At 67.2% G+C, this 57671-nt stretch carries 24 protein-coding genes and 1 riboswitch (2 of these 25 cut by a window edge); of the genes, 11 read left to right on the forward strand and 13 right to left on the reverse strand.

Annotation, left to right across the window (positions count from 1 at the left end; translation table 11 throughout):
* The 5 genes from K7711_RS04785 to K7711_RS04805 all read right to left on the reverse strand — a co-directional run.
* Window positions 1-49, reverse strand: partial view of a LysR family transcriptional regulator gene (locus K7711_RS04785; RefSeq protein ID WP_222965157.1) — the start only. The gene continues 812 nt to the left of window position 1, outside the view; only the first 49 of its 861 coding nucleotides appear in the window; its start codon is at window positions 47-49; the stop codon falls past the left edge of the window.
* Between the two features lie 786 nt (window positions 50-835).
* On the reverse strand, window positions 836-1393 hold the full coding sequence (gene hpt, locus K7711_RS04790) for a hypoxanthine phosphoribosyltransferase (RefSeq protein WP_222965159.1): 558 nt from the start codon (window positions 1391-1393) through the stop codon (window positions 836-838).
* A 50-nt stretch (window positions 1394-1443) separates the two neighbouring features.
* Complete coding sequence (gene tilS / locus K7711_RS04795; protein ID WP_222966696.1) at window positions 1444-2418, reverse strand: tRNA lysidine(34) synthetase TilS; 975 nt, start codon at window positions 2416-2418, stop codon at window positions 1444-1446.
* A gap of 8 nt (window positions 2419-2426) precedes the next feature.
* Complete coding sequence (locus K7711_RS04800; RefSeq protein ID WP_222965161.1) at window positions 2427-3527, reverse strand: Rv3626c family coenzyme F420 biosynthesis-associated protein; 1101 nt, start codon at window positions 3525-3527, stop codon at window positions 2427-2429.
* Window positions 3528-3542: 15 nt separating this feature from the next.
* A complete protein-coding gene (locus K7711_RS04805) occupies window positions 3543-5027 on the reverse strand; it encodes a D-alanyl-D-alanine carboxypeptidase/D-alanyl-D-alanine-endopeptidase (RefSeq protein ID WP_308014469.1) in 1485 nt (494 codons plus the stop codon).
* A gap of 202 nt (window positions 5028-5229) precedes the next feature.
* On the opposite strand from K7711_RS04805, the gene ppa reads away from it, so the two are divergent.
* Complete coding sequence (ppa, locus tag K7711_RS04810; RefSeq protein ID WP_040828355.1) at window positions 5230-5721, forward strand: inorganic diphosphatase; 492 nt, start codon at window positions 5230-5232, stop codon at window positions 5719-5721.
* A gap of 277 nt (window positions 5722-5998) precedes the next feature.
* Here ppa and K7711_RS04815 read toward each other — a convergent pair whose 3' ends face one another.
* Both K7711_RS04815 and K7711_RS04820 read right to left on the reverse strand, forming a co-directional pair.
* Window positions 5999-8947 (reverse strand): AfsR/SARP family transcriptional regulator, encoded by a 2949-nt coding sequence (locus K7711_RS04815; RefSeq protein WP_222965163.1) that lies wholly within the window; start codon window positions 8945-8947, stop codon window positions 5999-6001.
* Window positions 8948-8977: 30 nt separating this feature from the next.
* Window positions 8978-9799 carry a crotonase/enoyl-CoA hydratase family protein gene (locus K7711_RS04820; RefSeq protein WP_222965165.1) on the reverse strand — a complete coding sequence of 274 codons (822 nt, stop codon included), beginning with the start codon at window positions 9797-9799 and terminating at the stop codon, window positions 8978-8980.
* Window positions 9800-9975: 176 nt separating this feature from the next.
* Here K7711_RS04820 and K7711_RS04825 point away from each other — a divergent pair, with 176 nt between their 5' ends.
* The 3 genes from K7711_RS04825 to K7711_RS04835 all read left to right on the forward strand — a co-directional run bounded on the left by K7711_RS04825 (window position 9976) and on the right by K7711_RS04835 (window position 11505).
* Window positions 9976-10308 (forward strand): 2-oxo-4-hydroxy-4-carboxy-5-ureidoimidazoline decarboxylase, encoded by a 333-nt coding sequence (locus K7711_RS04825; RefSeq protein WP_308014470.1) that lies wholly within the window; start codon window positions 9976-9978, stop codon window positions 10306-10308.
* A 40-nt stretch (window positions 10309-10348) separates the two neighbouring features.
* Window positions 10349-10822 carry a YbaK/EbsC family protein gene (locus tag K7711_RS04830; protein ID WP_222965167.1) on the forward strand — a complete coding sequence of 158 codons (474 nt, stop codon included), beginning with the start codon at window positions 10349-10351 and terminating at the stop codon, window positions 10820-10822.
* Window positions 10823-10950: 128 nt separating this feature from the next.
* Entirely contained in the window at window positions 10951-11505 is a 555-nt protein-coding gene (locus K7711_RS04835) for a flavin reductase family protein (protein ID WP_222966702.1), read from the forward strand.
* A 36-nt stretch (window positions 11506-11541) separates the two neighbouring features.
* Here K7711_RS04835 and K7711_RS04840 read toward each other — a convergent pair whose 3' ends face one another.
* Window positions 11542-12189 carry a LysE family translocator gene (locus K7711_RS04840; protein ID WP_222965169.1) on the reverse strand — a complete coding sequence of 216 codons (648 nt, stop codon included), beginning with the start codon at window positions 12187-12189 and terminating at the stop codon, window positions 11542-11544.
* 90 nt (window positions 12190-12279) lie between these two features.
* A riboswitch (SAM riboswitch) is annotated at window positions 12280-12393 on the forward strand.
* A gap of 45 nt (window positions 12394-12438) precedes the next feature.
* Here K7711_RS04840 and K7711_RS04845 point away from each other — a divergent pair.
* Window positions 12439-13752 (forward strand): aminotransferase class V-fold PLP-dependent enzyme, encoded by a 1314-nt coding sequence (locus K7711_RS04845; RefSeq protein WP_222965171.1) that lies wholly within the window; start codon window positions 12439-12441, stop codon window positions 13750-13752.
* Between the two features lie 10 nt (window positions 13753-13762).
* On the opposite strand, the gene K7711_RS04850 is transcribed toward K7711_RS04845, so the two are convergent.
* The 4 genes from K7711_RS04850 to K7711_RS04865 all read right to left on the reverse strand — a co-directional run bounded on the left by K7711_RS04850 (window position 13763) and on the right by K7711_RS04865 (window position 15631).
* On the reverse strand, window positions 13763-13951 hold the full coding sequence (locus K7711_RS04850) for a hypothetical protein (RefSeq protein ID WP_222965173.1): 189 nt from the start codon (window positions 13949-13951) through the stop codon (window positions 13763-13765).
* A 50-nt stretch (window positions 13952-14001) separates the two neighbouring features.
* Window positions 14002-14445, reverse strand: coding sequence for a DUF2752 domain-containing protein (locus K7711_RS04855; protein ID WP_222965175.1), 444 nt, complete (start codon window positions 14443-14445; stop codon window positions 14002-14004).
* Between the two features lie 154 nt (window positions 14446-14599).
* Entirely contained in the window at window positions 14600-14974 is a 375-nt protein-coding gene (locus K7711_RS04860; protein ID WP_222965177.1) for a glyoxalase superfamily protein, read from the reverse strand.
* A 9-nt stretch (window positions 14975-14983) separates the two neighbouring features.
* Window positions 14984-15631 carry a TetR/AcrR family transcriptional regulator gene (locus K7711_RS04865; protein WP_222965179.1) on the reverse strand — a complete coding sequence of 216 codons (648 nt, stop codon included), beginning with the start codon at window positions 15629-15631 and terminating at the stop codon, window positions 14984-14986.
* 174 nt (window positions 15632-15805) lie between these two features.
* Here K7711_RS04865 and K7711_RS04870 point away from each other — a divergent pair, with 174 nt between their 5' ends.
* The 6 genes from K7711_RS04870 to K7711_RS04895 all read left to right on the forward strand — a co-directional run bounded on the left by K7711_RS04870 (window position 15806) and on the right by K7711_RS04895 (window position 57218).
* Window positions 15806-16594 (forward strand): SDR family oxidoreductase, encoded by a 789-nt coding sequence (locus K7711_RS04870; protein ID WP_222965181.1) that lies wholly within the window; start codon window positions 15806-15808, stop codon window positions 16592-16594.
* A gap of 9 nt (window positions 16595-16603) precedes the next feature.
* Window positions 16604-17668 (forward strand): NAD(P)H-dependent amine dehydrogenase family protein, encoded by a 1065-nt coding sequence (locus K7711_RS04875; protein WP_222965183.1) that lies wholly within the window; start codon window positions 16604-16606, stop codon window positions 17666-17668.
* Between the two features lie 905 nt (window positions 17669-18573).
* Window positions 18574-51207, forward strand: a complete 32634-nt coding sequence (locus tag K7711_RS04880) for a toxin glutamine deamidase domain-containing protein (RefSeq protein WP_222965185.1) — start codon at window positions 18574-18576, stop codon at window positions 51205-51207.
* A gap of 59 nt (window positions 51208-51266) precedes the next feature.
* Window positions 51267-51797 carry an SUKH-4 family immunity protein gene (locus K7711_RS04885; protein WP_222965187.1) on the forward strand — a complete coding sequence of 177 codons (531 nt, stop codon included), beginning with the start codon at window positions 51267-51269 and terminating at the stop codon, window positions 51795-51797.
* 889 nt (window positions 51798-52686) lie between these two features.
* The gene (locus K7711_RS04890; RefSeq protein WP_222965189.1) at window positions 52687-53667 is read left to right on the forward strand and encodes a hypothetical protein; all 981 of its coding nucleotides are present in this window, start codon (window positions 52687-52689) and stop codon (window positions 53665-53667) included.
* A 317-nt stretch (window positions 53668-53984) separates the two neighbouring features.
* The gene (locus K7711_RS04895; protein ID WP_222965192.1) at window positions 53985-57218 is read left to right on the forward strand and encodes a beta strand repeat-containing protein; all 3234 of its coding nucleotides are present in this window, start codon (window positions 53985-53987) and stop codon (window positions 57216-57218) included.
* Between the two features lie 229 nt (window positions 57219-57447).
* On the opposite strand, the gene K7711_RS04900 is transcribed toward K7711_RS04895, so the two are convergent.
* Window positions 57448-57671, reverse strand: partial view of an MBL fold metallo-hydrolase gene (locus K7711_RS04900; protein ID WP_222965194.1) — the end only. 733 nt of this gene lie beyond the right edge of the window; the window shows 224 of its 957 coding nt (coding positions 734-957); the start codon falls outside the window, past its right edge — the gene reads right to left on this strand; its stop codon occupies window positions 57448-57450.

Consider the following 57671-nt stretch of genomic DNA (forward strand, 5'->3'; position numbering starts at 1 on the left):
CCTCAGCGACGGCGACGAAATACCGCAGGTCGCGCAAATGCGGGTCCATAGCACCTTGCTATCAGAATCGGGGTTGAAAATCCAGCCGTATCGAGCCCTCGAGTCCGAATAAAAGGACAGAAACAGCCGATAGGTTTGTTAAGGACAGCATATGGCGTGACGAAACCGAATGTGCACCCACCTCAGCGAACCCTCGGACAACCCACTTCGCGCCAGATCGCATGGCCGACGAAACAGACCAAACAGCAACGACTCTCGAATCCCCCACCGAAATCTCCCCATCCCCGCCGCCGAAGCATCCCGCTCCACCCCTCCAGCAACCCCGCCGGAAAACAGTCCGACAGGTACCGTTACCAAACGGTGATTTTAGTCACATTTCCGCAGGCTGGGCCCCTAGGGCCACCACACGGAGACCCCCGCCGCACCCCCGAAACGTCACACCCCGGCACAGCCTCACCAACAGCGATCCACGCAATCCCCTCGCGCCATCAGTTCAAATCAATCACCAGCACAACCGAACAGAACGCACGGTGCACTCCCTCTCAGCCCAGCACGGAGCGAGCCTTCGAGCGAGGCTCGCGGCCGATCGCCGATGAGCACTCGAAGCGCATGAGCAAGTCCCGAGTGCTGATCGGCGAGCCTTCAGGGCCGCGAACACGCCGAGCGGAGGCCGAAAACACGACGCAGCCCGAATCCGAGTGCTCATCGGCGAGCCCCGGAGGACGCGAACACGCCACAGCGAAGCCGACGGCGAAGGCACAGCGCATGGGCGCAGCCCGAGCCCGGAGCGCTGAACAGCCGTCGGGGCCGCGACCGCGCCGCAGCGGAGGCCGAACTACACCGGGCTGTAGACCTTCGGGGCGAGCGTGCCGATGTAGGGCAGGTCGCGGTAGCGCTCGGCGTAGTCGAGGCCGTAGCCGACGACGAATTCGTTGGGGATGTCGAAGCCCACATGGGCGACCTCGACGTGGGTGCGCAACGCGTCCGGTTTGCGCAGGAGGGTGACGACCTCGAGGGAGGCCGGGTTGCGGCTGGACAGGTTGCGTTTGAGCCAGGACAGGGTCAGACCGGAGTCGATGATGTCCTCGACGATGAGCACGTTGCGGCCCGCGATGTCCTTGTCCAGGTCCTTGAGGATCCGCACCACACCCGAGGAGGAGGTGGACGAACCGTAGGAGGACACGGCCATGAATTCCATCTGGGTGGGAATCTGCAGTGCCTGTGCCAGGTCGGTCATGAAGAAGATCGCACCTTTGAGCACCCCGACCAGGAGGAGATCGCCCTCCGGCGCGTCCGCGGGATACCTCTTGGCGATCAGTTCGGCGAGTTCGTCGACCTTCGCCTTGATCTGCTCCTCGGTGATCAATACCGACGCGATGTCGTCCCCATACACGTGCGCGGGTCTCCTTCGATGATGATCCTGGATGACCCCGGTCACCCGGATCAATATGGTGTAAACGCCATCGTCAGCTTCCCATGTTCGCGTCTGGCAACCAACCTCGTCCCCGGTTTCGCCCCACCGACCGCCACCCCGCCCTGACCGCGCCAGTTCGTGATCAGCGCGTCGACCGCGCGTAAATGCTTCTCCGTCAACGCTTTTGCGCCACCGGACAGTAGCCAGGCGCGAATGACACGTCGCCGGATCGCCGCCGGGGCAGTGGCGATTGTCTCGACGGAGAGTGTGTCGCCATCAGTCGCGGAGGTCAGCAACTCATCAGCAATCGCATCCAGCGCGGCGCCGTCCGCGCGCAGCTGAGCGGCCGTGCGAGCCAGCGCGGGCGCGACCGAACCGCCGAGCACCTCCTCCAGCAGCGGCAGCACCTCGGTCCGCAACCGAACCCGGGTGAACGCGGGCGAGCTGTTGTGCGGATCCTCATGCGGCGTCAGCCCGAGGTCGGCACACAACTGCCGGGTCTGCGCGCGACGCACCTCGAGCAGCGGGCGGCCCCACGGCTCGGCGAATTCGGCCATGCCCTGAATGGATCGCCCGCCGGATCCGCGCGCCAGGCCCAACAGCACCGTCTCGGCCTGATCGTCCAGGGTGTGCCCGAGCAGTACCGGCAGCCCCGCCCGCGCACCGTCCAGCGCCTCGTACCGCGCACGCCGGGCCGCGGCCTCGAGCCCGCCCTCGCCCCGCACCCGAACCGTGAGCACCCGAGCCGAGCGCACCCCCAATTCCAGGGCCGCGCGAGCGGCCTCCGCGGCCACCGCCGCCGAACCCTCCTGCAGACCGTGATCCACGATCAACGCGTCCACCACCGCGGCCTCGGCCACCGACGCCGCGGTCAGCGCCAGCGAATCCGCACCGCCGGACAAGCCGACCGCGACCACCCCGGCCGGAGCGTGTCGAGCCAGCCACCCGCGCACCGCGCGACGCAGCGCCAATGCCGCCGAAGTCTCCGGAAACCCTTGCGGCAGCAAGATATTCAGCCCAGCACCCGATCGATCCAGCGCTGCGGCACCGCGATCTCGTCGGTACGCGGCAACGTCTCGCCGTCGGTCCACACGGTGTTGAACCGCGTCATCCCGACCTTGCCGACCACCTCGTCCACGAACGCCTTACCGCGCACGTACTGCGCGACCTTCGCGTCCACGCCGAGCAGTGCGCGCATCAGCCGCTGCACCGGATTCGCCGGACGACGACGCCGCTGATCGAAGGCCCGGCGAATCTGTTCCACCGTCGGCACCACCGCGGGTCCGACCGCATCCATCACGTGATCCGCATGCCCCTCGAGCAACGTGCCCAGCATCAGCAGCCGATCCAGCGCCTCGCGCTGCGGCGGGGCCTGGGTGGCGCGCAGCAGGCCCAGCACGCCCCGATCGGCCGGATCGTCAGAGTCGGGCCGCGACCGCCGCTCACGCACCTCTTCCACCAGCCGGGAGAGCATCTCGTTGACCGGCTCGTCGCCGACGTTGCCGAGCACCTCGACGTTGTGCTTCATGTAGTCGGCCAGCCACGGCGCGGAGGAGAACTGCACCCGATGGGTCACCTCGTGCAGGCACACCCACAGCCGGAAATCGCGCGGCACCACGCCCAGCGCTCGCTCGACCATCACGATGTTCGGCGCGACCAGCAGCAATGTACCGTCCGCACCACTGAACGGGTCGTACTGACCGAGGATCGCGGTGGACAGGAACGCCAGCATCGCGCCCGCCTGCATTCCGGCAGGTTTCCCGCTGAACCGGCCCGACTCCCCCTCGCCGGTGAGCGAGGCCATCGACTCCGCCGCCGCGTGAATCCAGCCGGGGCGGTCCACGATGCGAGCCGCGGGCACCGCGCGATCGTCGAGAAGTTCACTCACCTCGCGCACCGGGCCCTCCGCCCGCGCGGAGGATTCGGCGAGTTCGGCGACGACCTGTTCGGCCGAATAGCGCGACGTGCGGGGCCCGGCCGGAACCACCGCCGCACCGGCTCGCGCGGCCAGGCGCCAGTCGACCGCGCCGGCCAGCGCCGAATGTTTCGGCGTGGCCGAAGGTTCGGATGTATCGGGGGCTTGCCCGACGATGCCGTCACCGGGTCCGGTCATAGTTCACTCCGCCCGTCAGGAGCAACCGCAGTTGCGCAACGTGGCAACGACCGCGTCCAGCGCCGGCCGGCTCGCCTCCGGCGGCCGGTCGTTCGACATCAGTGCGAATGTCAGCACCCGGCCGTCGTTGTCCAGGACATACCCTGCCAACGCACTCGAAACCGACAGAGTTCCGGTCTTGGCCCGCACCCAGCCCGCGGCCATGTGGTCCTTGGGCGTGGTGAAGCGGTAGGCCAGCGAGCCGGTGCCCGCGCCGACCGGGAGATAGTCCAGCAGCGGGGCCAGCGGGTCGTCGGCCGTGCCCGCGGCACCGCCGACCGAGGCGCTCTGCGTGCTGGTGGTCTGCGTGCTGCCGGCCTTGGCGGCGGCCGGGGCTCCGGCCGCCTCGGTGACGATCTTGTTCAACAGCCGGGCCGGGACGCGATCGTCGGTGGACAGGCCGCTGTTGTCGTGCAGCACCATGCCGGTGGTGTCGAATCCGGCGGCGTTCAATGCGGTCAGGGTGGCCTGCGCCGCACCGGCGAAGGAGGGCTGCGCACCCGCGGCCACCGCGATCTCACGGCCGATCGTCTCGGCCAGGACGTCGTCGGAGTGGGTCATCATCTGCGTCAGCCGATCGTGCAGCGGGGCCGACTGCACCTGCGCGACCGTGGCCGCCGCGGCCGGGGCACTGCCCGCGCGGACCGCGGCCGGATCCATCCCCAGCGACAGCGCGAGCCGGCGTCCGGCGTCCAGCGCCGGGGTCGGGGTGCGCGGGGAGTACTCGACCAGCGGGTTCACCCGGCCGCCGTCGAGCATGACCGATTCGATCGGCGCCCAGGAACCGCCCGCGATATCGGCCGGATCCCAGCCGGGCGCCTGCGTCGGACCGGTGTACGCGGAGTTGTCCACCAGGATGCTGCTGAAGGTGCGGCCGGTCGCGCGAATCTGCGTGACCAGATCCGAGAGCTTGGGTCCGTCCGTGTAGTAGCCCTTGCCGTCGGCCTGCGCGGTCAGCGTCGGATCACCGCCGCCCACCAGGACCAGCGTGTTCGACCCGGGGGTGGCGACGACCTTGGTGGTCACGCGGTGATCGGGGGGCAGCACCAGCAGCGCGGCGGCGCTGGTGAGGATCTTGGCGGTCGAGGCCGGGATGATCGGCTTGTCGGTGTCCTTGCTCCACAACACGTTTCCGCTCGCCGCATCGGTCACCGATCCGCTGAACGAGCCCAGATCCGGATTGCTCACCACCGCGCCGAGCGCGGTGCTCAACCCCAGTTTCGACGGCGCGGGCGCGGTCGCCGACGCGGCGGCCAGTTGTGGGGACGGCGCCTGCGGCGAGGGTGCGGCCTCGATCTTCAGCCCGCCGTGCCGGAACTCCTCGGTCCACGGCCGCACGGTGATCACCACCGCCGTCGCCACGGCGACCACCACGACCGCAGCCGCACTCACCCAGATCCAGATGTTGCGCCGCCGCCGAGCGGCCAGACCACCGATGTTCTTACTACTTCGACCTGCCACCTGACCGTAGTCTCCCTAATAACACGCGCGAGTCCGCCGTATCGCGCAGACTTTGCGTCCCTGCCGCACCAGTGCGCCCACCGACCACACTATCCTCACCTCGCCGGCGTTCCGCCGACCAAGCTGGCGAGTCGGAGCCCCACCCGGGGCCGCGATGCGAGTCGCGGCCAGTCGAATACGAGCAGCAGACGAAGGAGATGACGTGGAGTTCGACGTCACCATCGAGATCCCCAAGGGTCAGCGCAACAAGTACGAGGTCGACCACGAAACCGGCCGGGTTCGGCTGGATCGTTACCTGTACACCCCGATGGTCTACCCGGCCGATTACGGCTACGTCGAGAACAGCCTGGGCTCGGACGGCGATCCGCTGGATTGCCTGGTACTGCTGCCCGAATCGGTGTTCCCGGGCGTGCTGGTCGAGTCCCGTCCGGTCGGCGTGCTGCTGATGAGCGACGAGGCCGGCGGCGACGAGAAGGTCGTGGCGGTTCCGGCGGGCGACAAGCGCTGGGACCACATCCAGGACGTCGCGGACATCCCGGAGTTCGACCGCAAGGCCATCGAGCACTTCTTCGAGCACTACAAGGACCTCGAGCCCGGCAAGTGGGTCAAGGTCGACGGCTGGGGCGACCGGGCCAAGGCCGAGACGCTGGTCGAGGAGGCGTTCGCACGTCTGAAGGAGCAGGGCGGGCACTGAGCCGCATCCGCAATGCCCGGCGCGAGTTGTGAACTCCCGCCGGGCATTCGGATATTTCCGGTCGTGTCGCGGTCGTCACCGCCGACCCCCCGTGCGACGATGTCGGCCTCGGTACACGGCCGCAACGGAATTCATGGGCTCTCGACCGAATTCCGCTGCTTGGAACGCTAACCTGTGGCTCGCGGCCGCCGCATCTCGCGGCGCACGGGATATCCACAGGTCAGCGAGTCGATGAGCCGGAAATGATCGAAAAATGATGTGACAACCGTTCGTCCGGCTATCGTGCGGCCTCCGCGGCGCCCGCCAGACGTGCGTGCAGAATCGCCACGACGGGAGCCTCGAGTTCGGCGTCCACGCGCTCGTGGACCAGATGGGTGTCCTCGAGTTCGGACACGATCTCCGCGGTGGCGCGCAACACCCGCTGTTCGTCCTCGGTGCGGCCCAGCGCGCCCAGGACCGTCGCGTGCAGCAGCATGATCCGCGCGCGATGCAGCGGTCCGGCCGCGCGGGTGACGGTGTCCACCGCCTCGGCCGCGATCGACTCGGCCCGGTCCAGCGCACCCACCAGCAGACACACCTGAGCATGCCGGGCCAGCGCGAACCCGACGCGCAGCTGCGATCCGCTGCGGTGCGCCGATTCCACTGCCCGCGCGCACAATTCGGCGCCACGCTCGAACTCGCCGAGGAAGGCCAGCGCCGCGCCCTGTTCGTGCAGGGCCATGCCCGCCAGGGCGAGATTGCCGATCTGTTCGGCCAATTCCCATCCGGCCCTTGCTCGTTCGGCGGATTCGAGGTAGCGGCCGGCATCGGACAACGTCTTGGCGGCATGCACCAGCGCGGCGCATTCGATGGCCGGATCGCCGACCCGGCGCGCGATCCGCATCGCGCGCTCGACATGGGCGAGCGAGGCCGCGGATTCGTGTCCCTGCCGGGTCGATCCGGCCAGCAGTTGAGCGGCGAAGGCGGTCAGCCGGGCGTCGCCCGGATCGTCGCTGCCCAGCGACAGGGCGATGCGCTGGTGGTCGCGGCCGATCCGCATCCGGGCCAGCGAATAGGTGAGCACCGAGCCCAGCGCCACCCGCACCCGGCATTCCAGCCCGCGATCCCCGGCGCGCAACGCGGCCTCGAGCAGTTCCTCCAGGGCTCGGGAGAGTTCCTGTGCGTTCGGGCCGCCGTCGATCAATTCCGCCATGGCCCAGGCCAGATCGGCACACAACGCCAATTCCGCACAGACGCCGGGTGAGTCCCGGGCGGCGCTGCGCCGCGCGATCTGACCGAACAGCCGGACCAGATTCGGTCGTTCGGCGTTGAGCCATCCCTGCGCACCGACGCCGTCGCTGAACGAAAGTCCCTGCACCCGAGTACGACTGAGATGCTCGGGCAGTCTGGTTCCCGGATTCGACACGGCGACAACGTTTTTCATCGTCGCCAGATAGAATTCCAGCAGCCTGCGCAGGGCGGCGGGCTCATCGGCCGGATCCATCAGTTCCCGGGCGAACAGCCGCAGCAGATCGTGATAGGTGTAACGCCCGGGCGCGGGCGCATCGAGCAGGCTCAGATCGACCAGCGTCTCGCACAGCAGTTCGGCCTCGTCGCGGCTCATATCCAGCACCGCGGCCGCACCGGGCAGCGACAGATCCTCCACCTCGGGCACCGACAACATCCGCACGGCCTCGGCCTGTGCCGGTTCGAGCTGGTCGTAGTCGACCCGGAACACCGCGCCGACGGCCAGATCGCCGGTTCGCAGCACCGCCAGCCGTTGCTGTTCGTCCGCGAGCCGCTCGGCGATCGAGGCGATACTCCAGCGCGGCCGGGTGGCCAGCCGCGCGCCGATGATCCGCACCGCCAGCGGCAGCCGCCCGCATGAGCGCACCACCGCCTCGGCGGAATCCGGTTCCGCGGCAACACGTTCGGCCCCGACGACGCCGCCGAGCAGAGCCAGCGCCTCGGCCTCGCTCATCTCGTCCAAGCGCACGCTGGACGCACCGGCCAGTTCCGGCATCGCCGCGCGGCTGGTGATCAGCACCGCCGACCCCGCGGTACCCGGAATCAGCGGAATCACCTGATCGGCGTCGCGGGCGTTGTCCAGCAGCACCAGCACTCGCCGCCCGTCCAGCAGACTGCGGAACTGCGCGGCGCGCTGGTCCGGCGTCGCGGCGATCTTGCCCTCGGGCACGCCCAGTGCGCGCAGGAAATCGCCCAGGATGTCCCCGGGCTGCGCCGCGCCGTGCAGATCGGTGTGCAGTTGACCGTCCCGGAAGTGCTCGCGCACCCGATGCGCGACATGCACCGCGAGGGTGCTCTTGCCGACCCCGCCCATCCCCGCGATCGCGCAGACGGCCACCGCACCCGTCGCATCGGTGAGCCGTTCGGTCAGCCGTCGCACCTGTTCCTCGCGACCGGTGAAATCGGCGATATCGGCCGGTAACTGCGCAACCCGCGACACCGGTTCGGCCACCGCGACGGGTGAGCGAACCGGCGCGAGATCCGCGCGCAGGATCCGCTCGTGCAGATCGGTCAGCAGCGGACCGGGTTCGATGCCCAGCGAATCGATCAGGGTGCGGCGGGTGTCGGCGTACACCTCGAGCGCCTCGGCCTGCCTTCCCGCGTGATACAGCGCGGTCATCAGCAGTTCCCGAATCTTCTCTCGCAGTGGATGTTCCGACGACAGCGGGTGTAGCTCGCCGATCGCCGCGGCGAAGCGGCCCAGCCGCAGATCGGTTTCCAGCCGACGCTCGAGCAGGCTCAGCCGACGTTCGGACAGCTGCACGCGCAGCCGTTCGGCGAACGGGCCGGGAATTCCGGCCAGCGGCGGCCCCGCCCAGAGCACGAGGGCGGCCTGCAGGCGCTCGCGCGCCTGCTCGGCGTCGGCGGCGCGTTCGGCCTCGGCGGCGTATCGGTCGGCCAGTTCGGTGTCCACCGCACCGGGAGGCAACCGCAAGGCATACCCGCCGTCGAAACCGACCAGCACCGTCGGCGGACTCCCGGCCGCTCGCTCGGGCTCGAGCACCTTGCGCAGATGCAGCACATGGTTGCGCAGTGCGCCGACGGCACTGGCCGTGGCCTGCTCACCCCAGACGTCGGCGACCAGATCCCGCACCGTCGCCGAGCGCCCGCACCGCAGCAGCAGCGCGGCCAGTACGGCCCGGCGCTGCTTGGGGCCCAGGTCCAGTGGATGATCGCCGCGCCACGCGCGGACCTCACCCAGGACGGCGAAGGTGAGCATGTTCTCCTCGCGGCGGCCTCGCCCGCCCGTCTATCGGCCCTTGAACTCGGGCGGGCGCTTCTCGAACACCGCCTGCATGGCCTCGGTCAGATCCTCCGAGGGCAGGAAGGCCGAATTCCACGCCGAGACGTACCGCAGCCCGTCGGCCACCCGGCCGGCGCGCGGCTGATCGAGCACATCCTTGATGCCCTGCACGACCAGCGGCGGATTCGCGGCGATCTCCCGCGCCAGCGCGTGCGCCGCCTCGAGGACCGCTTCCTGATCCGGATGGACGTCGTTGAGCAGGCCGATCTTCTCCGCGCGGGCGGCGTCGATGTCCTTGCCGGTCAGCGCGAGCTCACGCAGATGCCCGTCGCCGATGATGCCGGGCAGCCGGTGCAGCGAGCCGACGTCCGCGACGATGGCGACCTTCGCCTCGCGCAGGCTGAATTTCGCCTCGGCGCTGGCCAGCCGGATATCGGCCGCGGCGATCAGATCCAGGCCGCCGCCGATGCACCAGCCGCTGACCGCCGCGATGACGGGCTTGCGGCAATCGGCGACCGCCGTGATCGCGGCCTGCATGCGCCGGACCTCGTTCAGGAAGTCGGTGCGCGGTGCGGCCAGGGCGCGATCGGCCAGCAGCGGACCGAAGGTCGGGGCCATCGCGGGCAGGTCCAGGCCATAGGAGAAATGCTTGCCCGCGCCGGTCACCACCACAGCGCGCGCATCGGGGTCGGTGTCGAGTTCGGCGAAGATCTGCGGCAACTCGCGCCAGAAGTCCGGGCCCATCGCATTGCCCTTGCCGGGGCCGGTCAACGTCACCGTGGCGACGTTGTCCGCGCGCTCGACTGTGAAAGCCTTCCAATCGGTCATCCGCCCAGCGTAGCGGCCCTGTGGACGGCCCCGGCGAGGTGTGTGAAACCTGCGCTAAATATGGTGGGGCACAGTGTCTCCCCCGACTCGCCTCGGTGAAGTATGGGGTGGATCACAACCCGACGACCGCCTCCGGCTTCGTTCCGGCGAACCCCGGGGGCCTGTAGACCGAACAGGTGAGGCCCCGCACAGTGATGCACACCGGCATCGGTTTGGACCGATTCAACGAACTCTCCCGTGCGCGAGCCGTGCACGCGCTCTTCGAATGTTGCTCGAATGTCACCTGGGCGGACAAGCTCGTCGAGCTACGCCCGTTCGCCGACCACGCGGCACTGTTCGCCGCGGCCGAGGTCGGATTGTCCGCACTCTCGGCGGCGGATCTGGAGCGGGCCTTCGAACCGCTTGCGCCCGAGCCGTTCTCCGAGCGGACCCTGGCGGAGCTGTGCCGGATCACCCGCGAGCGAATCGACCGCATGCTCGGGCCCGCAGCGGGATTCCCCGAATACTGAACGCCCGGCGGCGAGCCGATTTCGGTTCTACTCTGGTGCCATGTCCAGGTCGTTGCCCACCGTCGCTTCCCGGGTATCGGACACGCTCATCGCTCGTGGCCATCACGGCGTCATCGTCACCCAGGCCCAACCCGCCCACACCGCCGCCGAGGCCGCGCAGGCGCTCGGCGTCGACGTGGGCGCCATCACCAAATCGCTGCTGTTCCTGCTCGACGACGAACCGGTGCTGCTGCTGGTCTCCGGGGCGCATCAGGTCGATCTGACGCGCACCGGCGAGCGATTACAGGGTGCGCTCGCCCCGGCGCCCGCGCGGATGGTGCGCAAATTCACAGGCCAGCCGATCGGCGGGGTCGCACCCGTCGGTCATCCGGCGAATCTGTCCACATATGTGGACAACGCACTGTCCCGACATCGCGAATTGTGGGCGGCGGGCGGGCACCCCAATACGGTGTTCCGCACGTCGTTCAGCGAGTTGGTGCGCATCACCGCGGGCCTGGCGATCGACGTGGACTGACCCGTCGAGTGGGACGTACCGGACCACTCGGCGTGCTTCCCGACGTAGGTTGGATCTGTGTACGAGCTAGTGAGAATCACCTGTGCCGATGGCGAGGTGGCGCGATGAGCAACTCCCGGCAGTCGGAGATGTCCGAGGTGGAGCAGGCGGAATCGGCCACGTCGACGCAGCGTCCGGACGAGGCCGGCGGGATCACCGCGGCGCAGTTCCGTGGCGCGATGCGGCACTATCCGGCCGGAGTGACCATTGTCACACTCAACAACGGCGAGCGTCCGGTGGGCTTCACCGCGACCTCGTTCGCCTCGCTGTCCGCCGAGCCGCCGCTGATCTCGTTCAACATCGCCGAGACCTCGTCGAGTATCGAGGCCATGCTGGCGGCCGAATCGGTGGTCGTACATTTCCTGGGCGATCATCAGCTGCATCTGGCCCAGCGGTTCTCCCGCGCGGCCGAGGAACGGTTCGCCGACGATTCGCTGTGGACGTCGCTGGACAGTGGCGAGCCGGTATTGCACGACACCCCGATCTGGGTGCGCGCCACGGTCCACCAGCTCATTGCGATCGGCGATCACACGCTGGTCATCGGGCTGGTCACCCGGGTGCACGACACCACCGACGACGAACCGATCGCCGCACCGCTGCTGTACTACAACGGCTCGTATCACCGCCCGCGCGGACTGCAGTGAGATCTGCTGCGAGACAGCATCTTCGGCAGAGAACGCCTACGTGGCGGAGGCGATCGTCCCGATCCCCAACGCGGCGAGCACCCCGGCGCTGATCTGCTCCAGGCGATCTCGGACGCGAGGACGCTTCAGGAGCCGCACCGCACCCGCCGCGGCGACCGCGAGTACCACCATTTCCGTTGCGGCGATACATGATTCGATCGCACCGAGGGTCAACGTCCCGCCGAACGTGACATGGGTCAGGAATTGCGGGAGCACCGCGAGGTAGAACAGGCCGACCTTCGGATTCGACAGACAGGACAGTATCCCGGCGACGGCCGCGGATCGCGTCGATGCCGCACGGCCCGACACCGTCGCGCGGGCCGGATCCGGCTGCTGCGCCCCGGCCGTGTTCGCACGGGCCCGGCGATGATCGCGCAGAGTGCGAATTCCCAAGTACACCAAGTAGATTCCGCCCGCGATCTTCAGCACACGATACGCGGTCGCCGACTGCTCCAGCAGCGCGGCGACACCGGCCGCGACCACCACCGCCCACGCGATCCCGCCGAGCGCGGAACCCACCGCGGCCGCCACAGCTGGCCGGCGCCCGGCGATCGCGTAGCGCAGCACCAGGAACGTATCGGGCCCCGGCGTGAGAGCCAGCAGAACGCACAGTCCGACGAAGCCCAGCAGCAGCGAAACAGTCACCGGACCACGCAAGCGCAGTGCGGCGCGCAGCGCAAGCGAAATTCGAGCCGAGGTTGACAAGACCCGACGACCTCTGCCAATCTCGGGTCAGGTCATGAGTGCCAGCGTCAAGCCCCGGCTAGCTGGTCGGCAACCCTCCTCCGCGGTGGGGTGCTCCGGGTGACGACCGGGCCGTAGCCCGACCGGGTGCGGCAAGCGCGGGCTCCCGTTCATCTCTCCTCGGGATCCCTGTCCCGAAGGGATTGTGTGATGACTGCCGTACTCGATCAGACCTGTGCCCCGATCGCTCGCGTATCCGGATGCGATCTGCGAGTTCCGTTGGTGCAGGGCGGAACTCGGACGTACGCCAATTTCGACTACGCGGCCAGCGCCCCCGCTCTGGCGCAGGTGTGCGACCGGGTGAACGAGTTGTTGCCGTACTACGCCAGCGTGCACCGCGGCGCGGGTTACGCCTCGCGCATCTCCACCGACTGCTACGAGAGCGCGCGCACGTCGGTCTCCCGCTTCCTGAACTGCGCCGACGATCAGGTGGTCGTCTTCACCCGCAACACCACCGATTCGCTGAATCTGTTGGCCGCCTGCGTCCCCGGGGACACCGTCGTACTCGATATCGAACATCACGCCAACTTCCTGCCCTGGACCCGGCACGGCCGCCGGGTGGTCACCGCCGCCGCGACGATCGACGAGACCATCCGCCGCCTGGTCGCCGAGCTGTGCACCAAACCCGCTGCGCTGCTTGCGGTCACCGGGGCATCGAATGTGACCGGCGAGGTGCTGCCGCTGCGTCGGCTGGCGCAGATCGCGCACCAGTGCGGTGCGCGAATCCTGGTCGATGCCGCGCAATTGGCGCCGCATCGTCGAATCGACCTGTGCGACATCGGAATCGACTACCTCGCCCTGTCCGGCCACAAGCTCTACGCACCGTTCGGCGCGGGTGTGCTGGTCGGCCGCCGGGACTGGCTGGACGCGGCCGAACCGTATCTGGCCGGTGGCGGCGCGGTCCGCCGGGTCAGCACGACCGATGCCGAGTGGGCCCCCGCACCGCAACGTCACGAGGCCGGTTCCCCGAACGTTCTGGGCGCGGCCGCGGTGGCCGCCGCCTGCGACACTCTCGGCTCGATCGATGCGCAGGCCGCCGCCGAACACGAGCGCGCCCTCACCGAACGACTGCGTGACGGACTGCAAGCCATTGCGGGAGTGAACTTCCTGCGCATCTGGTCGGACAGCGCCGACAGCGTCGGCATCCTCGCGTTCACCCTCGACGGATTCGCCCCCGGCCGGGTCGCGGCCTACCTGTCCGCCGAACACGGCATCGGCGTCCGCGACGGCCGATTCTGCGCCCATCCCCTGCTGGACCGCCTCGGCGTCGACGGCGCGATCCGCGTGAGCGTCGGCCTGGGCACCCGCGCCGCGGATGTGGACCGGCTGATCGAGGCCGTGGCCGCCCTTACCACCGATGGTCCGGACTGGGATTACACCTGCACCGACGGCCAGTGGAATCCCACCCCCGAAACCCGTCCCGGCCTGTCCGGAACGGCGGGCACCGCACCCTGCACATTCTGATTCGCTGTCCTCAAGGCACCAGATAGCGGGCGGCGAGCACCTCCAGTAACGGGTCATCCTCGGTGACCGCGTCGAGGGCCTCGAGATCCGCCTCGACCGCGATCTGCCGAGGGTCGTCGTGCTCGCTGTCCGGCGCCCTGTCCTCGTGCAGTTGACGCACGAGCTTGTCCCGGATGCGCGCCTTCAGAGAATCAGCCATGCCCACCAGCATGCCGAATGCTCAGCAAACTCACCACGACCATGCCGGGACTACACCGGCGCCAGCCAGCTACCCCAGGGCGTATTACGCACGACGGTGAATACCGCGAGCAAGGCCAGAATTATGCACAGGGTCGTGCGGCTCATCGCCCACCGCCGACCCGGCACCCCCCGCCAACGCCGCACCACCCACTCACCCCACCACAGCGAAAATCCCACGATCAGCGGCAACAGAAAAACATTGCTGTGCACGGCGTCCAGCACATGCCCCTCGGTCAGATCATGCATCCCCCGCAACCCCCCGCACCCCGGACACCACCACCCGGTCAACGCATAGAACGGGCAGATCCCGTACGACCCCTCCACATGCGGATCGTAGAAATGCACGACCGCGGCTGCGGCCAGCGCCATACCCCCGATCATCGCCGGAGTCCCCAACCCCCGCCACCGGGACCGAGCCGCGATCGGCAGCGTGTGCGCGTTATCCACAGTCATCCACGGTAATCGCCCCGTATCCACATCCGCCAGGTCACCGCGGCTCGGTGAAACGCGTCAGCGAGCGGGTCGCGCACCGCCGACCCGCGTCCGCCTCTGCGTACTCGGCGATCGGCAATGCCGAATTCAGCACGCCCGCAACGACATCCGCGCGTCACTCCCGCTGGGCGAAGCGCAGGGTATTGCCGAAGGGGTCCGTCACGGCGAATCCGGGACCACCCGGCCCGTCCTCGGGCGGGCCGGGGCGGGCGTATCCGTAGTCCTTGGCGGCGAGTTCGGCATGCCAATTGTGGATATCGCCGACCGTTATCCACAGCACCGTGCCGGGAGTTCCGTCGCCGTGATGTTCACTCACATGGACGACAGCACCGGACCGGGACAGTTGTGCATAGAGCGGCAGACCGGGTTCGAAGCGATGTTCCCAGTCGATCGCGAAACCCAGGTAGTCGCAATAGAACCGGTACGCCTTGGCGACGTCGTAGATGCGCAGGATGGCGATCGGGGCGGCGAAGCTGATCGAGTCGGCCATGTGGCGATCCTATTGCCGCCGACCCTGATGTGCGGCGATCCGTTGGCTGACCGGGGCGGTGAGCACACCTGCCAGTATGTCGACGAGTTCGGCCCAGGCGGTGGTGTCGTCGGCGGCCACGCGGCCGTCCTGGACGGCACGTTCGTGGTCGGCCAGCAGGGAGAACAGCACCGTGGGTAGCGCGCGTAGTCGACGCATGCGCACGGGCGCGGGTAGTTCCGGCAGGTCACGGTCGAGGCGGTGCATGATCACCCGGACCGAGGTGCGGCGCGTGCCGCGCAGATTGGCCTCGTCGGTCACCGCGGGATGAGTACGAATCTGTTCGAGAAACCTTGCGTAGTAACCGATTCCGTGCTTCGAACCCAATTCGAACATGGGCACCACCAGCGCTTCGAGCAGTTCGTGCACCCCGTCCGGCTCATCGGCGGCGGCGAGTTCGGCGAGCAGTTCCAGGCGGCGCACCTCGAGGGTGGCCATCCGCTGTTCGACGACGGCCTCGATGAGCCCGTCCCGGGAGCCGAAGTGGTACTGCACCGCGGAGTTGTTCCGCTGTCCCGCCGCCGCCGCGATATCGCGCAGCGGCACCAGTTGTCCACGCTCGGCGATCAGCCGCTCCGCCGCGCGAAGAATCCGCTCGCGCGCTGTTATCTCTGCCACAGGCAGCAGAATAATCACTCACCAGGACGAACGGAACAATCTCTTGACAATTAAGCACCAGTTCTTAAGACTTTGTGACCGGTAACACATCATTTGCGTCGAACAATAGATCCGACGCGGCAGCCCCGACACACCGGATACGCGTTACGGCGTATCCACGAGGAGGACAACTCGATGATCCTGGACACCTTCCGTCTCGACGGCCGCGTCGCCGTCGTCACCGGCGCCGGTCGTGGCATCGGCGCCGCGACCGCCCTCGCCCTGGCCGAGGCCGGCGCCGACGTCGCGATCGCCGCCCGCACCGCCAGCCAGCTCGATGACGTGGCAGGCAAGATCCGCGGCCTGGGCCGCAAGGCGATCACCGTCCCCTGCGATCTGTCCGATCTCACCGCGGTCACCGCCCTGGCCGAGACCGCCGCCGCGGAACTGGGCCGGATCGACATCGTGGTCAACAACGTCGGCGGCACCATGCCGAACACCTTCATGACCACCACGACGGAATTCCTCGAGGAGGCGTTCCGCTTCAACGTCAGCACCGCACACGCGCTCACCCAGGCCGCGGTCCCGCACATGCTGCGCGGCGACGGCGGTTCGGTGGTCAACATCAGCTCGATGATGGGCCGCTCCCCGGGCCGCGGCTTCCTCGCCTACGGAACCGCGAAAGCCGCACTGGCACACTGGACTCGGCTGGCCGCGACGGATCTGTCACCGCGTATCCGGGTCAACGCCATCGCGGTCGGCTCGGTGCTCACCTCCGCACTGGAGGTCGTCGCCCAACAGCCGGAGGTCAAGAAGACCATGGAGGACGCGACTCCGCTGGGCCGGTTGGGCGAGCCGTGGGAGATCGCCGCGGCGATCGTCTATCTGAGTTCTCGCGCAGGCGGTTACATCACCGGCAAGGTGCTCGAGGTCGACGGCGGTATCGAGGCCCCGAATCTCGCACTGGGCCTTCCGGATCTGTGAGGAATGGCAATGACCTGTCGCGTAGTGCAGTGGAGCACGGGCAATGTCGGGCACTGGGCGTTGCGATCCATCATCGCCCGGCCCGAACTGGAACTGGTCGGGGTCTGGGTGTCCAGCGAGGCCAAGGCCGGTAAGGATGCCGCCGAACTCGCCGGACTCGACACCCCGACCGGCATCGCGGCCACCACCGACGCCGAGGCGCTGCTAGCGCTGAAACCCGACTGCATCGTGCACACCGCCATGGCCGACGACCGGCTGATGGAGGCGGTCGAGGATCTGAAGACCTTCCTGCGGGCCGGGATCAACGTCGTGTCGAGCAGTCCGGTGTTCCTGCAATTCCCTTACGGCACACTGCCTCCCGAAGTGATCGACCCGATCGTGCAGGCCGCCGAGGAAGGCGGGGCGTCGCTGTGGGTCAACGGGATCGATCCGGGTTGGGCCAACGACTGGCTGCCGCTGCTGCTGACCAGCGGCAGCGAACGTATCGACCGCGTCGTGTGCTCGGAACTCATGGACTACTCCACCTACGACAATCCGAAGGTGCTGTTCGAGATCATGGGTTTCGGCAGCGCGCTGGAGGATCTGCCGCTGCTGTTGCAGCCCGGGGTGCTCACCCTGGCCTGGGGCAGTGTGGTGCGGCAGCTCGCCGCCGCACTGGATGTCGAATTGGATGATGTGACACAGGATTTCGAGCGGATCGGCGCGCCCGCACCGATCGAGGTGGCCGGGCGCACCGTCGCCGCCGGGACCGCCGCGGCCCTGCGCTTCCGGGTCAGCGGAATCCGTTCGGGACGTGAGGTTTTCGTCCTGGAACACATCACCCGGCTGCATCCGGATCTGGCGCCGGGGTGGCCGCAGCCCGCCGGAAAGGGTTGTTACCGAGTCGAAGTCGAGGGCGAACCCGACTATCGGCTGGATCTGCAGCTCTACAGCGACGGCGATCACGCCCGCGCCGGACTGGTCGGTACGGCCGCTCGACTGGTCAGTGCCGTCCCCGCGGTCGTCCAGGCCCGTCCGGGTCTGCTCACCGCCATCGATCTCCCGCTGACCACCGGTCGCGGGTTGGTCTCCTAGCCCGCTCGAACGGGCGCGGACCCGGTCGCCGGTGGTTGTCAGCGGCTCATTGCGTTCACCCACCGGCGCCGGCGTATCCGAGACAGTGCGCGGCGAACCCGAATCATCGTTCCCCGTGCACCATCAGATATTCGGAGCCATCGGCCTTGTGTATGGGGCTTTACAGCCTGATGTGAGCGGCGGCACATTCGAAGCCCGCCGGCGATCCCTTCGCGCGTAGGTCTCCCCTCCTCGAAAATCACCGCCTCGAGTCATCGATCAGCTATCGATGCAGTCGGTATAGACCAAATGCCCAGCTAGGGACCTATAGCGCCGGGAGTTCGCATCCCCGAGGGCGATTCGCGACGCCGCCGAGGCGCGTTCGGATGGCTGCCGACGCAACACCGAGTTCATATCCACGTAACCTCACAACCGGCATTCGGCGATTCACAGCCATTGCGCAGACACTCCTCGATGTAGGCCACATCACACGAACTGCCGCCACACCCTCGCCACACCCGGTCGTACCACCTGCCGGAACGGCCCGCCTCACCACGTGAGTTGCGCTCGCCCGCCGACAAATCGGACGATTCGACCAGGTTTATTGGGCTGCAATGCTTTTCGGCTCTCACCACAGCATCCGCCCGGGTACCGCACCGAGATGCCCTGCATTCCCGCTGAATTGCGGTACCGTTTACCAGGAGTCCATGTACGGATTCGGCCCGGTCAGGAGTGCGCATCGTGGATGAGGGAGCAGGGGGCGACCCCACCGAGTTACCGAGTTCGACGTGTGTGCGGCGGTATGCGATCGCCGCAGCGCATCGGAGCGAGTTTGCTGTGGCATCGCCCGCCGGGCTGCACTCAGCACGATGTTCGGCGCCTTTCGGCCGCTGAGACCACGTGGCGCGCACGAGGTCTGCTGAGCGATGAGCATCGAGATTCCGCCTGGATTACAGTGGCTGTCGTATCTGGCCGGGTCGTCCTGGCCGAAGGGGGATGAGGACGCCCTCTTCGCGCTGAGCCAGGACTGGACCGATGCATCGAACGCGCTGAACGCGATCATCGCTCCGCTGCACGCCGCGTGTGACACCGCGTCGCAGAACTACAGCGGTGGCGGCGCGGATCAGATGAAATCCCAGTTCGACCAGTTCTTTTCCGGGGACAACTCGGTCGAGAAGATCGTCCAAGGGCTCGAACAACTCGCCGACTCGGTGTTCGACTGCGGACAGCAGACCGAGTACGCCAAGCTGCAGATCATCATCACCCTGGCGGTGATGGCCGCCGAAATCGCCTACGCGCTGGCCACATTGTGGGGAGCATGGGCGGTCTCGCTCATCGAGGCCGAGGGCGCGGGGATCATGCGGTTGATCGCGTCGCGGTTGGCGGCGGCGTTGGCTGCGCGGGCGTCGCGGTTGGCGGCGACGCCGTTGTGGAAGTTGACCGCGATCCAGGTGCTCAAGCAGGGTGCGATCGGGCTCGGGACCGATGCCCTGGCGCAGGGGATCGAACTCAGCGAGGGACACAGCAAGGGCTTCAACGTCAAACAGATGTTCATCACCGGCGCGGTCGGCGCGATCTCCGGTGGTGTGGCCACGCCGATCGGTCACTTCGGCGGTAAGTACCTGGGTGGGTGGGTCGCCAAGAACGGCGGAATGAACTGGTGGAAGGCCGGTCTGGTCGCGGTCGGCTCCGGTATTCCCGCCGGTGTCGTCGGTGCGGGCGCGGGCATCGTGGCCTACGGCGCGATGACCGGTCAGTGGGAATTCGATCCGGCCGCCCTGCTCGGTGGTGTCGGCGGTGGTCTCGTCGGTGGCGTACACGGCGTGATGGGCCATTTCCAGGGCAAGTTCACCGCGGGGATGGGCGGATACGAGACGCTGCCCGCCTACAGCGCGCAGGACAAACCACCGGCATACAGCGACGGCAGCTTCTTCCAGTCCGATACGAAACCCACCTGGTCGGACAGCAAGACCGACAACCCGGCGAGCACCCACGACTCACCGCCGGTCAACGGCAATTCGCAACGGACACAAAGCAACAGCAACAACTCGCCCGAGCTGACCGAGATCTCGCACAACGGCGCCACCACCACGAACGGCGCCGAACGCAACGGCAACGGGCCCGCGCGCAACGGCAGCAACGTCGAGGACGCCACCCGCAACGGCAGCAATATCAACGGGACCAGCAACCGCGGCAACGTCAACGGGAGCACGACGAACGGCGCCACCCACAACGGCGTCACACCGAACAACCGCAGCGACTTCTCGACCAGCAACCGCAACGGTCCCGCCGCCAATCTCGACAGCAACAGCCGAAACATCAACGGCGACAACAATACCCACCTCACCGCGAACAACAGAACGGACAACGGGCAACAGTACGAGGCACCGAAGACGAACGGGTCGGCCAAGGATTTCCAGGCGAACGGCCGATCCTCCGAGGACGGCCCGGCCTCGCAGTGGTCCCCCACCCGCGGATCCACCGATCAGCGCCTGAACGGGAATCCGGATACGAACCTGTCGACGAACGGCAACCGCAACGGATCCGAGCAGACCAACCCCTTCCGGCAGAACATCGACCGGACCACGAACCCGCAGAGCTCTCCGATACGTTCGACGGACGTCTCCAACAGCACGAATTCGCCTGTGCGACAGACGACATCGTCGAACATCGAAGGTTCCTCGACGCGGCCGTCCCAGCCGCCCCGGACCTTCTCCTCGGCCACGAAGGTCGCGGACGGCTCCACTCCCACCAACCCGTTCCGCACTGGCACCCAGGACCAGTCCCGCCCCGCATCCACCCTGGGCGGCGGCAAGAACGCCCTCCGTACGCCGGACACGAAACTCACCGCCAACGGCACCGACCAGCTGCGCGCCACGCCCAGCACCGAGACCCGCACCACCAACGGCACGAACACCCCGGACCGCAGCCGATACCGCGTCACGGTCGAAGACGTCCCGGACGAGTCGGAGACTCCGAACCGGACTACCGAGGCGCCCGCGAAAGGCCAGAGCAACAACCCGTTCCGCACCACGGTCGAAGAAGTCCCCGACGAATCCGGCACCCGGTTCACCACGCCTCAGGACAACCGCAACGCCAGCACGACTCTGCGGCCCAACGAGAATCAGAGCACCCCGCTCACCAGGAGCGATCCCGATACCCGGTCCAACGACACGAACCCGTTCCGGTCCCGCACCAAGAACGACGACACCGGCGGCAGCAGCCCGATCCGCCGCACCGAGCCCGAACATCGTTCGCAGACGAGCAGATCCGATAACGAACCGGAGTCGCGCATCAGCGCGGACCGGCGCGATCCGGCCCGGGGCCCGGACGAGAACGTCACCGAGAAGCCGACTCTGACCGACCGGTCCGACGAAACACCCGTCGGCTGGTACGAGCGCCACTCCACCGACTACGTCACCGGTGAACGCGTCGTCAACGACTGCAGCCGACAAGTGTTGCGGCGCTTGGCTTCCGACTTCCCCGAGAACCGCAGGATCCTGGCGCCCAAGGAACCGGTGGGCCTGCGCGGCATGGACGCGCTCGAGTTCGAGATGCGCTCCACCGGGACACTCCAGAGCTTCCCCGACCACGAGGCGGTCGGCGATGCACTGCGCGCACTCGGCCCCGGGGCGAAGGCGGCGGTCATCGAAAGTTACCGCGGCCCGGCCGATCGCAACGGCATCGGCGGACACGCCGTGGTGATGACCGTCCGGAACAAGAACTCCTGGGTCTGGGATCCCGCCACCAATCGCGAAACCCCGCTGATATTCCACGATCGCGACGAGGTCGCCGGGGTGACCGCGGTGCTGTACACCGCCGACGGCACGCCGACCCACGCTCCCGGCCGCGACCTCGACGGCGTCGGCGCCACCGGCAATGTCCGGATCGGCTCCTCCACCGATACCGCCCCGCATCTCACCGAGACGCCGGCACATGAGGAATCCGCCCCGCCGGACGACATCCCCGCTGCCGCAACCGATCACGAGTTCGACGGCCCGCCCGGCCGAAGTTGGCACGAGGTCACCGAACTCGGCGCCCAGCCGCAGCAGCTGTCCAAGACCGCCTTCGCCAAGAGCTCCTCGGGCGAACACGATCTCGCGGTATTCGGTGACGAATCCGGCGCTCGATACATCTGGTCCAGGTCCGGCGGTTTGACCGACGCTGAGGGTCGACCGGTGCCGAGGTCGACGACCCTCGATACGGTTCTGTCGGATTCCAGAATCACCGAGGTCCGCACTCCCGGTACGTCCGATCGCTCGACGAGCGGGCAACCGCGCCCGGAAGATCCGCAGTCGCACAACGACATTCCCGCCGAGACCACGTCGCCGAAACACGATTCCGAGCTACTCCAGCGCCTGGTCACCACGCAGGAACGTGCCCAGCAGCATCAGCAACAGGTCAAGGAGACGATCGAACGCTCCCGCAGCAGCGTCGAGGACGCCCGCCACGCACTCGAGGTGGCCGAGGCAACCCACGACGACAGCCGGATCTCCGAGGCTCGGGCCGTCTACGAGCAGGCGACCGAAGATCATCGGCAGACGGTCGAGACGGCCGTGGACAAACTCATGTCCGATGCCGACACGGCGGGCGCCGACGCCTGGAAAGCGTTCCAGGACGGGCACATCAGCCAGGAGGACGCCTTCCCGCTGGTGCGCGAGCAGCGGGTTTCGGCCGCGAAGGCGGCGGCCGAGGCGCTCCTGGAGCACTACGACGTCCAGGCCGGAAAGGACAAGTCGGGGCCGCTGGCGAAGCTGAGCAACGAAGAGTTGGAGCAGCGGATCCTCGACAGTTCGGAGAAGGATTCCAGGGCGGCGCAGATCGAACTGTTCCGCCGCGGCACCGGCGGCAAGATCGGTGGTCCGGGCGGCAAGGTGCTGCGGTGGACCCAGCTGACGTCCGAAATTCTGATGCGGCACGGCCCGGTCGAGATGGACACCGGCGAGGGCAAGGAATTGACGGCCATCTCGCACGCCACGCGCACCGTCCTGGAAAAGGGTATCGCCCATGTGATGACCAGCAGCGATCCGCTCGTGGTCCACATGAAGCACGAATTCGAGAGTCTGGTCGCGGGCGATCACGACCTGGGAATCGATGTGTACCACCTGGATTCGGATCAGCCGTTCCCGGAGCGGGTGGAAGGCCGCAAGCTGATCGTCCTGGGCACCGCCCAGGATTACGGATTCCGCGCGGTCAAGGAGGCGCAGGCGGTGGTCGACAAGCTGAAGGAAAGCGGTATGTCGACCGAGGAGCTGACGCAGCTGCGCGCGGATCTCGAGCAGGCGCCGTCGATGAAGGAGTACAAGCAGATTCTGGACGCCGCGGCCGAAAGCCGGGGATTGCCGGATCGTTTCGAGCCGTTCCCCGGCGGGGACCTGACCATCGACGAGATCGATGCGCAGCTGATCGATGAGCAGACCCACTACGTCCTCTCGCCCGGCAAGTCCGGTCCGGCCGACGAGCAGTTCGCCGGTCGCGTGCACGACATCTGGAACACGCTGCAGGAGGCCAAGAAGAACAACGTGCTCGGTCCGGCGGACTTCGGCAAGGATCCGGACAAGCGCGGGATCTTCGACGCGAAGATGACCCGTTTCGCCCGAGCCAAACTGGCGATCATGCTGAAATCGGGCCAGAACATCAGTGACGCGGACGCGGAGGAATTCGCGCATGCGGCACAGGCGGAATGGGGCCCCGAACGCAATTCGGACTACCACGTCAGCGACGACGGGAAGATCAAGATCATCTCGTCGCAGACCAACGACCAGGTCATGGACGATCCGGAGAAGCAGAGCTCGAGCCGGTGGAACGGATTCGCCAAATATCTGGAGGTGAAGAACGGCCTCGAGATCACCGGGGATTCGGAGCATTCGCTGAGCATCACCGGAAAGCAGATCTTCAGCGGCGGCCACTTCGAGCACATCACCGGGATGTCGGGCACCCTGCTCACCCCGTCGGAGGGCAACCCGCGCGGCGTCGAGGACGTCATGCACGACGAGTACGGGACGGGCCCGATCTCGCGAGTGGACAGATTCTTCAAATCGCAGCTCCTCACCCCGGACGCCCGGCATTTCACCTCCGGCCAGGAGAAGTTCACGGCCATGGCGAACGACATCCTGGACACCGCGTTCGTGCAGGATTCCAAGACCGGGGAATGGGAGCAGAAGGGTTCACCGCAGCTGGCGATCGCCATGGACAACGCCGACGTCCAGCGGCTGGCCGATGCGCTCGACCACGCCGCGAACGAGCGGGGACTCGACGTGAAATTCGACAAACTCGATGTCGCCTGGGTCGATTCGCACGGCAGCAAGGACCGGGCGAACGAGGCGATGCAGCAGATCATCGAGAACGGCGGCGAGATGGGCCGAATCATCCTGGGCAACAAGATGATGGGCCGCGGCGTGGACATCACCCCGTCCAAGGAGGCCATCGCGAACGGCGGCCTGAAGGTCAAGATCAGTGGCGGCCCGGCATATTCCGAACGCGTGAACCATCAGGCCGAGACCCGCGCGGCGCGCAGCGGCGACCCCAACGGGGACTGGGCGACCGGCGGCACTCCCGGCGAGGCCGTGCACTACATCTCGCCCGAGGACTACCGCAGCGCCGCGCCCAACGTCCGCGTCAAGACGTTCATCACGCGCTATCAGGAAGCGGCGCAGGAGCACCGGGCGGCAACCGAGGCGCACAACGACAATCGGAACGAGACCACCGAGGCGAAACTGGAACAGGCCAGGAGCGCGCTGAACACGGCCGAGAACGACCTGCGCAACCAGGCCACGCCCCTGCAGAAGGCCGCGGTCGAACAGCAGCTGCTGAATTCCCGTCGCGCGGAGTCGGATCCCGCACGCGCACCTCCGTTCGGGGAGGGCACCGACACTCCGAACCCCGTCACTCCGCCACCCAGATCCACCGACACCACCACCCCCACGCGCCCGGACCCGAATACCGACGGCAGCAACAACATTCACGCGGCACCGCCCCCGGCGCACCAGATTCCGGGCGTCGACCGGTCTCCCGGATCGCGCCCCTTCGCATTCCAGCCGCGGCAAGACCTGCCGACGATCGAAACCATGCTCGGCGGAACGGAATTCGGATCGCCCGGCTCGGAGCAGGGCAACAGCCCGCACACGAACACCGCGCACGAGTTCGGCGACGAGAACGACCGGAGCGGCGCGGCGACGCCATCGCCCACCTTCCGCCCGGAGGACATGCCCGGAACGACCGGTCACAAGTCGGTCTTCTCGGAATACTTCCCCGCGAATTCGCTTGCCGCCCAACAGAGCAACCCGCTCCAGCAGCCCCGGACCGAGGCGGGCCCGTCGACACCGGCGAGGTATCAGTACGGCACCCCGACGTTCGACGGTTCGACCGCGCCGCACGAGAAGGCGCCGCCGTCCGAAACACAGGAACAGCCGCAGACCGCGCCGCCGCGCGCTTTCCCGGCGACGATGGCCCCGTACGAACGCTCGCGACCTGGATCGTCGAGATTCGGGCTCGGGAGGCTGTTCCAAGGTTTCTCCCGCAGAGTGCCGACGGCGCTGGTCGACGGCCGCCGGACGATGGTGCACGAAGAGCCGTGGCATCCGCCCGCGACCATGCGCAATCCCTATCTGCATCTGAGCGGCGAGCCGAACAGCCGACGGCTGGGGGTCTACCCCGAACAGCGCGCACAGGCCCTCTCCGGCCACACGGTGGGCCGGTTCGGCGGCTGGCTGGCGATGGACTGGCTGCTGCACGGGTCCACTCGCGCCGGCGAATTCGATTACACGACACTCACATCCGACCAACGCCAGAATGCGATCAACGTGATCGCCGGGCTGCGTGCGAGCAGCGAGGATCGCACCCTCGACCACTGGATTCGTTGGGCGGAACTGAGCCTGGGCGGCAATGCCCGGCACGAAATGCGCGAATCGGTCCGGCTGACGGATCTGGCGAGCGATACGCGGGTGTGGATGCTGAACTCCCAAGGGTCCGGCGCGCTCGCGGTGCAGCGCATCGGCGATACCGACGACTTCCGGGTCTACGATCCCGATACCGGTCGGTCCGGGGAATCGCACATCTCGGTGCTGGAAGCACTGATGCGCCGCCACGGCGTCAGCGATCTGGTGATCGCCGAACCCGGCCCCCGGGCCGGAGCGCCCGCCGAGATCGCGCCGGCCGCGGCCGTGGCGGCCGCGCGTGAAGAGCTGCCGACCTACGGCCAGGACACCCGGCCGCCCGAATACCCGCAGGTGCCCGAATACACCGTCCCGGAGGATCCGGCCACGTTGTGGGGCGGGGTCAACTGCGCGGTCGTGGCGCTGGAACAGCTGTCGACGTTCACCGGACGCCCCCGCCCGCAGGTGCCCGAATCACTCGCCGGAATCACCGGCATGCCCGCGGATGCGTTGTCGGACAACGCCGGTGCACCGCTGCGGCAGTTCGAGAACCACGGCGACATCGCCGCGCAGCTGACCCAGCTCGGCCCGGGTGCGGTGGCCCTGGTCGTGGACGACTATCGCGGGTACACCGACGCCAATGGCGTTGGCGCGCATGCCTATCTGTTGCGCGTCAACCATGACGGCACCGTCGCGGTGCATGATGCGTCCGACCCGGATACCCGCACCTTCCCGCCGAACGTGCCGCGGGAGCTGGCGGGCACGCACGCGGTGCTCTACTCTGCCGACGGCGTCCCGGTGGCCATGGATCCCGCGATGCCGGATCAGCTGCCCGCGACGACCATGATCGGCGCACGGTCCACGGATGACTCGGAACCGACCGACCCACCGGCCGGCTCGAATCTGAGTAGAACGGTCTGGAATTTCGGCAGGCGTTTCAAAGGCGCCGAGGACCTCGTTCAGGTCGCGGCGGTTCCGGAGAACACGATCAAGTGGCTCCGCCAACAGGTCATCCACTTCGTGGAGACCGAGTCCGCCAAACAACCGGTCGCCACCGCAAGCAGTACGAAACCGGCTGCCATCGAAGGCACCGAACGACCGGCCGATGCCACTAGCAGCACGAAACCAGCGGACACCGAAGGCCCCGACGCCAGCAAGAAGGCAGTGACTCCGGCAGAGGTCGGGAAACCGGCGAAGGGTAAGAAGCCGGCCTACACCGGTCCCGATGCCAGGCGGCAAAGAGCACTCACCAACGCATTGAAGGGCCCCCAGGCCCCGAAAGACCCGTTCCACGCCGCCGTCAAACAGAAACTGACCTCACGCCTGACCACGGCCGAGACGTACCGACTGTTCAGCAAATCCGGTATGCCGCTGGCCGCGGAATACAACGGCAACCCTTTCCCGGTATTCCTGCGCCTGCGATTGGAGCCGCGTGAGCACTCGCGGCCCAACGACGGGCCGGCGGTGAGCATCCAGCGCTGGACCTACGGAAACGTCGACAAGGGTAGTTCTGCGAGCGAGCAGAACCAGCGATCGTTCAGTGCCCTGTACACCCACCTGTTCGAGGTGAACAAAGGCAAACTGGTCAACTGGGGTCTGGCCCCACAGTTCAATTTCATGCACAATCGGCTTGCCTCGGCCATGGCCGTGATCGGATCGGTGCAATCGGTCATCAAGAAGCGCAGCACCGACTCCGACGCGGTGCCGCACGACTTCGATATGCACTGGGAGATGCGGTACAACCCCGAGGGCCTCGCCGGTGTGCTGTCACCGGATATCCGCGATCATGAAGACGACTGGGTGAAAATCGATCACGAGGCCGCCCCCGACCTCCTGACCGCCTGGTTCCCCAACCATCTGCACGACAACACGATAAAAATTCCGGAGGCGGGAAAGGACGACAAGTACACTCCGATTCCGTTCCATCGCGCCGCCGATTATTCGGAGTCCGACGACAATCCGAACCCGTACATCTCCGCCGATCAGATGCCCTTCTACGGTCCGCTCGATTTCCCGGCGCACGACGAATTGTTCGCCGACGTGATGAAGGGATTCCCCGACCAGATAAAGCAGATCTCGAAGGCGTCGGCGACCCAGCTGCGGACATTCTTCGGCGATAATCTGCGCGGCAATATCCCGATGATGCACGGCGGCTCGGTGCAATCACCGACGATGTATACCAAATCCGGTACACCGCTCGGCTACTTCAATGTGGAGATCGTCGATTTCCACGGCGGGGACACCCTCACCGGCCCAGTCACCGCGGAAGGCCAGTCCCGGCTCGAATACAACGTGGTGCGCGGCCTGCGCACACAGGGGCGAGCCGCGATCTCCAACCGGCTCGGCGCGGCGATGTCGTTCTCCCTGGGCCTGGCGCAGGGCAAATCCGACAAGGCGACCGGCTATGCGACCCGCGGCGGCAATATAACCCTCTTCAAGGGCGGTGTCACGCACCAGAACAGCCATGCGCTGACCTACGGTGGCCGCGGCTACGTATCCCGCGCGCTGCGCATAGTTTCACGTCTGCTGCACACCACACCCGATATGGAAATCCGGGTCACATTCGTCCGCCCCGACGGGGCTCCTATTCTGCCGAAGCCGGGCACACCCCTGAACAACCCCGGAAAAGCGACATCCACGAAAGACACCGTCCCGGTGGAAGACGGCACGAAAACGGCCACAGACGACACCGAACCAGCCGGGGATGACACAAAGCCAGCCGGGGATGACACGGAAGCGGTCAAGGACAAGACCGACAACACCACGTCGACCACTCGCACGGGTAAGCGGTACCCGATCAACATGCTGGTGCCGTCGAAATCGGCCCTCGGCCGCAAACCTCAGGCCGGTGAACAACGCTTCCTCCCCCTACACCTGCTGCATCTGCAAAATCTCGACCTGCTGACCACCCCACTCCAGGTCGAAATACCCGGCAATATCGCCGACGGTATCGAGAAGTTCGTCTCCGATATGGATTTCCTCCCCTCGGCGAGTAAGGCGAACGACATCCTCGATCTGAGTTCCACCGCGGAGGAACGCCTGGAGAACGCCCGCACGCTCTCGCATATGAAAGCCCGGCTGACCAAGCTCGCGGCCTTCGACGAAATGCTCCAGCTCGGTTTCCGCACCGAATTCAACGGCACCACCGCCGCGGGTCTGGATCCCGCGCGCATCACCGTCACCATCAAGGCCGTCCGGGAATACAACACCCCGGACGGCAAATACGACCCGAAGGCCGATTCGAACGAGGGCGTCACCCACGACTGGCGGACACCCATCCTCCAGACGATGAACTACAGCGGCATCATCCTGTCCTCCGGTGAGGAAACCGAAAGTACCCCGCTCGCGATGGACGCCGGCACCGGCGCGTCGTTCACCAATCCACTCAACATCATCGGCACCCAGCGGCTGGCGAGCGTGAGCGCCTCCTACGACTTCAACTACGGCGAGTCCAAGGGCGACGGCACCGCCCAGTACCACGCCGAGGAGAACTACACCTTCAGCCCGAAGAATTCCGCGGAGGACGACTACAAAGGCGATGCGGGCCTCGAGATCTTCGGCGTGCCCACCCGGTTCGTCGCTGAGATCTCCTACAGCCACGGCCACGGCCCGGCGCCGATCGAGGGCAAGGGCAAGGTCAGCCTGGCCGTCCCGCAATACCTGACCAGCGCGACACCGAACACCGCACTGCTGGTCCCAGCGAAAATCCGCTCGGATCACGGCCCCAAGGACGCACTTCCCGCCGATATCACCAAGGGACTCGACGCGGCCAAGAAACAATCCATCGAGAACGGCGTCGGCCGGATCCCGCTGTCCGCCGTCGTCGCCAACCACCCGGTCAGCGAGATCATCCACGAGGCGACGACCGGTCTCATCGACGCCATCGAACTCGAGGCGGCGGCCGAGGGGCGCGACCTCGACACCAGCACACTGAAGATCCCCGGCAAATTCCCCGAGGATCGCGGTCCGATACTCCCGATCGCCGAACCACGCGCGCCGCGGACCGCGGATTCGTCCTCCTGGTGGAGCACCCATCGCGCGGGCTTCCACTCCTGGGTGCCGGACCTGAGCGGATGGCGACCGAACCTCGGTCCGTGGTTCGGCAAGCAGGACAACCAGCCGGAATCGATCGATCTCCCCGAACGCGGCACCACCGCGACCTCCCAGCAGGCTCTTCCCGAGACGACCATCACCATCCCGAAGAAGGCCGTCACCACCGGAACCGACGCCGAGGAGGCCCCGAAGCCGCTACAAGAACTCGAGCCGCTACCGAAGGCGGCCGAACCGGGCGAGCAGAAGCCGAAGATCCCCGGTGCCTGGCCCGACGAGACCGCGAAGGGCGACGACACCGGAACGACCACCCCCGAGGACGGCGAGACCTGGGGTCACTGGGCGTGGAGCAAGGCCACGGGCGTCGGAAAGTGGGTCTGGCGCACCGCATTCGGCGATCCCGCCACCGACCCCGCGTCCCAGGCCAGCTCGGTTCTGCACGCCTCGCTGTCCCCGCAGCACATGCTCATGTACGCGCCGCTGATCTTCCGTGACTCGTACAAGTTCGAGACCGAAATCCCCGGCAAGGTGACGGGCACCGATTACAGCGTCGACATCCGCGGCTTCTTCGACAACATCAGGGCGGTGAAACCGAGCGCGGTCGACACCGAACACTGGATGGAGGCCAACAACGCCAGGACCCGGAACCTGGGCGTGAACCGCGGCCACCAGGGAGCGCTCATCGTCGGCGGAACCTACGGCCGGGAATCCGATCACAGCCTCCGGCCCAGCGGCGGCTGGCGGGGCGGCAACTCCACCAACACCCATGTCACCAAGGGTGACGCCACCGACAGCATGCGCGTCACCTCCGACTACGGCGGCAAGGTGTACCGGTTCGCCGCGGACGGCCACTACGTGGTCACCGTCAAGGCGGGCTTTCGCAACTTCGCCCTGTCCGTCTTCGGGCTCGGCAAGCCGTACGGCACCCGCAGCCGGATCGTCGACGCCCCCGACCGGCTCGAGTTCTTCCTGACCGACAACGACCTGCACGATCATCCCGAATACAAGGCTCTGTTCGAGAAGACGGCCAAAGAGCAGGGTTGGAAGGTCGACATCATCCCGGAGGGCCAGGAGAACCAGCCGATCACCGAGATCCAGGAGGACGGCACCGAGAAGAAGGTCGACAATTACGTACCGATCGAGCCCCGCCTGCTGTCGGACGCCTACGTCGGAAAGCGCCGCGACGAGCCCGAGACGGCCAAGGCCCTGCCCACGTTCGGCGGCGCGACCGAGGTCATCTTCGACGACGGTCGCGGCTCGCTCGAGAACTCCGCCACGGCTCTGCTGGAGAAGATCTCCCCCGGCGCGACCGTCGTCGGCCACAGCAACTACCACCCCGGCGTCGCCCCGCTGATCAACGAGCACACCACCAGCTACGGCGTGCGCAACCTCGCCAATGCCGGATCCGAGGGCAAACACTCGTTCCATTTCGTCGACCGGTCCCTCGGCGTCCCGCGCATGGTCGGCGTCACGTTCACCCAACGTCCCCGACCGGACAAGGACATGCCGGACGGCCAGACGCTGGCCACCATCGAGGGCAAGATGGTCCCCCGGACCGCCGCCCTGGACAACGTGCACCGGCACATCCGCGCCGACGGCAACGCCCTGGAGGAGCCCGGCGCGACCAGCGTCGGCAGCAGCCACAGTCAGAGCAACCAGCTCAGCGTCACCCTCGGCGGGCAGAGCAATCAGCAGCGTCCCGGGGCGACGCTCGCGGTCCAGCGCACGGGCACGCACAGCGAGGTACAGAACTCGACCCGCGACCTGAGCGCCTGGCAGCGCAGCTCCGCCCGTCAGTACGAGTTCAAGATCCCCACCGAATGGACCGTCACGGTCGACTGGCGGACGATGGACGAGACGCTGTCGGGGTATCTGTTCGACAAGTTCGGCGATTTGCTCGGCGGGACCGGCCACGTCCTCGCCGCGGGCGGCAAGGCGATCGCGAACGGGTGGACGCGGATCACGACCGGCGAGTGGCGGGGCGTCGTGACGGGCCTGGATCCCGACGAGATTCCGACCCCGAGTCAGTCCAGATCCGACACCGTCACGGCCACCACCTTCATGCGCGTGCACGAGGCCGACACGAAGCCGATCCCGAAGCCTGGCCAGGCCCCCGCGGCCGAGGTCGCGCGCACCGAGCCACAGGTATTCGGCTTCGATCCGACCAAGAGCAAGCTCGAACCCGCCAAAGCCATCGGGACTCCCGAGACCGCCGATCTCGAGGCGGCCGTCGCCGTCGAACCGGCCGAAAAGGTGCCCGACGACGTGCGCGAGCTGCTGTCCGTGCCCTCCTGGAAACCCAAGCTGGCATTCGACATTCGCGAATTCGACGCGTCACAGCAGTTCGCCGAGGCGCTGTTGCGGGTCGATCCGTCGCTGCGCACCAACGACAGCACCCGGGTCGCCGAGGGTATGTACAACCGCCTGGTCACGCTGGTCGCGAAGGGCGATTTCGTCGAGTTGGGACCGCAGTCCACCGGCCCGTTCCTGAACGTCGAGCAGACCGGCGCCATGCCTGCCCCGCAGCAGCATGCGGCGGGTGTCAAGATCGGCGACACCGTCGTCAAGATGAGCCTGTATTCGCCGCGCGAGGAGGACGGCAACGACCAGATCGCCTTCGACACCTTCGAATTCACCGTCGACAACATGGGCTCCTCGTCGAGCAGAAACACCAACACCGCACTGAGTTTCAGCTACCTCGGGGCCAAGCAGGCCAACGACCGCGGTGGGCCCACCATCCCGCTCGGCGGCGACGTCTCGGGTAAGGGCGGCACCGTCGCGATCGGCAGCGTGCTGCGAAATCTGTTCCGCACCAACGTGAAGGGCGGAAAACCGGAAGGCCAGCGGCTGCGTTCGGTGGCAGTGGTCGAGGTCATCGGGCCCAAGGGGACGCTCTGGGTCACCGGTGATCTCATCCTGCGTTCCAACGAGAAGCCGCCGGACAGCGCGAACCTTCCGAAAACCATTGCGCCCAAAGACGATTCGACTCTCGTCGTGCCGCCGAAGGGGAGCGAGCCGAAGGGCGACGAGACCGATCCCGCGAAGAAGGCCGAGGACGAGAAGAGGGCGGCAGAGGAGAAAGCCGCAGCGGAGAAGAAGGCGGCAGAAGACAAGGCCGCGGCAGAGAAGAAGGCCGCAGAGGACAAGGCCGCAGCGGAGAAGAAAGCCGCAGACGACAAGGCCGCAGCTGAAAAGAAAGCCGCAGACGAGAAAGCCGCGGCGGAGAAGAAGGCCAAGGAAGAAGCCGAGGCGAAGGCCGAGGAGGACGCCGAGGCGAAGAAGGCCGCACCCAAGAAGAAGTACAAGCCCAAGAAGAAGCAGCCGACGAGCGATACCGAGGACGACGACACCGAGACCAAGGACCTCGACAAGAGCAAAGAAGACGCCGAGGCCGAGAAGGCCGAGGCCGAGGCGGCAGCGAAGAAACTCGAAGCCGAGAAGGCGGCAGCCGAGAAACTCGAAGCCGAGAAAGCCGTAGCCGAAGCCGAGAAACTTGCAGCCGACAAAGCCGCAGCCGAGAAACTCGCGACCGATGCCGAGACCGGACCGGATACGAAGTCTTCGAACGCGACCACCTCGAATACCAAGAAGTTCGATCCGAGCGGTGCCGAGAAACTCGATCCCGAGGAGCTCGAGGCACAGGCCGCGGCGGCCGACAAGCTCGCTGCCGAACTGGAAGCGGCCAAGGCCGGGACCGAGGCGGAGGCGAGTGCCGAGGCGTCCAAGCCGAAGCCCAAGTCCAAGGGTTTCATCTCGACCCTGTTCGGCGGCAGCAGTGTGTCGCCGAAGGTCGGACGCAAGGCGGGCCCCCGATCGCGCGTCGTGGACGGGATCGCGGCACCGCGCGGATACGTGTGGGAATCGATGCCGCCGGATGGCGACTGCTTCTTCCACGCCCTCGAACGCATCCTGTACAGCACTCCGTACGACTCGGCGACCGAACTCGACCGCCGGATCCGCGACCTGCGCCTGATGACCGCCGCCGAACTCGTCGGGCCCAGGATGGGCGAATACCTGCTGGCCTTCACGACCATCAGGAACGCGGACCGGAACGTCGGCAGGCAACTCACCACCGCCGACGAGCAGAACCCGATCTCGGCCGCGGACCAGATCGCCCACTTCGCGGAATACATCCGTCAGGTCCGGCAGCTGACACAGCGCAGCGTCTGGCGAACCGATGTCTTCCACGTCGTCCCCCAGGCTGCCGCGGCCGCACTCGCCCGACTCAGCGAAAACAGCCGCAACGTGCGCGTATACGGCCAGGACATGCGGCGGGGACAGACCTTCGGCCCGAATGCCGCGGCACCGGCCGATGCCGCGACCCTGGTCGCCTTCAACCACTACCACCTCGCCGTACCGACCGGCGATCACACTCCGACGCTCACCCTGCCGACCAGGCCCTGGGACGATTTCGCCAGCCTGCTCACCTTCGAATTCGACGAATACAACCCGCAGGACGACACCCAGACCGCACCCGGTCCGGGCCGGATCACGATATTCGGCGACGCCGAGGCAGCCCGCTACCTCTGGTTCCCGTCGGCCGGTTCCAAACCCGGCGAAATGCTCGACGCCAACAACCAACCCGTGGATCTCACCTTCGACGAGGCGCTCACCGACCCTGCCGTCACCGTCGTGCGCACACCCGCCGTGGCCGAGGAAGCCACGGGGCCGGACCTGAAGCAGACCGACCCGGAACTCGCCGCCGCCATCGACGAATCCGTGGCCGAGTTCCATGCGGCCGCCGCCAAGGCCAAGGTCGAGGCCGAGGAGACGGACCCCGACCTGGCCGCCGCCATCGCCCTGTCGATGGAGGGGCTCGAAAAGCCCGGTACCGTCAGCCAGAGCACCCAGTCCGCGGCCGAAGCAGCCGCCGCCGCAACCGAATCCGAGGAAGAAGGCAGCACCGAGCCGACGGAGAAAGCCGTCTTCGACAGCGGGCTCGACAAGGGGCTGTACGACGCGGACGGCAAGCTCATCCTCCCGCCCGCGTCGCCCACAGGCACGACCATTCACGATTCCTCGGCCGAGGACAGCAAAGCGGCCCTGTCCGAGGACGAATCCGAGGCGCCGAAGCTCTCGACGGAATCGACCGGCGACACAACACGATCCACGGCGAAGAAGTTCGACCCCGACGTCCCCTTCGGTCTGCTTCCGCCCTCGCTGGAACCCCTGTCACCGGCGCCGAAGACACCGCTGGCGAAGTCCGTCGAATACGACGACGACAGCTTGGAGGATGGGCCACTCCGGCCCAAGACCACGTACTTCGAACAGCTCGAGTCGGACGAAGAACTCGGTCCCTTCGACTCGGACGACGAGTTCGGTCCCCTCGGCACCGAGTTGGGCGGTGACTCCTTCACCCTGCACCCGCCCGAATCCTCCGCGCAGACCAACGTCCGGCCGACACCACAGCTCGACGCGTCGCAGCCGAAGATCGTCTCGGACGAGAAACCGCTCGTGTCCGCCGAGCTCATCGAGGAAACGACCACCGGCACCGAGACGGTCGAAGACCACCCACTCGACCTGAGCGCGATCGATACGGACACGACCCGCCTCGGCGGCAACATCATTCTTCCTCCCGAGTCACCCACGGGCACAGTCATTCACGACCCGAAGTCCGACGACGAAGCGGAAGCCGCCCACATCGAGGACGAAGCGGAGACGGCTCGATCCACCGACGAACCGGTCCGTCACACCGACGACCAGGAGCCGCTCGCACCGATCATCACCCCGCTCGCACCGCAGCCTTCGACAGGCCCGCAGATACCGACCGAGCAGCGGATCGCATCGACCGCACAGCAGTCCCAGGAAAGTCCCGAATCCAATCTTCCGCTCGATACCGAAGACGCCCGGGGACCGGCGCCCGAGGAGGTGCGGACCGATACCTCGGCCACCCAGCACCGGCAGACCCGCCCGACGGCATCGCGGCAACCGCTACCGGGACTGCCGTCCTCGTCCGGGCAAGAGTTCTCGATCGAGTGGGCGCGCGACGCACAGCAATTCCGCGCCGAGATGTCGGACGAAGAGTTGTCCATCGAATGGGCTGGCGGCGCAAGACAATTCACCGGCACACCCCAATCGAACGTCCCGTTCGGCACCGAACATTCGACGCGGGACGAACACACGGACGCCCCCGCGATCCAGGTCACCGGCGAACAGCCGTCCCCGGCAACGAGACCGGGACAGGCGCGTCCGGGCGTTCCTCCGTCGACGCAGCGGTCGGAGTCCGTGATCGCGCGCGCGGGACGGGAATTCGGCGATATTTTCGACGAACCGGTCACGCTCGATCAGATGTACACCGCATTGCGGCCGGACCCGGACTGGCCCGACCTGTCGTTCGACGATCTGATGCAACTGCGGAACCACTCCTACACGCACAACAATGTGCAGCCACCGCCGGTTTCGCGAGAGAATCTGGATGCCTTCCTGGAGCGGCTCTGGGAGTATCGCGAGTACTACCCGAGCAGAGACCACATCTACGCCACATACGTGGAATGGGGCGCGGGCGAGCCCGCGGACGATCCGCGGGCGTACATGAACGCGCTGGGCCAGATCCTGTCCCAGCGCGCCCCCGGGGCACAGCACGCATCCCTGGACGGGATCGGCACGCTCACTCCGGAGAACGCCGAAAGCCAAGCGCTCGAAGATATCTCGTTCGTTCACTTCACCCGGCTCAGCCCGACGGACGGGACACGCAGCGAGGACGTCGGTTTCAAGATCTTCCTGAACACCTCGGGCAACGCACGCCCCGAGCTGACCTCCGCGCTGGTACGCCAGGTCCTCGACGATCCGGCGAGTTTCCCCGGGGTGTACCAGATCAAGACGACCGGCCCGCTCGAGCAGCGAGTGGACAACACCGTCATCTACGTCACCGACGAGTCCGCGGTGAACCGAGTGACCAGTTGGCTGCGGGCATACCAGCAAAGCCATCCGGATGTGTTCCGGTGGGATGTCCCGGCTGGTTCCGAACAGCAACTCGCCGGAGTCGGATTCGCCGCCGAACCGCACGAGGACAGTTTCGGATCCATTCGGGCCGACGCGCTGTTCGCGGCCCTGGATGCCCGCCGCGACGGGACATTCGGCGAATTCCGCGCGGAGGTCCGGAACCAGTTCAACGCCCGCGGCATCGACCTCGACCGGGTGCACCTGCACACTGACAATGCCCCTCCGGGCTCGCGCACCCAGACTTCCGGAGCCGGCCTGGCATTCGTACCACCGCAACAGGAAACCGGTTCCGAGGTCTCCTCGCTCTCCGACCGGTCCGATGTGGATCCGAATGCGTTGGGCGAGATGGACGATGTGTCCCTGGACGGCATTTCCCTGGACGGACTGTCACTCACCGACACGACGGTCCCCGAGATGCCCGCAAGCGGCACACCCGTCATCGGCGACGAGGTCTTCTCCCTGCGTCCGGCCCCACTGCGACCGGTCCGGCCCTTCGCATCGGACATCATCCGTGATACGACCATTCGCGAAGAGTCGGAAGAGGATTCGGGCGACGACACCCCGATGTCGCCGGTACCGAACGAGCAGACTTCAACGGACTCGACGCGGATTCCCGAGATGCCGCAACCATTCATCCGGGAGGATCACCGGTCCGGGTTCGACCGGACGGGTCTGGACAGGCTGGACGAACTCGAGGAGCAGGAGTCCGAATACGGGGACGACGACGCGACACCGCAGGCATCCCTGCTGAACACCGATGGCGCGATCCCCCAGGCCACACCGATTACCAGTCCGACCACCCGACCGCCGGGCCGCCCGCTCAGGCTGACCGATATCCGGGCCGCGCTCCGCATCTACGACGACGAGGACGGATCGGTCCACAGCACCGAGTCCGAGAACCTGCCGCCGCACCCCGAATCGCTCGAACCGACGACCGCCACAAACCTTCTGGACACCCAGTCGCTCGAGACCCGGCCCGAGGACGAAACCAGCACCTCGGATCGACGCGACCAGCCATCGCCCCCACGCGCCACCAGGCCGATCCGGACCGTACGCTGGTGGGACGACGAGTCCGAAAGCCCTGTCACGCAACAACCTTCCCGCCGTCCGGTCGGCCGCGGGACGTTCCGGTATCCCAGCACCGGACAACGCGCGTTCCCGCTGGTTCCCCCCAGGGCGTTCGAGGATTCGGAAACGATGTCCTTCCCCTCGCTGTCCGGCGAAGGGTCGCAGAGCATCGATCCGCGCCTGAACATCACGACCGCGAGACGTCGCCCGGTGCGATCTCTCGAAGATATTGCGCCGCAGGAGACTTCCGGTCTCACCGGCTCCGAGGACAGCGCCTCTGCGAAGAAGGTGATGCCCTCCGAGGAGATCACGCCGCTCGACAGCGTCACCTCTCCCGAGGACCTCACCAAAAAGGTCGATCCGGCCGAGCAGATCACGCCGAACCTCACCTCTCCCGAAGAGATGACCTCATCGGCAGACATCAAGTCCACCAGGGACATCGAGCCGCCCAAGGTCGTCGAGGAATCCACCGAAGATGCCCCGGCGCCTCCGAGAACGCAGCGCAGAGGCCGGACCATCCCCCTGTCCGACGGGAGCGCCACGACGCGCACCGGTGACACCACACCCGCCCGGGGAACACGTAACCCCTTGAACCGACTGCGGCGCTGGGCTTCCCGAATCGGTACCACATCGGATCGAACGACCGACGCCGCGACGATCCACGCGACCACGGACGCCCCGCGCCACCACTTCCGAGACTTTTTCCGCAGTCCCCTGGACCGACTGCGCCGAGATACGACGACGCCCACCCGGATCCGTATACCGAGGATCTTCCGCGGCGACGGCGCCACCGCCCACGCGGCGGTCACGAACCGTCCTGTCACGACCCCGCTCGACTCGCGGACGAGTGCGGACTGCGTCGTGGAGACCCTCACCGCCCTCCGAAATAGTCGGGGAGGCAACAGAATTCGCATACCGCAAGGCTCCACCTCCCTGCCCGGCCGCACGCGGCGGGACCTCGAGTGGGGCGCGCGCGGGAGACTGCGCGGATTCCCCGACGAGAGCACGATCGTCCGGAACCTCCAGATCCACGGCCCCGGCGCACGAGCCCTGGTCGTCGCCGTGCACGCCACCCCGAATGCGAACGGCGTCGGCGCACATGCCTACCTGATGGTCAACGACCGCGGCCTGATCCGGGTCCACGACGCCGCCGACCCCACGCACACGCTGCCCGGACAACAACGCCCGGCCGCAGTGCACGCCATCCTGTACATGCCCGACGGCAATACGGTCCGCCCGCTGCTCCCACGCGGCGCGACGGTCCCCCGATTCCCGTCCGACATCCGCATCGGCGCACCCCGGGACCGCGTGAGCAACACCGGAACTCCGCACGGCGACACGACATCCCGCCGAGAAGCCGGTCCAGGTCTCGACGGCGCACATCCCGGCGACTCCGCGCAGGGCTCCGCTCGCAGACCTGGAATGCAACGCCTGCAAGGGTTCGTGTCCCGTCTGCGCAGCCGGGAGACCTCCACCCTGCCGACCGCCACGGCCTCGACATCCCGTGCGGCACAGGACGGCCGAGCCCGGACGTCGGCAGGATCGTCCTTCCGCGCCATCCGCAGCCTGTTCAGCCGGAACCGCGACGCAGGCGTCGGCACCTCGGACGTCGTCATCACCCGGACCACCCAGCGCATCGGCGGCACCGCCGTGGATGGCGACGGAACCACCTCGCGCACACCACAATTCACCGCACGAACGGCGACCTCGCTCGATCAGCTGAGCCCGCAACACCGATCCGCGGTCGTGGGCCACACCCGCAAACCCGATGTGGTGGACGACTTCCTGGCCGATCCCGACCGGTTCGTCCGGGACTGGGATGCGGCGACCAGTGCGCCGGAAGGCATGGCGATCCTGTGGCCGGGCCAGCAACCGCCCGCGTTCGACGACCTCCGCCGAGAACTCGACCGCATGGAGCAGGTCCCGGAGGAGGAACTCGACTCGGCCGCGCCGGGCATGATGGACGTCCTGCGCAACCTGCTCGCCGCCGACGATCCGCGCCGCGAGTGGCAGACCGTGCTGGAGGATTTCCATCGCTACCACGAAGTGAACGACCACTTCGGCGCGAACCTGAACGCGCCGTTCAGCATCGATGCACTCCGCGACCAGATCCGGCGGCTGGACGAGGCCACATCCGCACAGCTGCCGATCACCACTCCCCTGCATCTGGTGAGCGATGACAGCACGCTCGCCCGTCAGCTCACCGCGGGCGGCGCGGATTCGGAGATCCTGCACCACACCTTCACCGCCGCCGCGCAGACATCATCGACGCGTCCCCGGGTCGAGCTGACCGTGCCACCCGGTGTCCGCGGCCTGCTGTCCGGTGATCCCGCGCACCCGCAACTGCTGCTCCCCCGCGACACCGTGTTCCGCTTCACCGGCGTCACCGAGGACGGACGCGTCACGGCCGAGGTGGTCCCCTCCGCGCCGAACCGCGAGGGCGTCCGCTACATACCGACCGGCGAACCCCGCCGTTCATCGTGGGATTCGACCGAGCCGCAACTGGATTCACTCCCCGACCAGGGTCGGCTCGTCGGCGGTGTGCGCTATTTCGCCGACGACGCCGCCCGCGAGAATTTCGCGCACAACGTCCTGCGCACCTGGGACGACCTGTCCGGCGAGGTGCGAACCACCCTCCGCCGATACGAAGAGGGCGCCCACATCAACTTCGCGCTGCGCCGGGGCACGGCCTCCGGGATCGACCGGTGGGTCGCCCACCTGGTCGACAGCGCCGAGCTGTGGAAGGCCCGCGAGAACGAGTTGCAACGCGCGGGGGTGTCCCCCTGGTCGTCCGATGCGGAGCAGCTGGCGGTACCGAGCACACTCCTGGATGCCCGGCCCGGGGCGCGGTGGGAACAGATCCGATCCGATGCCCGGATGTACGAGCTGATCCGCGAGCATTTCGGCCCCCGAGACACTTCCGAACCGCTCACCCCCGGCCCGCTGCACGAGCACATGCGGGTGCTCGACGAGGCGACCGGCGCACCGCTGCGGCTGGACGGCGCGGTTCAGGTCACCCGCAGCCTCAGCACGATCGATTTCCTGAACGCCGCGGACGGGCAGCCGCTCGGCGATCGGAACCCCGATCTACTGGTCGGCGCGATCCAGCAGGAACCCGGCTACCTGTCCACGTCGTTCTCCTCCCGCGTCCGGCACATGCCAGACACGATGAAATATCATGTGGCACTGACGGTTCCGCCTGGTGCACGCGGCGTCTACATCGGCAGCGACGCCCGGGACCGGCACAAGCTGGAACTCATCCTGCCGCGCGACACCCGCTATCGGATCACCCGGGTCGAACGCCCCGACCGTGGCCTACCCGTACTGCACGCCGAGCTGCTGTTGCCACCGGATCCGAGCCGCTCGTCCGGCTTCGCGCCGCACCCGGGACCGTTCCCGGATACCCCGGACAGCAATCCGATCGCGGATCCGAAGGGCAAGGGCCGCAGCGATACTCGCGATATCACCGACACCACGCGATCCGGTGGCGAGCGCGCGGAGGACTCGGTCCCGCAGACCCGTCCGGCGGAATCCGATACCGACGCAACGGATTCGACCCCTGCACCCGACTCGGCCAACCCACAGGAACAGCCCAGCCGACCGGCACCGCCGCCGCTACTGCTCGCACGACCGAGCGTGCCGCCCACCACGGACCCGTCGACCCCGATCGCCACCCGTGCCCGCCGAGAGTTCTCGACCATCCTGAACGCACCGCGCACGCTGGAGACCCTGTACTCGGTGCTGCACCAGCGGCTGCCGGACCTCTCGTTCGACGAGCTGCAGACGTTGCGGACACAGTCCTACCAGCAGCAGGGCCTGGCCGTTCCGACGGTGTCGCGGGAGAACTTCGACGCCTTCCTGCGGGAGGTGTGGAACCACCGGGAATGGATCCGGACCTCGGGCAACGTCTACGCGATGTACTCCCGGCCCGGCGGCGGCGCTCGGGCCGAAGATCCACAGCTGTATCGAGACCAGCTGGTGGACATCCTGCGACACCGCGCCCCCGGCGCGCAGGTCGCCACCGACGACGCCGAACGACCGTTCTCGCCGGGCATGGCGCGTTTCTGGGCGATCGACGATCCTTCCTTCCTGCACTTCCACCGGGTGGACCGCCCCGATGGGATGCGCAGCCAGGACGTCGGTTTCAAGATGTTCGTGAACACCTCCGGCGACGCACGACCGCACGTCTTCGGCGAATTCGTGCACAACGTGCTGGACCGGCCGCACGACTTCCCGGGCGTGCATTCGGCGAAGGTGGGCACCGCATTCGGGCAGCGCGCGGACGGGGTCGTGATCTATGTTCGCGATCGGGACGCGGTGGATCGAATCACCGGCTGGTTCCGGGAATTCCAGAACGACCACGCCGACATGTTCCAGTGGGACGTGCCGCGCGGAGCCGAGCAGGTGCTGGCGGGCGTCGGCTTCGGCGCGGAACCACCGGTGGACAGCTTCGGCGAGGTACGGGCCGAACTGGTGCACGACGCGCTGGGAACGCACGGCGCGGGCACCTTCGAGGAGTTCCAGGCCGAGGTGCGGAACCTGTTCCGCGCCAACGGCATCGACCCTGACCAGCCGCACCTGCACCTCCCCGGACACGCCGGCCCCGTCCTGCACGCCGACAACGCCGACAACGCGAGCACCACGGACGACGGACAATCGGAGACCACCGACGACGCCTCCCAGCCCAACCACCCGACCGTATCGCCCGCCGACCGTCCGGCCGCCGGTTCCACGAACGCCCCGACGCGTCAGGCGCCCACCGGAATCCGGGAGCTGACCCCGGACGAGAATCACGCCCTTCGCGAATACGCCGACATCCAGCGACTCCTGCGGAACAAGCTCTCGTTCGCGGGTATGGATGACGACGAGGTCTTCCACCTCATCGGACAGATCCGACCGCACCTGCTCGACGATCTGGCCGGCGCGGCGGAAACGCTCGGCACGACTACCCAGAAGGCCGTGCACTGGCAACAGCGGGCCGACAGTCTCGACATAAGCCTGCAAGAGGTCGTGCGCGACGCAACCCGCACTACCGACGACTTCGGGAACGTCATCAGGGACGATTTCGCCGGGTTCGACGCCATGGACGACTTCGCCGGATTCCACACTGAAAACGCAACCGACGACTTCGCCGGATATCGCGGTGCGGACTTCCAGGCGGAAACCGCCGACGACTCGTCGACGCACGAGGTCGACGCTCCGCCGACGGAGGAAGCCGCGGCACGCACGCCCACGCCGGAGTTCCGCGATCCGACCCCCGCGCAGACCGATGCGCTGCGGGAGTTCGGCAGGCTCCATGACGCGATCGAGTCCGCCGAACCATGGGAGGCCGTGGATCTGGCCCGGCAGTTGCGGCCGGAATTGCAGGACGCCTTCCACAGCGCGGCGACAGCGCTTCGAGTACCGCCCGAACTGGCGTTGCAGCTACGGCTCGAGGCCGACAACCTCCAGGACACCGAACCGGGCGTCGGAGTGGAGGACATCAGACGCCGGATCGTCGTGAAATGGCAACCGGGACAGGACGATACCGGCCCGTCCACACCGATCTGGGAGCCGTCTCCGCACGATGGAGATCATCTGCTGGACGTGCTCGCCCACTTCTCCGGTCACGCGGCATCCCCGCAGCTGCGCACCTCGCTCGCCGACCGCATGGAAGCGCATCTCGAGGACTATGTCGACCTGCTCCCCACGTACACCCCCGACGGACTCAAAGAATTGAAGGTCGAGAAGCTCCGCCGCGCCCGCTGGGATGCCGAACGCAGCGGGGAGCTCTGGCGTCGCATCCGCCTGCACTCCGACCTCGTCGAGAGAGGCGAACTCGGCCGCCACGATCCGCTGCCCCGGCCCGCCGAGGAGGTCGCGGCGGAAACCCAGCGCCGCGAGCAATTCGAGGAATCGGCAAGGCAATTCGACGAATCCGTTCGCCGACGCGCCCAGGACCGGCTGGGGTACCTGCTCGACGCGGTACGTGACCCGAACCGGCCTACCGACCACCTGATGAGCGCCGATCTCCTGCCCATCGCCGCCCGAGAACTCGAACTCAATGTCGTTGTGCTGCACCCGGACGCACCCCGCGACATCTACCGTCACGGCCCGTCGGGCGCGCCGTTCACCCTGCTGTACGCCTCCGCCGAGCACCCCGAACATCTGCAGGTGGCCAGAACCGCCGACGGCGCACCCCTGCGGCTTCGCCCGGACGATCTGCACACTCCGGCCGCATACGAACCGCCCGCCGGACACGAGTGGCGGCCGGAAACACCGACCGAAACGCGGGATGCCGGACACCTCGACGAAAACGGCACCCGGACATTCGATTCCGACGACGCAGGCTTGAACTACGGCGAGACCGTACTGAACCAATGGCACCGACTCACCTCGGAGCAGCAGCACGCGGCCTGGGCTTATCACGCTTCGGCGATCCACAACACACTGTTGCGCGAGGGCAGCGACCGGGCACAGGATGTTCTCGACCGCGGGCGTGAGGCTGCCGAGTACATCCCGCTGCTGACCGAACTGACCGGGCAGCAGGAGCCCTCGGTCACCGAGCTCAGGGGGCATCGACAAGCCGGGGAAGCGCATGTGCGCGAGGTGATTGCGGATCCGTACCGCGCGAACACGGCCTGGCAGCTGCTCAATGTGATCCTGAACCGGCGCGACCCGGAGTCGATGCTCGCGCAGCTGATCGCCGACGATCAGTTCTACCGCACGGTGCTGCGACCGTTCTTCCAGCGCTACTTCGGCACGTCACCGAGCCTGGACGTGCTCGAGCACGGAATCCGCACGCTCGATCAGGCGACCCGGCCGCTGACGAACACCGAGCCGATCCGGGTCGTGCGCGGCCTGACCAGCATCAACTTCATGCTGGGTCGCGACGGAAATCCTCTGCGCTACTTCCAGGACCCGGCCGATCTGGTAGGCACCGTGCAGCAGGAGCCCGGCTACCTGTCCACCTCGGTCGGTCGTGACCTGGCCACCATGCCGGACGGCCGCCGATTCGAATACCGCGTGAATCTCACCGTCCCACCCGGCGCCGAGGGTCTGTGGATCGGACCGCGCAGCGGCGTCCCGCGCGACAACGAACTGCTGCTCGCCCGTGACACGCGCTACCGCATCACCGCCGCGACCCGAGACGAAGCGAACGACATGCTCATCCTGGACGCGGAGGTCCTGCCCGACCGCGTCTCCGGGCCCGGCCCGGTCTCATCGGATACCCCGAGCGCCTCCAGGACTTTCGAACCCGCCGCCGGGGACACCTACTTCGGCCGCAACCTGCGGCAGCAATTGGAAACCGAGCTCGACGGCGAAACCCACATCACACGACCGCAATTGGGCCGCCCCGACCCGGGCCCACAGCTACTGCGGCCCGACCAGCAGCTACAGCAGTTGACCCTCGCCGAGCGCGAGCAACTACTGCCGATGCCCGTGGTTCCGACCAGGATCACCCGGCCCGTCGGTGACACCGACATCCTCACCCTCGTGGACCACAACGGCCGAGTCGAACGACTGGCTGCAGCCGGCACCAAGATAGCGGCACGCCTCGTCGAAGAGCCCGGCGTGCCCGCTCACTATCAGTTCAGCCGACCCGACGGACAGGTGCACAACGTCCCGCGAGATCTGTCGCAGGACTTCGTCTTCGAGCGGACCACAGGCACCGACACCGGCACACTGAGCTGGAACGTCGCGGGCGGAGGCATCCGATTCCTCGCCTTCGACCAACACGGCCAGTGGCAACCGGCGCATATGCCGTACGACGCCTCACTCGTGGCGAGGGAGGGCCACAGGCCGTGGCGATGGGTGAAGTACCCCGGGAATTTCCCGTGGATTCGCGTCAACACCTCCGGCGGTGCGCTTGCGGCGCTGCCCGAGATACGCGGACGACACGACAACCCACTCTTCGGGCTGAACGGGCTACCCAAACCCGAAGAGGTGCGCCAAGGCTCGGCCGGGGACTGCTCGTTGCTGGCCGACCTGAAATCACTCGCCGAATTCAACCCCGGCGCGATCACCGAGATACTGCACGATCACGGCGACGGCACCGTCAGCGTCCGCTTCCTCGCCGAACAACAGGACGGCGACGTCGCTCTGGAATGGGTGCGGGTCGAAAAGACGATCTACGTCACCCCGGGCACCGAGACGGGGTACTTCATCCGTCACGAGCCCGGAGAACCGCTCTGGGCCACCATGATCGAGAAGGCATACGCACATCGGTTCGGCAACGGCGACGGGTACCGAGCGATCGAGGGAACACCGATGACCACCGCGGCCGCGCGCCTCGGCAAGGGGTTCCACCAGGCCGAAGACGGCTGGTTCGCACAACCCGTCGCTCAGTTCAGGAACGTGGACATCCTGCATCCGCTCCGGTTCGACATCGACACACTGCACGAACTGGTGAGCGACTACATGCGCTCGGACACAACGAGCGACGGGCCCCACACAGCAGATCTCGAATTCTCCCGCCAACTGGCCGAGACCTTCCGGGACGGGCACACCGGGCAATCGGCACTGTTCAATTCCACCCGGGCGCGCCTGACCACCCGCCACCACAACGACCCGGACGCCTTCGCCATCGCATGGCAGGAGTTCTTGCGCACGCAGAACTCCACGCCTTCCGCCGACTTCCGCGCGTATCTGGATCAGCTCCATCCACAGCAGTGGGAGCGCGAAAAGCAGGCTCTCACAGACTATTTCAGCGAAATCTACGACGGGCGACCCCAGGACCGGGTGCTGTCGAGCAGGGCCGCCACCGCGGCCCGGGCGATCGGCAGCCGCATCGAATGGGCTCTGCGCCGCGGGACCACGGTATCCATCGGAACCGATACCCTCGGCGGCTCGGGCGCAGTGCCGGGCCTGACCCAGAATCACGTCTACACCGTCCTGGCGCTCGAACACGACGACACCGGCACCCCGGTGCGCCTTCTGCTGGACGACCCATACGGCGATCACGGCCACTATCCCGCGCCACGTGCCGGTATCGAATATCGACTGGACCCCCGCGGAACCGACCACATCGGCGAACCGAGCACCCCGCCCCGCCAGAGCCCCAGAGGCACCGAATACGGCACCCATCCCCACGGCACCCGGTATCGCCGCGAGCCCGACGGCACCGAATACGGCACCGAACCAGACGGCCTGCGCTACCGCCGCGACCCCGACGGCACCGAATACGGCACCGAACCGGACGGCCTCCGCTACCGCCGCGACCCCGACGGCACCGAATACGGCACCGAACCGGACGGCACCCGCTACCGCCGCGACCCCGACGGCACGATCCAGTACACCTACCCCGACGGAGGCAGACTCCGCATAGCCTCTGACGGCACCCGGTACTCGACCGAACCCAACGGCGACAAGGAGCGCAGAGCACCGGGTACCTCGGATTGGATCCCCGACCCCGACCGCGAGGACCCACCCGACACCACGGTCCCGCGCCGCGGCGGCATCCTCGCGGTCGACCTCAACCATTTACCGAAATTCCTGGCGATCGGCATGAGCGGGCCCGGAGCCCACGGCCTCTCGGCACTCCCGCATACCGAGGTCCAGGCGCTCGACAACCCGAACAGCGTGCCGGGCATCCGGTCCGACGCACCGGCCGGGCCCGGCACCGAATCAACGACCGTGCCCGGTGCCGAATCCGCAGTGCCCAACACCGGATCGACGGCCGGGCCCAGCACCGAGCCAGCGGCGTTCACCTCTGAAACCGCGCTCGCACACCCCTACGCCCAGCCCCTGAGCACGGCGCTGACCGGCGAACACCCGATCGATTTCGCCCGAGTGCTCACCCTCCTGAGCCACGCGAACATCTCGCGCGACCCCCGCCCGCTCGACGACGCATTCGCCGCCGAGCACGGCCACTCCCTGAAAGACGTTGTCCACGAAGCAGTTCAGCAGGGACGACTATCCGCGGCCCAGGAACGCCGAATCGCCCGCCTGATGGGCTGGCAACCGAAGCAGGACCTGCCCGCCGGAGTCACACCGCCCCGCACGGCGGCGCGTCCGGGCCAGTCGCCCGCGGAGTTGCCCGCGGTGCGCGCGTACGTGAAATCGCTTCTGTCGATTCGTGATACCGACGGCGCACTGGCCTTCGTCGAACATCTGAACCGCAGCCCGCGCAAACTGTGGGCGGTCCAGGACGCCTACCGGAACGAGACCCAGGGCCGCGATCTGGCCACGGATCTGCGCAGCGGCCTGCCGGAGGACAAGGAGTATCTCGACCACGTCTTCGCCGAATCCCCGGAGCAGCGGTCGCCGTGGGGCCCGGACGACGAGCGGATACCGGTGGAGTGGAACACCGCCCGAGAATGGTTCGAGCACATCGACACCATGACCTTCGAACACTGGTCCGGCGACCACCCGATGCCGCACGGCTACCTCGACTCCGGATGCGTTCAGTTGGCGCATCACGTTGCGCTGGAACTGATCTCACTCGGCACCCGGCCGCGCAAGATTCTCCTCAACGGCGAGGATCTGCGGATGAACCAGACGCTGCCGGACGGTACGGCCAAGCTGCTGAACTGGCGTCACCACGTCGCCAACCTGGTCTACACCCGCAATCGGGACGGTCACGCCGAGTGGATGGTCTGGGATCCCGCGGTCGCCCGCGAACCGATCAGCAGGAACGAGTGGCTCACGAAGATCCACCTCGATCCCGACCGGGCGACGCATATCGAAGGACCGGCCGAGCAGATCATCGACACGTTCGCCACACAGCGCGCCGAGGACGACGCCGCCGACCGCTCGTGGATGCGTTGGCGGCAAGGGGGGTACCTGCGCGAGCCGACGGTGGTCGTCACGGACGCGCACGCGATGGCCCTGGCCCCCGGACGCCTGCTCCCGCCGCACACCGAGAACGACGTGCATCGCCCCGAATCGTTGCGCGAACTCGACCGGACCCTGGCGAGCGCCGACACCGACGAACGTCTGCTGCGGAGCCTGAACATCATGGCGCGCCGGAGCCTCGGCGGACAGATCCGCGACGCGGTGCAAGATTATCTGCGCACACGGCAGGCCGACGGCACACTGCCGGTCGAGAGCGACATCCTCGACATCATCGGTTCCAGCCTGGCAGGCAACCCGGCACGAGTCGGGCTGATCGATGACAATCCCGGACTCGCGAGATTCCTGAAATCCCACCTGCCCACCGAGTTTCACGACTTCATCGTGGGAAATCAGGACACGTACACCGATCACGAACACGCCATCCAGCTCGCCACGGCTTTGCGGGACGCCGATCCGATCGACTTCCCCGCGATGCTGGACACGCTGCGTCATGCGACCGCGCAACGCGATCCCGCCTTCCTGGAGGGCGCCTACCAGGTCGCATACACGACCCCGTTGGCCGCCGCGGTGCAGCAGGCCCACGAGACGGGCCGGTTGACCGACGCGCAGGCATCCCGGGTGCGGCAGCTGATGGGCTGGGAATCCGCGACGATTCCGGCATCCGCGCCCCCGGTGCCCGAGCGCGGGGAGAACGCCCCGGCGGTGCGCGCATACACCGATGCGATACGAGACCGGATCGATTCCGGACAACCCCTCGCCGCACTGACGATGATCGCGCGACTGGATCGCGATCCACACGCACTGTGGCCCGTCCAGTCCGCGTACCGGACCGCCACCGGCCGCGGACTGTTGGACGACCTGCGGACCGCCCTGCCCGAAGAACGCGACTACATCGACCACGCCTTCGCCCGCCCCCCGAGCGCGCTTTCGGCGCCGGACGCGGAACCCACTCCGGTCCTGGAAGATACGGCCACGGACTGGATCCAGGCCCTGAGCAAGCTCCCGTTCACCACCGAGGTCGGATCCGCCGAACGCGCCCACCTGACGGCGTCGGCTCTGATCCGCCAGGGCACCTTCCCCCGCACCCTCGTCATCACCGCCGAGGGTATGCGGGCGCCCACCACGGTGCCGGATGCGTTGCGGCGCAACGTATCCATCCAGCAGTCCGTACCCATCAGCCGGTACACCGCCAACCTCGTGCACACCGTCGAGGGCGACATAGCCGCCTGGCAGGTCTTCGACCCGGCCCTGAGCAGATCACCGATGCTGATCCAGGAGGTCCTGGCCCACCTGCAAGCACCCCGTGACGCCGTGATCCGCGAATCCACCGTCCCGGAAACCCTCGCGGAGCTCGAACAGCACATCACATCGCACCCGGAGACCGACCCCGACCGGCAGCCCACCACAGGCGCGGACCATCCCGACTCCACACCACAGGTCTTCCCAGCTCTCGATGCCGATCCCGACGTCGTACCGCCGTCGGCCACCGCACCGGCAGCGGACTCACACACATCCGAACCGCAGGCGTCCGCAACGACTCCGGCCGATCAGCAAGTCCCACAATCTGATTCATCACCAGCCGACAGCACCAATTCGCCCACCCACAGCCTGTCCGAGGAGCAGACGACAGTCGTCGAACAGGCCCGCGACAGGCGTGCACTGCTCCGAGCGGCGACGCCCGTGGGACCGGCCACGCCGGTGGCCGCGAATCCTCGTAGCGCCACACCGGCTTTCGATCACCTCCGGTACGAACGCGCCGATGGCGAGGAGCTCGTGGCGCCGGTCGCGGTCGCGCGGATCGTCATGCATACCCGGCTCGGTCAGGGCGTTCTTCCCGAACAAGCCGAGCGATTCTGGCAAAGAGCCCATCTGGCGACGGATCTGGAGTTCAACAGAGGCGAGATTCTGGAGCCGATGCAACTCCTGCACGTCGATCTCGTACCCACGCGGGACGTCGCGGACATCGCCTCGGCGCACCTGAACATCACCATCGGGCACGGCCACGGCGAATGGCATCCCGATATGTCCGTCGAATCCTTCACCGAGAACCTCCGCGAACACCTCGGCCTGCCGCGGCCTTCGGATCCCGGCGGGTTGAGCCCGGACGATCTGCGCCACTTCACCAACGCGATGGCCCGAGCGCTCACCGCATCACACCTCACCGGCCTCGACGGCACCCGCCAGTACGGACTCAACTACCTCCAACCGCTGGAAGACCCCAGCTTCCAGCACGATGTCGAGGACGCCCTGCGCGACGGCGACCGATTCCTGATCGGCGCGGACCCGCGCGACAACGACTACGGCACACTCATCAACGCGGGCGGCACCAGCGAACCGGGCCGCAACAACAACTGTATCGATACGTCGCTGGCCGCTCTGACGAGTTTCATGGGCGATCCGCAGGTCGCACTGCCGCGGTGGCTCGACAATCGCTGGGGTGAGGTGGGCGGCATAAAGCGTGTCCAGAGCTTCCTCGGCACCCCGATCCAGAGCTTCCATTCCGCCGGTTCGATCGACAAACAGTTCGCGGCCCTGCACGAATACATGAGGCAGCGGGGCCCCGGATCGGCGGTGCTGGTCCACAACATCTGGCAGAAGCAGGACCCGATCACGAAGCAACCGCTGTTCCACCCGAACGGGTTCCCGGTCATCGGCGACATCGCCCATGCCACGGTGATCGTCTACCCGACGACCGTGGCGCCGAACCGCACGCCGGGACCGGTGTGGTGGGACCCTCAAAGCGGCGTCACCTCCGACCATCCACCCGCCTGGCTGGTGGACGGGTCGGCGCATCTGGAATACCTGCTGGTACCCCGGCGCACAAGCCCACCGGCCGGGCCCACCAGCTGATAACCCCGCACGATGGTGATGAAGCCGAACTACCCGCTCACCCCGACAAGGAGCCGCACATGCCCGACCTCAGTACCCGCGAACACACCCGCGAGTACCTGGCCGAGATATTCCCCGCCGACGATCGGGAATGGCGGATCTACCCGTTCACACACGGCTGGATCTGCCAGCCGGAACTGACTCCGGAACAGATCGAGGCAGGCCAGGGCCTGGGTCAGACGAACCTGGTGATCGACGCGCAGACAGCGGTGGTGCTCGAGTACCCGAGTTGGTCCATCGATATGGTCGCGGACGACTACACGACCACCAAACGAAACGGCCTCCGCCCCAATGGCAGACAGATCCACCCACCCCTGTGGCAGCTGACCATCCACCGCACCGAGGAAACCTCCGACACGATCGGCTACCACGTCCAGGTGCTGTCCCTGGCAACCCCGCCGACCGAGAGCGCGGAGTACGACCTCACCATCGACAAACACACTTTCCAGCGCGCGGGCAACGGCCCGCTGGCGGGCAGCGTGATCGCCTGGGCGGAAGCCCGGAGCAGACAACACGGCAACTGGCCCGCCCAGGGCACCTGGGACCTGTAATTCACGACGAGTGAAACGCCCTGCACGCCATGCGGGTCGAACCGATCGGCGCGCCGGTGTTCGAGCAATCCGACGAACGACGCGACCCCGGTGCGCGGCCCGACCATGATCGCCGGTACGGCCGGGGCAGCGGGCGGCCGGAAGTGCGTTCGCGTCGAATATGCAGTGCCAGAGTATGATTCGGCCAACGGATGATTCGGGCCGTCTCGCGGTGCGCCGGTGACGGCCGGGCGATCCCGGCCGAAGGCTATCGTGATACCGGATCCAGCAACTGCCGCGGATCGGAGCACCGCGCTCCGTTCCCGCCGCGCCGATCTGGACGAAGTCCCAGGCCAGCTGCGGAATCGTCGCCGCTTCGACTCGGGCCGACGTGCGAAAAGGGACGAAAACGGATCGGAGATGCGTTGCCCTGCAACAGGGTAGGGGGATTTTAATGGAAATAGCTAGCTGATAATCGAGTCGGGGCGACCACCAGGTGCAGTAGCGGAAACACCATCGCGACAAAGGAGGCAGTGTCATGCCCATCATCACCTCCCTCTCGCCGACCTCGGGACCCGCATCAGGATTCGCGAACACGATCGTGCCGGGTACCGGCTCCGCCAAGCCCAGCGACTGCGTCGGCTTTCATCGGCAACACCGCAGATATCTCCTTCACCATCGATCCGGACACGGGGCGTGTTGCGGGTCGCCTCGGCTGAGCTGGGGACGGCGCAGCGTGTCGTCGCGGCGGTGGGTGGGGCCGACAACGCAGGCTCCTACTCCTGTGTCCGAGTAGTACTCCGACCCCGGGCACGTCATGGCCCGTCCGGGCCGCGGTTTCAGGTCGAGTCGCCGTTACAGAGCGGTTGCAGGGGTAGCAAAGGGGGCTTCATTGACTACTGTTCTGAAGATGCTGCTGGCGGAGCAGCATCTCAAGAGCCATTCGGATTTTCTGCTCGCATACGACAGGTACGCCGCGCAGCTCGATCCTCCCATCCCGCCAGGTTACGGGCCGGCGAAAACACAGTTCTATCGGTGGCTTTCGGGCAGGATGGTCGGGCTTCCCCGCGACTACCATTGCCGGGTGCTGGTCAAGATGTTCCCCGGCTGGACGATCGAGAGATTGTTTCAGACGACGGAGGCCGTACCGATCGCCGCGCGAGCGCACGAATTGGGCCTTCCCGGAACGGACATCGAGCTGGAGGCATTTCTCGGGGCCGAGATGATCACCAGCGGAATCACTCTCGTATACCCGACATTCGAACTGCCACTCGCGCAAGCACTTCGGACGGCAAACCTTCCTCATCGACACGCATTCGGGAGGAATGCCCGCGCATTCGCAGCCGATTCTCGCTCGGACATGCTGACCGCTCTGCCGGAGCAGGAATTTCGCGGGCTGCTGTACATGTTTTCCGCGCTCCAGCGTCGCACCGGCATATTGACCGACATCCGGAGCGACCGGTACGTCATCGCCCATAGCGATCGGCCGTACATCAGCTTCGGGCTGACGTGCAACGATTGCACACGTATGTACCTCGAGAGGGTCGAGCGTCCGCTGTTCACTCTGAACGGCGATGACGCTGAAGAGGGTTCATATTTCGAGCAGCTGGAGTTGACGGACGGCAGCCGGTTCGCCTCGAGCACAGATCACAACATAGGCATCATCGCTCGGGTACGACCGAGCCGGGAACTACATCCCGACCGGTACTGGATATTCTGTGCGGGCTTGGGCCCGCGCGGTACCACCGGGGCAAGCTGGTATCTCGCCAACTCCTGGATTCTCCTGCAGCGACGTGCCGGTGATCGGGAGTTCGTCGCGGTGGTCGGTGTCGATGAGAACTCTGACGATACGGCCCATCTGGAGCATCTGTTGATCGAACCGAGATCCTGACACCGAACCGTATTGTGCTGTGCTCACACGGTTTTCCGCCAGCGCCGGAATATCGCGGCTATCGAAACCCGCCGGGGCGCGGATCACGGATCGGCCGCTTCGATGGTCGACCCGCGGGGTGTCACGCCCTCGACGCCCGGCGGAATCCGAACCGGACGAAAGCGGACGAAGGCGGAAGAAAACGGACCGCCAGATGCCTTGCCGGGCAACCGATCTCAGGACGTTACTAGAAGGAGCGGGCCCGCTACCACAGCCGGGGCAACCACCCGGTGCAGCAGCAAGAATCATCACTCCAGCGGCAAGGGAGGCTGGCACCAATGCCTACCATCACGTCCATCTCTCCGACCTCGGGACCCACAGCGGGGGGCACGAGCGTCACGATCACCGGCACCGGTTTCATCGGAACCCTCACGGTGCAATTCGGCATCATCCCAACGGTATTCGTCGTCAATTCCGCGACGCAGATAACGGCTGTCGCCCCTCCTGGTCTCCCCGGCACGGTGCAGGTAACCGTCACCGGATTCACCGGAATCAGCAATGGCGTTCCTTACACCTACGTGGCGGTGCCCACCCTGACCGCCATCGCCCCCAACTCAGGGCCGGTGACCGGCGGAACGACCGTCGTGCTCACCGGGACTGCCCTGACGGGCGCCACCTCGGTGAGTTTCGGTGGCACACCAGCGACCTCGTTCACCGTCAACTCGCCCACCCAGATCACGGCGGTGGCACCTGCCCATACGACGGGAACGGTGCTGGTCAGGGTCACCACCGCGGGCGGAACCAGTAACGGCGTCGCGTACACCTACGTGGCGGTGCCCACCCTCACCACCATCAGCCCCAACTCCGGCCCCGTGGCCGGCGGGACCACGGTCGTACTCACCGGAACAGCCCTGACCGGTACGACAGCGGTCAGTTTCGGCGGCACACCCGCGACCTCGTTCACCGTCAACTCACCCACCCAGATCACAGCCGTCACCCCGGCGAGGTCCGCGGGCACGGTGCTGGTCACCGTCGCCACCGCGGGCGGAATCAGCAACGGGGTCGCATACACCTACGTGGCGGTACCCACCCTGACCGCCATCGCTCCCAACTCAGGGCCGGTGACCGGCGGGACGACGGTCGTACTCACCGGGACAGCCCTGACCGGTACGACAGCGGTCAGTTTCGGCGGCACACCCGCGACCTCGTTCACCGTCAACTCACCCACCCAGATCACAGCCGTCACCCCGGCGAGGTCCGCGGGCACGGTGGCGGTCACCGTCGCCACCGCGGGCGGAATCAGCAACGGCGTCGCATACACCTACGCCGCGGTCCCTACCCTCACCACCATCGCCCCCAACTCAGGGCCCGTGACCGGCGGAACGACCGTCGTGCTCACCGGGACAGCCCTGGCCGGCGCCACCTCGGTGAGTTTCGGCGGAACCCCTGCGACCTCGTTCACCGTCAACTCACCCACCCAGATCACGGCGGTCACCCCGGCCGGGTCCGCGGGGACGGTGCTGGTCACCGTCACTACGGCGGGCGGAACCAGTAACGGCGTCGCATACACCTACGTGGCGGTTCCGACCCTGACCACGGTGGTGCCGAATGCGGGTCCGGTGGCCGGGGGGACCACGGTTACCCTCACCGGAACAGCGCTGACCGGTACGACAGCGGTGAGTTTCGGCGGAACTCCCGCGACCTCGTTCACCGTCAACTCACCCACCCAGATCACGGCTGTCACCCCGGCCGGATCGGCGGGGACGGTGGCGGTCACCGCCACCACCGCGGGCGGAACCAGCAACGGCGTCTCCTACACCTATGCTGCGCTTCCAACCCTGACCACGGTGGTACCGAATGCCGGACCGGTGACCGGCGGGACGACCGTCACCCTCACCGGGACAGCCCTGGCGGGCGCCACCTCGGTGAGTTTCGGCGGGACACCCGCGGCTTCGTTCACCGTCAACTCCCCCACTCAGATCACAGCGGTCACCCCCGCGGGGTCGGCAGGCACCGTACTGGTCACTGTGACCACCGCGGGCGGAACCAGCAACGGCGTCGCGTACACCTACGTCGCGGTTCCGACCCTGACCATGGTGGTGCCGAACGCGGGTCCGGTGGCCGGTGGAACGACCGTCATCCTCACCGGAACGGCGCTGACCGGCGCGACAGCGGTCGATTTCGGCGGCACACCGGCAACGTCGTTCACCGTCAACTCACCCACCCAGATCACAGCGGTCACCCCCGCCGGATCGGCGGGGACGGTGCTGGTCACCGCTACCACCGCGGGCGGAACCAGCAACGGCATCTCCTACACATACGCCGCCGTGCCGACCCTGACCGCCATCGCTCCCAGCTCCGGTCCGGTGGCCGGCGGGACGACCGTCATCCTCACCGGAACAGCCCTGGCGGGCGCCACCTCGGTGAGCTTCGGCGGGACACCCGCGACCTCGTTCACCGTCAACTCACCCACCCAGATCACGGCGGTCACCCCCGCCGGATCGGCGGGGACGGTGCTGGTCACCGCTACCACCGCGGGCGGAACCAGCAACGGCATCTCCTACACCTATGCCGCGGTACCCACTCTGACCACGGTGGTACCGAATGGGGGACCGGTTACGGGTGGCACGGTTGTCGTACTGACCGGGACTGCGCTGGCCAGCGCCACCTCGGTGAGTTTCGGTGGCACACCCGCGACCTCGTTCGCCGTCGACTCGCCCACTCAGATCACGGCAGTCACTCCTGCCGAGACGGCCGGAACGGTGCTGGTCACCGTGACCACTGCGGGTGGAACCAGCAACGGCGTCCCGTTCACCTACGTGACGGTTCCCACCCTGACCTCCATCGCGCCCGGTTCAGGGCCGGTGACCGGCGGGACCACAGTCGTGCTCACGGGGACAGCGCTGACGGGCACGACGGCGGTGAGCTTCGGTGGCACGCCGGCGAACTCGTTCATCGTCGACTCCGACACCCAGATCACGGCGGTCACTGCAGCCGGATCGCCAGGGACGGTGCTGGTCACCGTCACCACCACGGGTGGAACCGTCGACGGTGTCGCGTTCACCTACGTGGCGGTGCCCACCCTGACCTCCATCGCTCCCGGTTCAGGGCCGATAGCCGGCGGGACGACCGTCGTGCTGACCGGTACAGCCCTGACCGGGGCGACCGCGGTCAATTTCGGTGGCACACCGGCGACCTCGTTCACTGTCGACTCCGCCACCCAGATCACGGCGGTCACCCCTGCCGGATCGGCAGGCACCGTGCTGGTCACCGTCACCACCACGGGTGGAACCGTCGACGGTGTCGCCTTCACCTACGCCGCGGTGCCAACCCTCACCACGGTCAGCCCGACGTCGGGCACGACGGCCGGCGGAACCGCCGTCACCCTCACCGGGACGGCCTTGACGGGCGCGACAGCGGTGAGCTTCGGTGGCACACCGGCGAGCTCGTTCACCGTCGACTCCGCCACCCAGATCACGGCGGTCACCCCTGCCGAGTCGGCCGGGACGGTGCTGGTCACCGTCACCACCGCGGGCGGAACCAGTAACGGCGTCTCCTACACCTACGCCTGACAACCAGAGCGGCTGGGCCGCCGGTGGGGAACCCCTACCGGCGGCCCGGTCGCGTCGCGGTCGACGGTCGTGTCACTGCGGCCGCGGACGGGCGGTTACCTCGTCCCTCGGCCGACTACTTCCCCGACGTGCGTTGTCCGAGTCACGATTCGATGTCCCGGAGCGCGGCGTCGGCCATTCCGGTCGGCCGAAAAGTGAAGGCGTGCATGGACTCCGGATACAACCGGCCTCATAGTAGCGCCTGCGCGGAATCGATCCGCCCGGTGGTGAACCGGCTGCTCGCGTCGTGATCGTGCGTCGGGACGATGGTCACCGTGTGCCGCGCCAGGTGTAGCCGGTGCAGTGTCCGGAAGGTGGCATCGCGGTCCACGTCGGCGAAAAGCCCTGGGTAGCCGGACTTCTGGCGAATATCCTCGATTTGCAGGTGATGCCACGCGGCATCGCCCGCGAGCA

Source organism: Nocardia coffeae, from assembly GCF_019890715.1.
Classification (GTDB): Bacteria; Actinomycetota; Actinomycetes; order Mycobacteriales; family Mycobacteriaceae; genus Nocardia; species Nocardia jiangxiensis.

Coding starts and splice junctions, on each gene's coding strand:
- K7711_RS04800 (WP_222965161.1), bottom strand. CDS start 3,527: ATGACCGGACCCGGTGACGGCATCGTCGGGCAAGCCCCCGATACATCC.
- K7711_RS04815 (WP_222965163.1), bottom strand. CDS start 8,947: ATGCTCACCTTCGCCGTCCTGGGTGAGGTCCGCGCGTGGCGCGGCGAT.
- K7711_RS04820 (WP_222965165.1), bottom strand. CDS start 9,799: ATGACCGATTGGAAGGCTTTCACAGTCGAGCGCGCGGACAACGTCGCC.
- K7711_RS04830 (WP_222965167.1), top strand. CDS start 10,349: ATGTCCAGGTCGTTGCCCACCGTCGCTTCCCGGGTATCGGACACGCTC.
- K7711_RS04835 (WP_222966702.1), top strand. CDS start 10,951: ATGTCCGAGGTGGAGCAGGCGGAATCGGCCACGTCGACGCAGCGTCCG.
- K7711_RS04845 (WP_222965171.1), top strand. CDS start 12,439: ATGACTGCCGTACTCGATCAGACCTGTGCCCCGATCGCTCGCGTATCC.
- K7711_RS04850 (WP_222965173.1), bottom strand. CDS start 13,951: ATGGCTGATTCTCTGAAGGCGCGCATCCGGGACAAGCTCGTGCGTCAA.
- K7711_RS04855 (WP_222965175.1), bottom strand. CDS start 14,445: ATGACTGTGGATAACGCGCACACGCTGCCGATCGCGGCTCGGTCCCGG.
- K7711_RS04860 (WP_222965177.1), bottom strand. CDS start 14,974: ATGGCCGACTCGATCAGCTTCGCCGCCCCGATCGCCATCCTGCGCATC.
- K7711_RS04870 (WP_222965181.1), top strand. CDS start 15,806: ATGATCCTGGACACCTTCCGTCTCGACGGCCGCGTCGCCGTCGTCACC.
- K7711_RS04875 (WP_222965183.1), top strand. CDS start 16,604: ATGACCTGTCGCGTAGTGCAGTGGAGCACGGGCAATGTCGGGCACTGG.
- K7711_RS04880 (WP_222965185.1), top strand. CDS start 18,574: ATGAGCATCGAGATTCCGCCTGGATTACAGTGGCTGTCGTATCTGGCC.
- K7711_RS04885 (WP_222965187.1), top strand. CDS start 51,267: ATGCCCGACCTCAGTACCCGCGAACACACCCGCGAGTACCTGGCCGAG.
- K7711_RS04890 (WP_222965189.1), top strand. CDS start 52,687: ATGCTGCTGGCGGAGCAGCATCTCAAGAGCCATTCGGATTTTCTGCTC.
- K7711_RS04895 (WP_222965192.1), top strand. CDS start 53,985: ATGCCTACCATCACGTCCATCTCTCCGACCTCGGGACCCACAGCGGGG.